Here is a 46,333-nt window from a genome sequence, read left to right as displayed (position 1 = left end):
CGCATCCGCAGCTTCGGTATATAGCTTAGCCCCGTTACATCTTCCGCGCAGGACGACTCGATCAGTGAGCTATTACGCTTTCTTTAAAGGGTGGCTGCTTCTAAGCCAACCTCCTGACTGTTTTAGCCTTCCCACTTCGTTTCCCACTTAGCTATATTTGGGGACCTTAGCTGGCGGTCTGGGTTGTTTCCCTCTTGACACCGGACGTTAGCACCCGATGTCTGTCTCCCGTGATTGCACTCTTCGGTATTCGGAGTTTGCTATGGCGGGGTAATCTGCAATAGACCCCCCAACCATGACAGTGCTCTACCCCCGAAGGTGAGACACGAGGCACTACCTAAATAGTTTTCGGAGAGAACCAGCTATTTCCAAGTTTGTTTAGCCTTTCACCCCTATCCACAGCTCATCCCCTAACTTTTCAACGTTAGTGGGTTCGGACCTCCAGTACGTGTTACCGCACCTTCATCCTGGCCATGGATAGATCACTTGGTTTCGGGTCTACGCCCAGCAACTGAACGCCCTATTCGGACTCGCTTTCGCTACGCCTGCCCTATACGGTTAAGCTTGCTACTGAACGTAAGTCGCTGACCCATTATACAAAAGGTACGCCGTCACCCCTTGCGAGGCTCCGACTGTTTGTATGCATGCGGTTTCAGGATCTATTTCACTCCCCTCCCGGGGTTCTTTTCGCCTTTCCCTCACGGTACTGGTTCACTATCGGTCGATCACGAGTATTTAGCCTTGGAGGATGGTCCCCCCATCTTCAGACAGGATTTCACGTGTCCCGCCCTACTTGTCGCACACCTAGTTCTTTCATACTGTTTTCGCCTACAGGGCTATCACCTGCTATGGCCGCACTTTCCAGAGCGTTCGGCTAACAATACAAATAAAGAGTGCAAGGCTCATCCCATTTCGCTCGCCACTACTTTGGGAATCTCGGTTGATTTCTTTTCCTGCGGTTACTTAGATGTTTCAGTTCACCGCGTTCGCTTCACTAGACCTATGTATTCAGTCTAGGATGACCCAAAAGGGCCGGGTTTCCCCATTCGGACATCTACGGATCAAAGCTCGTTTGCCAGCTCCCCGTAGCTTTTCGCAGGCTACCGCGTCCTTCATCGCCTGTGATCGCCAAGGCATCCACCACATGCACTTGTTCGCTTGACCCTATAACGAGTCTGTCTCGTTACAGGTTGAGTTCTCGCGTTGTGCCGTATTCCAAAATCGAGTCAAACATAGAGTTCGAATCATCTTGAGATACATCGATACAATCACAACCCGGATAACTTTCACGTCCATCTCAAGACGCTTCCGCTATCCAAATTACTTGCTTCTTCCAGATTGTTAAAGAACGACAGCCGATACGTAAGACGTATCACTCTGACTGGCTCAATCGCCAATGCAAAATTCTCGGTTCAGCGTCTGAACCAAGCCCTTAGCGTTGGTGATTGGTGGAGGCAGACGGGATCGAACCGACGACCCCCTGCTTGCAAAGCAGGTGCTCTCCCAGCTGAGCTATGCCCCCATGAGTACAGATGCCTCAGGTACTTACCGCCAGACAAGACAATGGTGGGTCTGGTTGGATTCGAACCAACGACCCCCGCCTTATCAAGACGGTGCTCTAACCGACTGAGCTACAGACCCCTGAGTCTGTCTTTAAATTTACAGCCGATAAGCGTGAGCGCTCAATTTTGCGAGAAGCTCTGGAAAGGAGGTGATCCAGCCGCACCTTCCGATACGGCTACCTTGTTACGACTTCACCCCAGTCATGAATCCTACCGTGGTGACCGTCCTCCTTGCGGTTAGACTAGCCACTTCTGGTAAAACCCACTCCCATGGTGTGACGGGCGGTGTGTACAAGACCCGGGAACGTATTCACCGCGGCATGCTGATCCGCGATTACTAGCGATTCCAGCTTCATGCACTCGAGTTGCAGAGTGCAATCCGGACTACGATCGGTTTTCTGGGATTAGCTCCCCCTCGCGGGTTGGCAACCCTCTGTTCCGACCATTGTATGACGTGTGAAGCCCTACCCATAAGGGCCATGAGGACTTGACGTCATCCCCACCTTCCTCCGGTTTGTCACCGGCAGTCTCCTTAGAGTGCTCTTGCGTAGCAACTAAGGACAAGGGTTGCGCTCGTTGCGGGACTTAACCCAACATCTCACGACACGAGCTGACGACAGCCATGCAGCACCTGTGCGCCGGTTCTCTTTCGAGCACTCCCACCTCTCAGCAGGATTCCGACCATGTCAAGGGTAGGTAAGGTTTTTCGCGTTGCATCGAATTAATCCACATCATCCACCGCTTGTGCGGGTCCCCGTCAATTCCTTTGAGTTTTAATCTTGCGACCGTACTCCCCAGGCGGTCAACTTCACGCGTTAGCTACGTTACTAAGGAAATGAATCCCCAACAACTAGTTGACATCGTTTAGGGCGTGGACTACCAGGGTATCTAATCCTGTTTGCTCCCCACGCTTTCGTGCATGAGCGTCAGTATTGGCCCAGGGGGCTGCCTTCGCCATCGGTATTCCTCCACATCTCTACGCATTTCACTGCTACACGTGGAATTCTACCCCCCTCTGCCATACTCTAGCCTGCCAGTCACCAATGCAGTTCCCAGGTTGAGCCCGGGGATTTCACATCGGTCTTAGCAAACCGCCTGCGCACGCTTTACGCCCAGTAATTCCGATTAACGCTTGCACCCTACGTATTACCGCGGCTGCTGGCACGTAGTTAGCCGGTGCTTATTCTTCCGGTACCGTCATCCCCCGACTGTATTAGAGCCAAGGATTTCTTTCCGGACAAAAGTGCTTTACAACCCGAAGGCCTTCTTCACACACGCGGCATTGCTGGATCAGGCTTTCGCCCATTGTCCAAAATTCCCCACTGCTGCCTCCCGTAGGAGTCTGGGCCGTGTCTCAGTCCCAGTGTGGCTGGTCGTCCTCTCAGACCAGCTACTGATCGTCGCCTTGGTAGGCCTTTACCCCACCAACTAGCTAATCAGCCATCGGCCAACCCTATAGCGCGAGGCCCGAAGGTCCCCCGCTTTCATCCGTAGATCGTATGCGGTATTAATCCGGCTTTCGCCGGGCTATCCCCCACTACAGGACATGTTCCGATGTATTACTCACCCGTTCGCCACTCGCCACCAGGTGCAAGCACCCGTGCTGCCGTTCGACTTGCATGTGTAAGGCATGCCGCCAGCGTTCAATCTGAGCCAGGATCAAACTCTTCAGTTTAAACCTGTTACTGTTTTCGGTTCTTTCGAACCGGTCGCTCACTCAAAGCTGACAGGAATATGAATTGCTTCATAAACCTGACTTACTTTAGTGTGAGACTCTTGATACTTTTGCTATCTGATCCGAGGATCAGCTCGCTTCCATCAAGCGCCCACACTTATCGGCTGTTAATTTTTAAAGAGCATTCTGCGAGGAACTTCGTGGCTCCCGGCAGCGCTGCGTTTTCAGCAGCAGAGAAGCGAGATTATGAACCGTGTTTCGCAGCTCGTCAACAACTTTTTAACACCAGCGTTGCGACTGCGGGGCTCAACTTCCAGGCCAGTAGCGCGCGCCACACTGCCGCACACCACCGACCCTGCTTCCCTCTCCCGCGCCGCGTTACCGTTAGCGCGAAAGAGGCGTGATTCTAAGCACCCGCCCCCAACCACGCAAGCCCCTTTGTGAAAATATTTTGAAAAAGCCCCGTGCGCTGTCGCGCACGGGGGCTGGGGGCTCGACGGGCCGCGTGATGCTGCTGACCTCCCGGTCGCCGGCAACACTTCCCTCTATATATAGAGGCGCGTCACTTGCCGCCCACCACTGCCTGCAGTTGCTCGATCGACACCGCATCGGCCATCGCCGCGTAGCCGGCGTCGCTCGGATGAATGCCGTCCCCGCTATCGTATCGACGCTGCAGCACGCTCGGGCGCGCCGGATCGCGCAGCACGGCATCGAAGTCCACCACGCCGTCGAACCCGCTACCGCTCCGGATCCACCGGTTCACCTCGAGCCGGATCGCCTCGCGCCCCGCCGGTAGCCCAGCCGGCGTCAGCGTCGCACCGAAGACCTTCACACCCTGCCGGTGCGCCGCGTCGATCAGCCGGCGGTAGCCGTCGATCAAGGATGCAGCCGTGACCTGCGTATGCGGGTGGTCGCAATCGAGCCCCGCGCGCGGCGGCATCGCCGCAAAGTTGATGTCGTTGATCCCGATCAGCACGATCGCGGCCTTCACGCCCGCGCGCGATAGTGCATCGCGTTCGAATCGCGATGCCAGCGACGTGCCGTAGCACGCCGAATCGCTGAGCAGCCGGTTCCCGCTGATACCAAGATTCGCGACGCCGATCGACTCCACGCCGGAGGCGCTCAGCCGACGCGCCAGCGCGTCCGGCCAGCGGTGGTTCCGGTTCACGCTCGAGCGCAGCCCGTCGGTGATCGAATCGCCGATCGCCGCTACGCTGGCACGCGCGGAGCCGGCCTCGACCGCGAGCTCGGTCACCCATGCATATTGGGTAAAACGGGCGCGGAACGCGGCGGCGCCCGGATCACTCACGTGCCCCCCCGGTGCAGACACGTAATTGAACTGGTTCGACACGCGGTGCCAGACCGTCATCCGTTGGTTCGGCCCCATCTGGAGGCTGATCGCATACGGCCGCCCGGCCGCCACGTCAATCGCCACCGGATCGCTTTCGAGTTCCTGGCCCGGCGCCAGCGTCACGGACGCCTTGCCGTCGAACCGGACCGGCACCGCCGCGCCCACAAGCGCCGCCCCTTCCCCGGCGCGCGCGAGGCTCGCCGCCTCGACGACCAGGGGCGCACGACCGTACGCATTGCTGACGCGGATCCGTGCGGCACGCCCCGACACCGTCGGATACACGATCTGGCGCACGGCCCGTCCGGCCACGTCGGGCGCACGATAAAGCGGCGGCGGTGCGGCAAGGTCGGGAATCGGCTGCAGCGCGGTCGCCCACGCGGCCACCCATCCGGCCGGCTCGGCCGAGGCCGACGCCACGAGCGGCGAGACAAAGACGGCCGCACCCAGCACGGCCGCGGCGATACTGCTTCGGAATGACATCGGCAAAATCCTCGTCGGAAAGCGGGCATTGTGCCGCAGAAGACGCGAACCCCACGCGCCAGACCAGCACGATGCCACCGGATCGCGCCCCGACGTCCCTCGTTTACCCGAATCTCGCCGCAAATCCTCAAGAAATTTATTAACCGACCGGTCGGTTGGTTTATACTTCGCACACATTCAACCGGACGAGAATCTCGCCATGTACACGCAATCCCTCGACATCCCCGGCAATGTCGCGCCGCTCGACGCCGCAGCCGAGTCGCCCGAGCAGGCGCGGTTCGATGCGGTCATGGCCGCCGACGGCAAGATCGAACCGCAGGACTGGATGCCCGACGCCTATCGCAAGACGCTGGTTCGCCAGATCTCGCAGCACGCGCACTCGGAAGTCGTCGGCATGCTGCCCGAAGGCAACTGGATCTCGCGCGCGCCGAGCCTGAAGCGCAAGGCGATCCTGCTCGCGAAGGTCCAGGACGAAGCCGGCCACGGCCTCTATCTTTATAGCGCGGCCGAAACGCTCGGCGTATCGCGCGATTCGCTGATCGACGCACTGCACGCCGGCAAGGCGAAATATTCGAGCATCTTCAACTACCCGACGCCGACCTGGGCCGACGTCGGCGTGATCGGCTGGCTCGTCGACGGTGCGGCGATCATGAACCAGATCCCGCTGTGCCGCTGCACGTACGGCCCGTACGCGCGCGCGATGATCCGCGTGTGCAAGGAAGAATCGTTCCACCAGCGCCAGGGCTTCGACGCGCTGCTGTCGATGATGAAGGGCACCGACGCGCAACGCGCGATGGTCCAGCAGGCCGTGAACCGCTGGTGGTGGCCGGTGCTGATGATGTTCGGCCCGAGCGACGCCGATTCGGTCCACAGCAATCAGTCCGCGAAATGGGGCATCAAGCGGATCACGAACGACGACCTGCGGCAGAAGTTCGTCGACGCGACGGTCGACCAGGCGAAAGTCCTCGGCGTGACCCTGCCCGACCCCGACCTGAAGTGGAACGAGGCGCGCGGCCATCACGACTACGGCACGATCGACTGGGACGAATTCTGGCGCGTGGTCAACGGCGACGGCCCGTGCAACAAGGAACGCCTCGCGACCCGCGTGAAAGCGCACGAGGACGGCGCATGGGTGCGCGAAGCCGCACTCGCCCACGAAGCAAAGCGCCGCGCGCGCGCCGAACAGCACGCCGCCTGAGCGGCGGCACACCATCGAATTCAGGATTCAGGAGAAAGTGATGAACAAGGAATGGCCGATCTGGGAAGTGTTCGTGCGCAGCAAGCAGGGGCTCGACCACAAGCATTGCGGCAGCCTGCACGCCGCCGACGCGTCGATGGCGCTGCGCATGGCGCGCGACGTCTACACGCGCCGCCAGGAAGGCGTGAGCATCTGGGTGGTGCCGTCGTCGGCGATTACCGCGTCCGATCCGAGCGAGAAGGCCGAGCTGTTCGAGCCGGCCGGCGACAAGATCTACCGTCACCCGACGTTCTACACGCTGCCCGACGAAGTCAACCACATGTAACGCCCGCGCCATGACGATCACGCCCGAACACCTCTCCTACGTGCTGCGCCTCGCGGACAACACGCTGATCCTCGGTCAGCGCAACGCCGAATGGTGCGGCCACGGCCCGATCCTCGAGGAAGACATCGCGCTCACCAACATGAGCCTCGACCTCATCGGCCAGGCACGCATGCTGTATACGCACGCGGCCGAACTCGAGCGCCAGCTCACCGGCGCAACGAAGACCGAGGACGACTACGCTTACTTCCGCACCGAGCGCGAGTTCGCGAACTTCACGCTCGCCGAGCTGCCGCACTACGGCCCGCTCGCCGGCACCGCGCACGCCGACAAGGACTATGCGGTGACGATCGTGCGCAACTTCCTGTACTCGGTACTGATGCTGCACGTGTGGACCGCGCTCGAAACGTCGACCGACACGCAGCTCGCCGCGATCGCCGCGAAGTCGGTAAAGGAAACCCGCTATCACGTGCAGCACGCACGCGAGTGGCTCGTCCGCCTCGGCGACGGCACCGACGAATCGCACCGTCGCGCGCAGGACGCGCTCGACTACCTGACGCCGTACACGCGCGAATTCTTCGCCGCCGATGCGATCGACGACGCGGTCGCAGCCGAGGGCATCGCCCCCGCACCGGCCACGCTCGAAGCGGCATGGCGCGCTGACGTGGACGACGCGCTCGCGGAAGCGACGCTCACGCCGCCGGCCCCCGTGCAGCATGTGACGACCGGCAAGCAGGGCGAGCACTCGGAACACATGGGCTACCTGCTCGCCGAAATGCAAAGCCTTGCACGCCAGCACCCCGGCGCGACCTGGTAACCCCGACGCCACGGAGCCCGACGATGTCCGTCCAGACCGCCCCCGCTCATGTCTCGCCCACCGCGCACCGCGCCGACCCGCTGCTCGCCCGTGCATGGGACGTGCTCGAAGCCGTGCCCGATCCCGAGATTCCGGTCGTGTCGATCCGCGAGCTCGGCATCCTGCGCGACGTCCGCCGCGCGGACGACGGCCAGCTCGAGGTCGTGATCACGCCGACCTACTCGGGCTGCCCGGCCATGTCGCAGATCGCGGAGGACATCGCCGCCGCGCTGCAGGCCGCCGACCTCCCGCCGCACCGGATCGAGACGGTGCTCGCGCCCGCGTGGACGACCGACTGGATCACGCAGGAAGCGCGCGACAAGCTGCGCGCGTACGGCATCGCGCCGCCTGTCGGCCAGTGCGGCACCGCCGCGCCGCGGGAAAGCGTCGTGCGCTTCGTGCCGCGGCCGGTCGCGGCGCCCGCGTGCCCGCGCTGCGGCTCAGCCCGCACCGAGCGTCTCGCGCAATTCGCTTCCACGGCCTGCAAGGCGCTGTATCGCTGCGTCGACTGCCGCGAACCCTTCGACTACTTCAAACCTTATTAATCGATATGGCGACCCCGCAATTTCATCCGCTGCGTATCCGCGACGTGCGGCCCGAGACCGCCGACGCCGTCACCGTCTCCTTCGACGTGCCGCCCGAGCTGCGCGATGCGTACCGCTTCACGCAAGGCCAGTTCGTCACGCTGAAGACCCACATCGACGGCGAGGAAACGCGACGCTCGTATTCGATCTGCGTCGGCACCACGGACTACGACCGCGACGGCGAACTGCGCATCGGCATCAAGCGCGTGCGCGGCGGCCGCTTCTCGAACTTCGCGTTCGACTCGCTCAAGCCAGGCCACACGATCGACGTGATGACACCGGACGGCCGTTTCTTCACCCACCTGAACGCCGATCACGGCAAGCAGTACGTCGCGTTTTCCGGCGGTTCCGGGATTACGCCGGTGCTCGCGATCGTGAAGACGACGCTCGAACTCGAGCCGCGCAGCACATTCACGCTGATCTACGGCAACCGCAGCGTCGGCGCGATCATGTTCGCGGAGGAGCTCGAGGACCTGAAGAACCGCTACATGAACCGCTTCGTCCTCTATCACGTGCTGTCGGACGACCAGCAGGACGTCGCGCTGTTCAACGGCGTGCTCGACCAGGCGAAATGCGCGGAATTCCTCGACACGCTGACGCCGGCCGACGCGATCGACGAGGCGTTCATCTGCGGCCCCGCGCCGATGATGGATGCGGCCGAGGCCGCGCTGAAGGCAGCCGGCGTGCCGCAGGCGAAGGTGCACGTCGAGCGCTTCGGCACGCCGCTGCCGCAGGCCGGCGCGCCGGTCGTCGAAATCACCGACCAGACGCCGGCCGCCGACCTGGAAATCGTGCTCGACGGCAAGAAGCGCAAGCTGCGGCTGCCGTACGAAGGCGTGAGCCTGCTCGATATCGGCCTGCGTGCGGGCCTCGCGCTGCCGTATGCGTGCAAGGGCGGTGTGTGCTGCACCTGCCGTGCGAAGGTGCTCGAGGGCGAAGTGCGGATGGAAAAGAACTACACGCTCGAAGCGCATGAAGTGAAGGACGGCTTCGTGCTCACGTGCCAGTGCCACCCGATCAGCGACAAGGTCGTCGTGAGCTTCGACGAGCGTTGAGCGACGTCGCGTCGCGGCGCCGGACGGTTTCTCGCCGTCACACATCTCGCTTACACTAGGGGCCGCCGGCCGGCTGGACATCGCAATGTCCGCCCGGCCGGCGGTTTTCTTTTGTTGACGACAGGCCGATGAGTACCATTCATGTGATTCAGGGCGGCACCGCCGCCGCGTCGCTGCGCGAGGCACTCGCGCAAGCCGGACGCGACGAGCGCGTCGTCGGATTGCTCGACGATCTCGGGGTCGGGCCGCTCAAGGGCGCCGACGAGACGCCCGACACGCGCGCCGCCTTCTGGCAGCGCGTGCTCGGCGACCAGATTCCCGACTGGAACGCGGAGATCGAAGGCGAGTTCGCGCGCCTCGACCAGCTCGCGACGGATACGGGCCAGGTGGTCGTGTGGCATGCGCCGAGCGTCGGCGACAAACTGCTGCTGCGCCGCGTCGCCTATCACCTGCGCAACGTCCCGCAACGCCTGAACGAAGTGCGACTGTCGGCCGCCGACCTCGTCTCGGCGCAGCGCGCGGCGCTGTCGCGCACCGACCAGGCGTGTGCGACCGGCATGTTCTCGCCCGCCGAACTGGCGCGGAAGCGCCCGGTAGCCGCGCCGATCTCGGTGCTGCGCATCGGCCGCCTCGCGCTCGAATGGCAGGAGGCGAAGCACCAGAACGCCGAATTGCGCTACTGGGTCAGCAACACGATCAAGAGCGGCCACTATGCGGATCTCGACGCGCTGATCGTCGCGCGTGCGGAAACCGACTGGCGGCCCGCGGGGCGCCTCGTCGGCAGCATCATGGCCGACGCCGACCGCGGCGGGCTGTTCGTCAGCGACTCGATCGCCTGGTGGCGCTGCCGCGAACTCGCGGCGGCCGGCCGGCTCGAGCTGCAGGACGACGCGCCCGACGCACTCTCTTCCACGCAGGTGCGCGCAACCCGCGCGGCCACCACGCACCGCTAATCTTCCGCATTCGACCATGGCCCGTACCCGAGCGCCCGACCACGAATCCCAGCGCGAGCAGATCCTCGATCTGGCCGCCGAGAAATTCGCGCAGACGAGCTACCCGAGCACGTCGATGTCCGATCTCGCGACCGCGAGCGGCACGTCGAAGGCACGCCTCTATCACTATTACGAGAGCAAGGAAGCGATCCTGTTCGACCTGCTCGACCGTTACACGAAACGGCTGATGCTGATCATCGCCGAGGTCGAAGGGGCGAGCCAGCGACGCGGCCTCAGCGAGCGCGACGCGTTCGCGGAGCTGGTACGCGCGTTCCTCGCCGAGTACGAAACGTCGCACAGCCGCCACGTCGCGCTGCTCAACGACGTGAAGTACCTCGAGGACGCGCAGCGCGAAATCGTGCTCGACCGTCAGCGCGACATCGTCGCCGCGTTCACGCGGCAGCTCGCGCGCGCATACCCGGACCGCATCTCGAAGGAAAACCAGACGTCCGTGACGATGATGGTGTTCGGGATGATCAACTGGACGTTCACATGGCTGAAGCCCGGCGGCCGCCTCGGCTACCGCGACTTCGCCGAGCAGGTGATCGACCTGATCGAGCGCGGGCTGTCGACGGCCGCCTGATTGCCGCACAGCAGCAAGCGTTGCAAGACGGGCACACTGCGGCCGCCCGTCGCGCATTTCATATGATGAATTTTAAATCTGTTAAAAATCAAATAGATGCGAGATTAACTAAGCAGATTTAGAATTCATCCTCCAGTACAAACAAGGTCAAATACGGGTTTTCCCCAATCCGGGGGCTGACGGTCGGGTAAAATGCTGTTGCGTTGCACAACCCGCTGTACGGTCACACATTGAGGAACCCACGATGAACACGCAATTGAACGGCCCCGCCGATGTCGTCGGCACCGCCGGTAGTGCGCCGGTTCTCGTAAGGGAACTGGCTTCCAAAGACCGTGAGCAGATGCTCACCCACTTTCTCTCGCTCGACGAAGAGGACCGCCTGCTGCGCTTCGGCCAGATGGTGCCCGACCACGTGATCGAGAACTATGTCCGCACGATCGACTTCGGCCGCGACACCGTGTTCGGCGTGTTCGACCACGACCTCGAACTGATCGGCGTCGGCCACCTGGCCTACCTGCCGGCCGACGGCGACAAGCGCACGGCCGAATTCGGTGTGTCGGTGCTCGAAAGCGCACGCGGCCGTGGTGTCGGCTCGAAGCTGTTCGAGCGCGCGGCGATCCGCAGCCGCAACACGCACGTGACGATGCTGTACATGCACTGCCTGTCGCGTAACGCGACGATGATGCACATCGCGAAAAAGTCCGGGATGCGGATCGAGTACGCGTACGGCGAAGCCGATGCGTACCTGTCGCTGCCGCCGGCCGATCACTCGACGATCATCGCCGAGATGCTGCAGGAACAGGCCGCGGTGTTCGACTACGCAATGAAGCGCCAGGCGCGCCGCACCACGAAGTTCATCGAATCGCTGATGCCCGCCGCCCTGACGGCGTAATGTCGGCCAGCCGGGCTGCGCCAGCGGCGCGCCCGGCCCCTCCCTGCCCCACCGCGCACTAGCGCACCGAACGAATTGGCAACGCCGTCGTCTCCTTGAAGCAATCGAGCGAAAAGCTCGTCTTCACGTCGATCACCGACGGGTGATGCAGCAAGTGCTCCTGCACGAAGCGGGAAAAATGCGCCATGTCCTCGACCTGCACGCGCAGCAGGTAATCCATATCCCCCGTCATCGCGTGGCACGCGACCACTTCCGGCCAGGTCTGCACGGCCGCGCGAAACAGCTCCGCATGGGTCGCACCCGCACGCGCCGACGTCTCGTCGGCCCGCGCCGGCGCCAGGCCACCGCGCTTCTCGAGCCGCACGCTTACGTACGCGAGCAGGTCGAGCCCGAGTTTCTGCGGATTCAGCAGCGCGACATAGCCGGTGATCACGCCGATCTCCTCGAGCCGCCGAATGCGCCGCAGGCACGGGCTCGGCGACAGGTTCACGCGCTCGGCGATCTCCTGGTTCGACAGGCGCCCGTTCTCCTGAAGAATCGCGAGAATCCGCCGGTCGATGGCATCCAATTCGGCTTGCGCCATCTTCTGCCCTCCAATGAGTATTCAGAGACTGGAAATTGCGCCATCGTAGGTTCAGGCAATTAAGTTCGCAAGTTTACGCTCGCGGCTGCCCGCTACACTCTGTCGCACGTACCGATTCGTCGCGCACGCGGCCGCGTGTGCCACGTTCGACATCGAACCAGGCCGGAATTGCGCACGTCGCCCCGGCCGATCGCCCCCACAGGAGACACGCCATGCAGATCCCGAACTGGGACAACCCCGTCGGCACCGACGGCTTCGAATTCATCGAATACACGGCACCGGACCCGAAAGCGCTCGGACAACTGTTCGAGCGGATGGGTTTCACCGCGATCGCGCGCCACCGCCACAAGGACGTGACGGTGTACCGCCAGGGCGACATCAACTTCATCATCAACGCCGAACCGGATTCGTTCGCACAACGCTTCGCGCGCCTGCACGGCCCGTCGATCTGCGCGATCGCGTTCCGCGTGCAGGATGCCGCGAAGGCATATAAGCGCGCGCTCGACCTCGGCGCATGGGGCTTCGACAACAAGACCGGCCCGATGGAGCTGAACATCCCGGCGATCAAGGGCATCGGCGATTCGCTGATCTACTTCGTCGACCGCTGGCGCGGCAAGAACGGTGCGCAACCGGGCGCAATCGGCGACATCAGCATCTATGACGTCGACTTCGAGCCGATCGCCGGCGCGAACCCGAACCCGGTCGGCCATGGCCTCACCTACATCGACCACCTGACGCACAACGTGCATCGCGGCCGCATGCAGGAATGGGCCGAGTTCTACGAGCGCCTGTTCAATTTCCGCGAAGTGCGCTACTTCGACATCGAAGGCAAGGTGACGGGCGTGAAGTCGAAGGCGATGACGTCGCCGTGCGGCAAGATCCGCATCCCGATCAACGAGGAAGGCTCGGATACGGCCGGCCAGATCCAGGAATACCTCGACGCGTACCACGGCGAAGGCATCCAGCACATCGCGCTCGGCGCCACCGACATCTACCAGGCGGTCGATGGCCTGCGCGACAAGGATGTGAAGTTGCTCGACACGATCGACACGTATTACGAACTGGTCGACCGCCGCGTGCCCAACCACGGCGAATCGCTGGAAGAACTGAAGAAGCGCAAGATCCTGATCGACGGCGCGCGCGACGACCTGCTGCTGCAGATCTTCACCGAGAACCAGATCGGGCCGATCTTCTTCGAGATCATCCAGCGCAAGGGCAACCAGGGCTTCGGCGAAGGCAACTTCAAGGCGCTGTTCGAATCGATCGAACTCGACCAGATCCGCCGCGGCGTCGTGCAGGACAAGGCCTGACGCATCCGGCGGGCGGCGGCCCGGGGCAACCCGGGCCAGCCCGCACGATCCGGCGGCACAAAAAAAGGGCGGGAATCCTCCGATTCCCGCCCTTTTTGCATTCCGGCGCGGCCCGCAAGGCCGCGCGACCGGATCAACGCGCGTTCGCCTTCGACTCGACGGCGCGCTCGGCCGACGGCTGCGCGGCGGCGTCCTGGGCCGGCACGATCCGCTGCATCTGCGCGCCGGCTGCCGCCAGTGCGCTCGCGCCTCGCGCGTGCACCGGGCCGGTCATCGAGAAAAACGCGGCGGACACGATCAGGAAACTCTGGATATGACGTGTGTTCATTGCACCTCCTGTAAAACTGCCGGCGCCTCCCCGATTGCGTCGAAACGAACCCACGCGGCCGGGCGCCTCCGGCAGGCCGACAAGATTAACGGCATTTGCCCGCAAATGGGGGCGGCTTTACATGCATTTACATGATGTAACGCATGGTCATGCCCTTTTTCACCGGCGCGCCGCCGCATTTTGTCCGATGGGCGGCGGGTTTGCCCCAGTGCTACCATCGCTTGAAACCGGCCAATATGCCGGCCACTGCCGACGCGTCCACAAGATGCCCGAGGCAGTCGAGTTTTGGTGATCCCAAACTGGGTGGAGGAGACAGTTAATGAATGCCCCGCTAGACGCAGGCCAACGCGCATCGCTGGAAGCCGCGCTGAAGTCCGTCACGCTTGACGACAAATACACACTGGAACGCGGTCGCGCGTACATGAGCGGGATCCAGGCCCTCGTGCGCCTGCCGATGCTCCAGCAGGAACGCGATCGCGCCGCCGGCCTCAATACCGCCGGCTTCATCTCCGGCTATCGCGGTTCACCGCTCGGCGGCCTCGATCTGTCGCTCTGGAAAGCCAAGCAGCACCTGGCAGCCCACCAGATCGTCTTCCAGCCCGGCCTCAACGAAGATCTCGCCGCCACCGCCGTGTGGGGCTCGCAGCAAGTGAACCTGTACCCCGGCGCAAAGCACGACGGCGTATTCGGCATGTGGTACGGCAAGGGCCCGGGCGTCGACCGCACGGGCGACGTATTCAAGCACGCGAACTCGGCCGGCTCGTCGCAGCACGGCGGCGTGCTGGTGCTCGCAGGCGACGACCACGCGGCGAAATCGTCGACGCTCGCGCACCAGTCCGAACACATCTTCAAGGCCTGCGGGCTGCCGGTGCTGTTCCCGTCCAACGTGCAGGAGTATCTCGATTTCGGCCTGCACGGCTGGGCGATGAGCCGCTACTCCGGCCTGTGGGTCGCGCTCAAGTGCGTGACGGACGTCGTCGAATCGTCGGCGTCGGTCGACATCGACCCGCATCGCACCGAGATCGTGCTGCCGACCGACTTCATCCTGCCGGAAGGCGGGCTGAACATCCGCTGGCCCGACCCGCCGCTCGTGCAGGAAGCACGGCTGCTCGACTACAAGTGGTACGCGGCGCTCGCCTATGTGCGCGCGAACAAGCTCGACCGCATCGAGATCGACTCCCCGCACGCGCGCTTCGGGATCATGACCGGCGGCAAGGCTTACCTCGACGTGCGCCAGGCGCTGACCGACCTCGGCCTCGACGACGAAACCTGCGCGCGGATCGGCATCCGCCTCTACAAGGTCGGCTGCGTGTGGCCGCTCGAAGCGCAGGGCGCGCAGGCGTTCGCGCGCGGCCTCGACGAAATCCTCGTCGTCGAGGAAAAGCGCCAGATCCTCGAATACGCGATCAAGGAAGAGCTGTACAACTGGCCCGACGGGCAACGTCCGCGCGTGTTCGGCAAGTTCGACGAGAAGGACGGCGCCGGCGGCGAATGGTCGGTGCCGATGGGCAACTGGCTGCTGCCCGCGCACTACGAGCTGTCGCCCGCGATCATCGCGAAGGCGATCGCGACGCGCCTCGAGAAGTTCGAGCTGCCGTCCGACGTGCGCGCGCGCATCGCCGCGCGGCTCGCGGTGATCAACGCGAAGGAAATGGCGCTCGCGAAGCCGCACGTGCAGACCGAGCGCAAGCCGTGGTTCTGCTCGGGCTGCCCGCACAACACGTCGACCAACGTGCCGGAAGGCTCGCGCGCGATCGCCGGCATCGGCTGCCACTACATGACGGTGTGGATGGACCGCAGCACAAGCACCTTCAGCCAGATGGGCGGCGAAGGCGTGCCGTGGATCGGCCAGGCGCCGTTCACGGACGAGAAGCACGTGTTCGCGAACCTCGGCGACGGCACCTACTTCCACTCGGGCCTGCTGGCGGTGCGCGCGGCGATCTCGTCGAAGGCGAACATCACCTACAAGATCCTCTTCAACGACGCGGTCGCGATGACGGGCGGCCAGCCGGTCGATGGCGTGCTGACGGTGCCGCAGATCACGCACCAGCTCGCGTCCGAAGGCGCGAAGAAGATCGTGATCGTCACCGACGAGCCGGAGAAGTACGACAGCCAGAAGGCGCTGCTCGCGCCGGGCGTGACGATTCACCATCGCGACCAGCTCGACGACGTGCAGCGCGAGCTGCGCGAGATCGAAGGCACGACGATCCTGATCTACGACCAGACCTGCGCAACCGAGAAACGCCGCCGCCGCAAACGCGGCACGTATCCGGACCCGGCGAAGCGCGTCGTGATCAACGACGCGGTGTGCGAAGGCTGCGGCGACTGCTCGGTGCAGTCGAACTGCCTGTCGGTCGAGCCGCTGGAAACCGAATTCGGCACGAAGCGCCAGATCAACCAGTCGAGCTGCAACAAGGACTTCTCGTGCGTGAAGGGCTTTTGCCCGAGCTTCGTCACGGTCGAGGGCGGCCAGTTGAAGAAGCCGAAGGCCGTGTCGGTCGACGGCAACGCACTGCCGCCGATCCCTGAGCCGACGCTGCCGGACATCGACCGCGCGTACGGCGTGCTCGTCACGGGCGTCGGCGGCACGGGTGTCGTCACGATCGGCGCGCTGCTCGGGATGGCCGCGCACCTGGAAAACAAGGGCGTGACCGTGCTCGACGTGACCGGCCTCGCGCAGAAGGGCGGCGCCGTGATGAGCCACGTGCAGATCTCGCACGCGCCGACCGACATCCACGCCACGCGGATCGCGATGGGCGAAGCCGACCTCGTGATCGGCTGCGACGCGATCGTCACGGCCGGCGACGAGTGCACGTCGCGGATGCGGCACGACGCGACGCGCGTGGTCGTCAACAGCGCGCAGACGCCGACCGCCGAGTTCATCAAGAACCCGAACTGGGCGTTCCCCGGCCTGTCCGCCGAGAACGACATCCGTGCGGCTGCCGGCGAAGCCGTCGATTTCATCGACGCGAACCGCTTCGCGGTCGCGCTGCTCGGCGACGCGATCTACACGAACCCGTTCGTGCTCGGCTACGCGTGGCAGAAAGGCTGGCTGCCGCTCACGCTCGCGTCGCTCGTCCGCGCGATCGAACTGAATGCGGTATCGGTGGAGAAGAATCGTGCGGCATTCGACTGGGGCCGCCGCGCCGCGCACGACCTGGCGAGCGTGAAGCAGGCCGCGGCCGGCGACGCGCGCCCCGCGCAAGGCGCCACGGTGATTTCGCTGCACACGAAGAAGGCGGTCGACGCGCTGATCGCGAAGCGCGTGGAATTCCTCACCGCGTACCAGAACGCCGCGTACGCAGCACGCTATGCGGCATTCGTCGACAAGGTGCGCGCGGCCGAGCGCGCGCTGGCAGACGGCGACACGGTGCAGGAACAGCTGACCGAGGCGGTTGCGCGCAACCTGTTCAAGCTGATGGCGTACAAGGACGAATACGAGGTCGCGCGGCTGCAGTCCGATCCCGCGTTCCTCGCGCGCCTGTCCGCGCAGTTCGAAGGCGACTGGAAGCTGAAATTCCACCTCGCGCCGCCGCTGTTCGCGAAGACGGACGCGCACGGCCATCTCGTGAAAAAGGCATACGGCCCGTGGATGATGTCGGCATTCCGGCTGCTCGCGAAGGCGAAGTTCCTGCGCGGCACGGGGCTCGACCCGTTCGGCCGCACCGAGGAGCGTCGCACCGAGCGTGCGCTGATCGGCGAGTACGAAGCGCTGATCGGCGAGGTGCTCGCCAAGCTGAACGCGGCCAACCGCCCGCTCGCCCTCGAACTTGCGGCGCTGCCGGACGGCATTCGCGGCTACGGCCACGTGAAGGAGAACAACCTGCGCGCGGTACGCCAGAAGTGGAACACGCTGCTCGCGCAGTGGCGGGCGCCGGCCGGCGGCCAGCCGCACCAGCAGGTCGCGTAACGGCACACGGCGCGCATTCGCGGTCCGGAGGCCCGCCGGCGAGCTGCTGCCGGTTCGCGTCACGATAAAAAAAACGCCACGGAACCTGCGTTCCGTGGCGTTTTCCATTGCGCCGCGCGCGAAGCGCGGCACACGCGGGCGTGGACTTACTTCGTGTTCACGTTCGCGGCGGCAACAGCCGTCATGTTGATGATCCGGCGCACGGTCGCGGCCGGCGTCAGGATGTGGACCGGCTTCGCTGCGCCGAGCAGGAACGGGCCGACCGTCACGCCTTCGCCGCCGACCATCTTCAGCAGGTTGTACGCGATGTTCGCCGCTTCGACGTTCGGCATGATGAGCAGGTTCGCTTCACCCGACAGCGTCGTGCCGGGGAATGCCTGCTTGCGGATCATTTCCGACAGCGCCGCGTCGCCGTGCATTTCGCCGTCGACTTCCAGGTTCGGCGCACGTTCGACGATCAGCTTGCGAGCCTCGCCCATCCGGCGCGACGATGCCGACGGCGCGCTGCCGAAGTTCGAGTTCGACAGCAGCGCAGCCTTCGGCACAATGCCGAAGCGCTCGATCTCGGCCGCCGCCTGGATCGTCATGTCGGCGAGCTGTTCGGCGCTCGGCAGCTCGTTCACGTACGTATCGCACACGAACAGGTTGCGGCCCGGCAGCATCAGCAGGTTCATCGCCGCGAAGTGCTCGGCGCCCTTCGCGCGGCCCAGCACCTGCTCGATGAACTTCAGGTGGCTGTGGAACGTGTCGATCATCCCGCAGATCATCCCGTCCGCGTCGCCCTGGTGCACGAGCATCGCGCCGATCAGCGTGTTGAACTTGCGCATCGCGGCCTTCGCGACTTCCGGCGTCACGCCATCGCGCGCGCCGATCTCCTGATACGCCTGCCAGTAGCGGTGATAGCGCGCATCGTCTTCCGGATCGACGATCTCGAAATCGGTGCCGGCCTTCAGCTTCGAGCCGATCTTTTGCAGGCGCATGTCGACGACCGACGGACGGCCGACGATGATCGGCTTCGCGATCTTCTCCTGCAGCACGAACTGCGCGGCGCGCAGCACGCGCTCGTCCTCGCCCTCGGCGAACACGATGCGGGCCTGCTTCTGCTTCGCGGTCGCGAACACCGGGCGCATCACCATGCCGGTGCGGTAGACGGTCGCGCCGAGCTGCTCGCGGTAGGCATCCATGTCCTGGATCGGACGCGTCGCGACGCCCGAATCCATCGCGGCCTGTGCGACGGCCGGCGCGATCTTGATGATCAGGCGCGGGTCGAACGGCTTCGGAATCAGGTAGTCCGGCCCGAATTCGAGCGAGTGGCCTTCATACGCCTTCGCGACTTCTTCGCTCTGGTCGGTTTCCTGGGCCAGCTCGGCGATCGCGCGCACGCACGCGAGCTTCATTTCTTCCGTGATCGTCGTCGCGCCGACGTCGAGCGCGCCGCGGAAGATGAACGGGAAGCACAGCACGTTGTTGACCTGGTTCGGGTAGTCCGAACGGCCGGTCGCGACGATCGCGTCCGGGCGCACGGCCTTCGCGTCTTCCGGGCGGATTTCCGGCTCCGGGTTCGCGAGCGCCAGGATCAGCGGGCGGTCGCCCATCGTCTTGACCATGTCCTGCTTCAGCACGCCCGCGCTCGAGCAGCCGAGGAACACGTCCGCGCCGACGATCGCGTCGGCGAGCGTGCGTGCGTCGGTGGTCGCCGCATAGCGCTGCTTCGACGGATCGAGGTTGCCGCGCCCTTCGTAGATCACGCCCTTCGAATCGGCGACGAGGATGTTCGACTTCGTCAGGCCGAGGTTCACCAGCAGGTCCAGGCACGCGATCGCCGCGGCGCCGGCGCCCGAGCACACGAGCTTCACTTCGGACAGCTTCTTGCCGACGACCTTCAGGCCGTTCAGGATCGCGGCCGACGCGATGATCGCGGTGCCGTGCTGGTCATCGTGGAAGACGGGGATCTTCATGCGCTCGCGCAGCTTCTGCTCGATATAGAAGCATTCCGGCGCCTTGATGTCCTCGAGGTTGATGCCGCCGAGCGTCGGCTCGAGCATCGCGATCGCCTCGACGAGCTTGTCGGGGTCGGACTCCGACAGTTCGATGTCGAACACGTCGATGCCCGCGAATTTCTTGAAGAGGCAGCCCTTGCCTTCCATCACCGGCTTCGCGGCGAGCGGGCCGATGTTGCCGAGGCCGAGCACGGCAGTGCCGTTCGTGATGACGCCGACGAGGTTGCCGCGCGACGTGTACTTCTGCGCGTCGAGCGGATCGGCGTGGATCGCTTCGCACGCCGCGGCGACGCCCGGCGAATACGCGAGCGACAGATCGAGCTGGTTCGACAGCGGCTTGGTCGGGGTGACCGAAATCTTGCCGGGTTTCGGGTTCAGGTGATAAGCGAGTGCGGCCTGCTTCAGTTGTTCGTCCATGATTGACCTGCGAGAGACATGCGAAATATTGACGGTTCAGTACACAGCACCTTCGGCCGCGTCTGCTTGAATCGAGGGGGTAATCGACTGCGAGACGGCACGCGACGCGCCGGGTCGGCACGCCATCGAACCTTGGCGGGTGGCAAGAGGAAAGTACAAAGTACTGAACGATTTCTAAGGGTCGCCTAGTGTACACCCCGCGCATGGCGCATGTTGGTGCAGCGCCGCATCCTCCGCATCAGCGCGCGGGCGGTCCGGCCCCGCTTGTTTCGCCGGCGGTGAGCCGCGCGGCGAACCTGCGCGAATTCCGCCGAAAACCGGCCTGAATCGGGTAAAATAGCCGGCTACGCGCGCAGCGATGCGATTGGCCGTCCGATCGCGCCCCGGCCCCCTGGGCAGGTTCCCCTTGCTGCGCCACCGGGCCCGCGCCCGCTCTTCGCTCATCACCCAAGGAATGCCCATGACAGGCTACGATCGTCAGTCGATCTCGGATACGACCGCCAAAATCCTGCTCGAAGTACAGGCAGTGCACTTCAATGCAGAAAAACCGTTCATCTTCACGTCCGGCTGGGCAAGCCCCGTCTATATCGACTGCCGCAAGCTGATTTCGTATCCGCGCGTGCGCCGCGCGCTGATGGAAATGGCGGAAACGACGATCACGCGCGACATCGGCTTCGAGCAGATCGATGCGGTGGCGGGCGGCGAGACGGCCGGCATCCCGTTCGCGGCATGGATCGCGGACCGGATGATGGTGCCGATGCAGTACGTGCGCAAAAAGCCGAAGGGTTTCGGCCGCAACGCGCAGATCGAAGGCCATCTGGAAGAAGGCTCGCGCGTGCTGCTGGTGGAAGACCTGACGACCGACAGCCGCAGCAAGATCAACTTCGTCAACGCGCTGCGCACCGCAGGCGCGACGGTGAACCACTGCTTCGTGCTGTTCCACTACAACATCTTCAAGGAAAGCGTGTCGGTCCTGAAGGACATCGACGTCGACCTGCACGCGCTCGCCACGTGGTGGGACGTGCTGCGCGTCGCGAAGGCATCGGGCTACTTCGAGACGAAGACGCTCGACGAAGTCGAGAAATTCCTGCACGCACCGGCCGAGTGGTCGGCTGCGCACGGCGGCGCGACCTCCCCGAAGGACTGACGCCGCGTCGGCCCGCTGGCCGGCGTCCTGGCTGAACCAGCCGCCCGCTTCATCGCGGGCGGTTTTTTTTCGCCCGTCGATCCGCGCAGGAAACGATCGCGACCGCGGGTCGCGGCGTGCATCGCTCATCGAACCCTAATGCTAGACTTGATCCATCGCTGCCATCAGCTGCGCAGGCAACGCACTACGCCAACAATGCCGGACGCATCGGTCCGGCCCACGTGACGGGAGAAGCGCCATATGCGTGTGGATCGCCGGATCACTCCGCCTGCGCCATCGGGTCGCCCGTCGCCATTCCTCGCCGCCCTCCTTTATGCCGTCGCCCTCGCTGCCCTGCCCGCGCATGCGGAAGGTCCGTTCACCGTGACGAGCGACGACCTGAGCCCGGGCGGGCGCGTCCCCGCCGCGAACGTGTTCGACCGCGGCGACTGCAAGGGCGGCAACCGCTCACCGCAACTCACCTGGCACAACCCGCCGCCCGGCACGCACGGTTACGCGGTCACGGTCTTCGATCCCGATGCACCGGGGCACGGCTGGTGGCACTGGGCCGTGGCGGGCATTCCGGCGACGGTCACGAGCCTGCCCGCCGACGCGAGCGCGTCCGGATTCCTGCAGCGCATCGGCGCGAGCGAGGCGCGCAACGACTTCGGGATCGACGGCTACGGCGGCCCGTGCCCGCCGCCCGGCAAGCCGCACCGCTACGTGATCACCGTCTATGCGCTGAAAGGCGGCGACCTGCGCGTCGCGCAGGGCCGCCCCGCGCCGATGTTCGAGCACGAGATCGGCACGCTGGCGATCGGCACCGCGCAACTCACGGTCAACTACGGGCAGTAATGCGCATCGGGCGCCGGGCATTGCGCGCCGCCGCAACGCGATTGCCGGCCGCCGCGGCACGACATACTCCGCGAGCGCGCGTTTTCCCGTCATTTCGGCTTGCTAGACTGGTCGTCACCAGTCGCGGCGCCACGCCGCGCATCCGTCGCGCCGCCCGCCGGCGACGCGTGACGCGGCGCGCCTGCGGCCGCCGTTCCCGTTCCTTTCTGGAGAGCGCTTCATGTCGAACATCGTCATCGTCTTTCACAGCGGCTACGGTCACACGCAGAAACTGGCCGAGGCCGTGCACGCGGGCGCGCAGGAAGCCGGCGCGACCGTGCGCCTGCTCGCCGTCGGCGACGTCGACGACGCGGGCTGGGCCGCGCTCGATGCGGCCGACGCGATCGTCTTCGGTGCGCCGACCTACATGGGCGGCCCGTCGGCACAGTTCAAGCAGTTTGCCGATGCGACGTCGAAAGCGTGGTTCACGCAGAAATGGAAGGACAAGATCGCCGCGGGCTTCACGAACTCCGCGACGATGAACGGCGACAAGTTCTCGACGATTCAATATTTCGTCACGCTGTCGATGCAGCATGGAATGGTATGGGTCGGCACGAGCCTGATGCCGGCCAACTCGAAGGCGGCCACGCGCAACGACATCAACTACCTGGGCGGCTCGACGGGCCTGCTCGCGCAGTCGCCGGCGGATTCGACGCCCGACGAGGGCCCGCTGCCGGGCGACCTCGAGACCGGCAAGGCATTCGGCCGGCGCGTTGCCGAAGCGACCGCCCGCTGGGTCGCCGGCCGCGGCTGAGCACGCCTTGGCGCCCGCGCCGCCGGGCGCCAAAGGGACACAAGACGGTCCGCCGGCCGTCTTTTTTCGCCCCGCGCGGTGCAGGCGCGCCGGATGACGTCTTAAAATGGCGGATTCAGGGCGCGGGCCCCCGTTTCATTCAGTGAGAGCGAAATGAGCACCAAAGTTTTTGTCGACGGCCAGGAAGGCACGACCGGCCTCAAGATCTTCGAATACCTGTCGGCACGCAGCGACATCGAGATCCTGCGCATCGATGAAGCGAAGCGCAAGGACGTCGAAGAGCGCCGCCGCCTGATCAACGCGTCGGACGTCACGTTCCTGTGCCTGCCGGACGTCGCATCGCGCGAATCGGCGTCGCTCGTCGAGAACCCGAACACGACGCTGATCGACGCGAGTACCGCGTTCCGCACCAGCGCCGACTGGGCGTACGGTCTGCCGGAGCTGGCCCGCGCGCAGCGCGAGAAGATTCGCACGTCGAAGCGCATCGCGGTGCCGGGCTGCCACGCATCGGCCTTCGTGCTCGCGATGCGTCCGCTCGTCGATGCAGGCATCGTCGCGCCGACGTTCGCCGCGCACAGCTACTCGATCACCGGCTACAGCGGCGGCGGCAAGTCGATGATCGCCGACTACGAAAACGCGGCGCCGAGCGGCAAGCTCGCGAGCCCGCGTCCGTACGCGCTCGGCCTCACGCACAAGCACCTGCCGGAAATGGCCGCGCACACGGGCCTCGCGAACCCGCCGATCTTCACGCCGATCGTCGGCCCGTTCCTGAAGGGGCTCGCGGTGACGACCTACTTCACGCCCGAGCAGCTCGCGAAGCGCACGACGCCGCAAGACGTGCAGCGCGTGTTCGCCGAGTACTACGCGGACGAAGCATTCGTGCGCGTCGCACCGTTCGATGCGGACGCGAACCTGGACGGCGGCTTCTTCGACGTGCAGGCGAACAACGACACGAACCGGGTCGACCTGTTCGTGTTCGGCAACGAAGAACGCTTCGTCACGGTCGCGCGCCTCGACAACCTCGGCAAGGGCGCATCGGGCGCCGCCATCCAGTGCATGAACCTGAGCATCGGCGCGGCCGAGGACGCGGGTCTCAAACGCTGATTCAACATCGCATGCAATGCAAAGCCGGCCACTGGCCGGCTTTTTATTTACTCGTATCAGGCAATATATAAAAAATCCCGGATCGCGCATTTACAAATATTTACAAGCTTTCCATTGCGCGATTACCAGTGAATTAATCCCACCCCTTCCTTATCCAGTCAATCCCGAATAGGGATAAACCGGATACCCGCCGCTTTAAACGCTGCCGTTATACGCAGGAAGGCTCTTCGCCGGCCTGTCCGGCGTCGTACATCCTCCACTCCGGCCGCTTCCGGCAGCCTGTCTCACGTTTTAATTCTTACTGAATGCCGCACCAGACAAGGATTCAAAACACGATACCCGTTTCAATCACCTTTTTTAGACGGGTTCATCAATTGACAGCAAAAATCAAGGCGGCGACATTAGCTCGCACAATTAAACGATTGGAGACAGCGGCATGTCGCACACCTTATCGAAGGGGGTGGCAACGGCCTTTGCCATTGCCCCTTTCCTGGTTGCATGTGGTGGGGGGGACGGCGGCGCACCCGCGCCGATCAATGCGCCCCAATGTTCCGGATCGAGCTGCGGCACGCAAGGGCCGCCGCCGTCACAGCCCGTCAACGGTTCGCTGTGCCCGGCCAACGCCGACATCGTGAAGAGCACGTACCTCGGCGGCGCCGGTAGCGGCGAGATCGTCAGCGTCAACATCGACGCCGTGGCGATGACCTACACGCTCAAGTGGCTCGAATCGCCGATTCCGCTCGCGACCGGCACGGTCACGCCGAGCCGCGCAGGCACGACGATCACCGGTGCGGTCATGCACCCGCCGACCGGCACGCTGCCGACCGCGGAGCAGACGCGCTGCGCATTCATCCTCACGCCGGGCACGGGCAAGGCGCCGAACGGCACGACCTATTCGACGGCCGCCGACTTCAACCAGGCAAACCCGCCGATGCTGCTGGTCGGCATGGGTGTCGCGGGCGGCGGCATTCCGGGCGCGACGGTGCAGTACGACGGGCTGACGATCAGCCTCGCCGGCATCCCGCTTTACCAGAATGTCGGTCAGGTGCCGAACCGTCACTTCGACTTCTATCCGTTCCTCGGTTTCGCGAACACGACGACGGACCTCACGAAGCTGCCGGGCACCTACAACGCGCTGATCTACCACCTTGTGCCGTCGGGCAACTACGCGACGCAAGGCGCCAATTCGAGCGAGACGTTCGATGCGAACGGCGCGTGCACGTCGACGAATGCGTCGGGCTGCGAAACGACCGGCGATCCGTGGAAGACCAGCACGAACGGCGGCTACTTCGACAGCACGAAGGCACCGCAAATCCTGCCGCAGACGAAGCTGCCGATCATCGGCGCGACCGGCAAGTCGGCGACCGCGCACATGGTGATCGGCCAGCTCAACGGCGCGACGGTGCCGGTGATCGTGCGCACGGGCAACGTGAACCTCGGCACGCCGCCGCTGCATACCGATGCGCAGGTCGACGACGAATCGGGCATCGCGGTGCTCGGCGCGGCGACGGCGATCACGTCGGGCGCGATCGACGGCGGCTACGCGGGCGCGGACTCGAACTTCAAGTACACCGCTGCGCTGATCCGCGGCAGCAACGCATCGTTCATCAACCCGAGTACGCAGGACGAGGAAGACGGCTTCACGCTCGACTACGGCCAGGCGACGCCGGGCCTGCTCAACGCGACGACGATTCCGAAGAGCGGTAGCGCCGCCTCGGGCGTGGTGATCGCGACGGGCGGACTGTACGCGGCGCTGATCCAGGGCACGGTGAACGGCGGCGTGACGCCGACGTCGGCGAATTCGACGACGTCGTCGGCCCCGTACTTCGGCGTGGGCGCGCAGATCAGCAAGTGACGAGGACGCGGCGGCGGCCGGCCCGCAGCCGCGTGATGCAGGGAAGGCACGAAAGCGCTCGGCACGGCGCAAGCAGGACGAGCACAACCAACAGAAGCGGCCGACAGGGAGCTGGCCGCCACACAAGACAAATCTGGAGGAGCAACATGAAGCGCAACCTCATTCTGGCGGCGGCCCTTGCCGCCCCCCTTCTTTCTGCTTGCGGCGGCGGCGACGATAATCCGCCCCCGCTCGTCGAAGACCGGCTCTGTCCGGCCTCGCTCGACTACAGCACCGTGTTTACGGGCGGCGCGGGCAGCGGCGAACTCGCGAAGGTCCAGCTCGACACGACCAAGATGACCTGGCAGGTGACCTATGTCGAATCGCCGGTGCCGCAAACGACCGGCACCGTCGTGCCGACCCGTGCGGGCACCGTCGACAGCGGCACGCTCACGCAGGAAACGCTGCTGCCGACCAACAAGCTGAACCAGTGCGCCTTCCGCCTGAACGGCGCGAGCCTCGATCCGTCGCGCCCGGCGCGCATCTTCGTCGGCATGGGCGTCGCGGGCGGCACGATTCCCGGCAAGGAAATCCAGTTCAACGGCGTGCTCGGCCAGGCCGCGGTGCCCGACACGAAATTCCCGTACTACCCGTTCATCGGCTTCTCGTCGATCGAGACCGACATCACGAAGGTTGCGGGCACATACAGTCACGTGGGCTTCGGTGAAGTGCCGTCGCAGAACTTCGCGCCGGCGTCGATCGACGCGAAGGTGACGATCAACGCCGACGGCAGCTGGACCAAGTGCGACACGACCGGCCAGTTCGCCGGCGGCGCGTGCATGCAGCAAGGCACGAACTTCGTGCAGTCGGCGGACGGCAGCGGCGCGTTCCAGTCGAACAACTACGCGAGCCAGCTGAAGCCGACGCTGTCGGCGACGCCGCAGGGCAAGGGCTTCATGATCGTCGGCAAGCTGCGCAACCAGCTCGTGCCGATCCTCGTGCGCACCGGCGTCGCGAACCCGAACCCGACGCCCGACAGCAACGGCGTGCCGGGTCTCACCGCCGACGACGAATCGAGCATCTCGATCCTCGCGCCGCAGACGACGATCGCGGTCGGCTCGCAGAACGGCGAGTACATCGGCGTCGACAGCCAGTTCGACTACCGCACCACCGCGCTGACGAACAACCAGGCGACGCTGCTCGATCCGTTCAACGCGTCGCAGGCCTCACTCGCGACCGCGCTCGATCTCGACTACACGCAGAAGGTGCCGGGCACGGTCACGACGATCCACACGGGCGCCAGCAGCTCGACGCCGACCGGCAAGTTCATCTTCACGGGTGGCGTGTTCGGGTTCCTCGACAACGCCGGATCGACGCCGTATTTCACGATCGGCGCATTCGTCCAGTAAGCGGAGGGGGAAGCCGTGATGAAGAAAACCCTTCTCCGTGCCGCGGCCGGCGCCGCCGTGCTGGCGCCGCTCGCGGCGCACGCGCAGAGCGCCGGCAGCAACGTCGTCACGCTGGGCTGGTTTCACGTGATGCCGCAGCAGAGCAGCACGCCGATGACGACCAACGTCGCGCCGACGCCGATCAACACGCCACTGCGGCTGCCGCCGTCGTTCACGTCGCCGGGCACCGGGCTGCGCACGAGCGGCGCCGACACCGTCGGCCTGACGGTCAGCCACTTCCTGACCGACCATATCGCGGTGACATCGGTGGCCGGCGTGCCGCCGGTGTTCAAGGTGTCTGGCCAGGGCACGATCAAGCCGCCCGGCCCTGCCGGCGCGCTCGGCACGCAGAACATCGGGCTGGCGTCAGTCAACCCGATCGTGAAGAGCGTGCGGCAGTGGAGCCCGGCCATGCTGCTGCAGTACTACTTCGGGCAGGCTACCGCGAAGTTCCGGCCGTTCCTCGGCCTCGGCGTGTCGTACAACTGGTTCAGCGACCTGCAGCTCAACACGAACTTCATCAAGCAGACGCAGGACAACCTCGGCGCGGTTCTCGCCGCGGGCGCGGGCAAGCCGGGTACGACGTCGGTGGAGGCGAAGGCGTCGTCGTCATGGCAGCCGGTGTTCAACGCGGGGCTGCAGTACAACATGACGGAGCATTTCGGGTTGATCGCGTCGGTGACGTACATCCCGCTGAAGACGACGTCGACGGTGACGATCAAGGCAGCCGACGGCACGGTGCTCTCGGAGTCGAAATCGGACCTGAAGGCCGACCCGATCATCAGCTACGTCGGGATGACGTACAAGTTCTGAGCGCGGCGACGGACGACGAATGGAAGGCCGCGACAAAATCGCAGGCAAAAAAAAGCCCGCCTAAGAGGCGGGCTGAATCCATATCAGAGGAGACATGGAGGAGACAGGTGCAACTATAGCGAATCGGTTTCCGCAATGCAACATTTCCGTAGAGAAAATAAGGATTTTCCCTCGAATGTCGCCTCTAGACCGCCTTCACTGCATCTGACCCCACCCTGTTTTCCCGGTCGAGCACTTCGCCCAGCGCATCGCGCAGCAGCGCGACCGGCCGCGCCAGCCGGCCTGGCAGTGCGCCGTGCACGATCCACACGTTGATCCGCGTCTCGAGCCCCACCGTTTCCACCACCCTCAGCGCATCGCGATGCGCGCTGCGCGCCAGCGCGTTCGGCGCGGCGATACCGATGCCCGCGCCGCGCGCGACGAGCGACAGCTGCAGCTCCGAACCGAATGCCTCGACCGCGACGTCGAACGGCAGCCCGGCCGCGCCGAGCATGCGGCTCAGCGCCGAACGCATCCCGCAGCCGTCCTGGCTCAGCACCCACGGAAAACCCGACAGCGTGTCGATCGACAGCGGACCGTCCGGCAGCGGAAAGTCGCGCGCGGCGACGAGCACCGTCGGCTGCGTGCCGAGCAGCGTCGCGACGAACGCGTCGGGCAGCGCCGCACTGGCCGGCACCATCACGGCCGCGACGTCGAGCGCGCCACGCTCGACGCCCTGCATCAACGCCGGCGACCAGCCGGCCGTCACGCGCAGCGTGAGGCGCGGAAATGCGTCACGCAGCCGGTCGATCGGCTGCTCGAGCGCCAGCTCGGACAGGAACGGCGGCACGCCGATGCGCAGTTCGCCCGACGGCTCGCTGTCCGGCGCGCCCGCCGCCATCAGCGCGTCGACCGCGCACAGCACGTTGCGCGCGAGCGCGTAGACGTCGCGCCCGGCGGCGGTCGGCTTCAGCGGCTTGCTTTGCCGTTCAAGCAGCGGCATGCCGAGCAGCGTCTCGAGGTTCTGCACGCGCCGCGTCAGGCCCGGCTGCGTCAGGTGGAGTTTCGCGGCCGCGGCGACCATCGACCCGCTGTCGACCACCGCGACGAATGCCTGGAGATCACGCGTATTCAAAACAAACTCGCATAATCATGTTATTGATATTTCAATTGTCGCATAACCATCGGGCACCTACGATGGGTACTTCTTCGACCCACTCGCCAGGCTTCCGATGAACTGCCCTGCCAGCCGTTGCCCCGCCGCCGTTCGCACGCCGGTCAGCACGCCGCCCGCATTGAGCGCGGGCATGACGCTGTTCTTCGCCGCGACGGTCGGCGTGATCGTGATGAACCTGTTCGCCGCACAACCGCTGACGGGCCCGATCAGCGCCGACCTGCACCTGCCGCCCGCCCTGGCCGGCCTCGTCGCGATGCTGCCGCAGCTCGGCTACGCAGCCGGGCTCGTGCTGCTCGTACCGCTCGTCGACCTGCTCGAGAACCGTCGATTGATCGTCACGACGCTGGCCGCGTGCGCGGCCGCGCTCGCGCTGCCGGCGTTCACGCGGTCCGGCACCGTGTTCCTGCTGGCGACGTTCGTGGCCGGCGCTGCGTCGAGCGTGATCCAGATGCTCGTGCCGATGGCCGCGTCGATGGCACCCGAGGCGCAGCGCGGCCGCGCGGTCGGCAACGTGATGAGCGGGCTGATGCTCGGCATCCTGCTGTCACGGCCGCTCGCGAGCCTGATCGCGGGCTCGGCCGGCTGGCGCGGGTTCTACGTGCTGGCCGCGCTCGCGAACGCCGCAATCGCCGTCGTGCTCGCGCTGCGCCTGCCGTCGCGCACGCCGTCGATCACGGCCGGCTACCGCGCGCTGCTCGCATCGATGGGGCGCCTGCTCGCCGACGAGCCGGTGCTGCGCCGGCATGCGCTGTCGGCCGCGCTGGCGATGGCCGCGTTCAGCGCATTCTGGACCGCGGTCGGGCTGCGGCTCGCGCAGCCGCCGTTCGGCCTCGACCTGCACGGCATTGCGCTGTTCGCGTTCGCTGGCGCCAGCGGTGCGATCGTCACGCCGCTCGCGGGCCGCGCCGGCGACCGCGGCCATGGCCCGGCCGCGCAGCGGATCGCGCACGGCACGATGCTCGTGGCGCTCGTCGTGCTCGGGATCGCGGGCGCCGGCTGGTTCGGCTTCGACGCGCACGCCCATCGCAGCCTCGCGCTCGCGCTGCTGGCCGGTGGCGCGGCGCTGCTCGACGCGGGCGTCATCGTCGACCAGACAATCGGCCGCCGCGAGATCAACCTGCTGAACCCGGCCGCGCGTGGCCGCCTGAACGGGCTGTTCGTCGGGCTGTTCTTCATCGGCGGCGCGCTCGGCGCGGTGCTCGCAGGCACCGCGTGGGACTGGGGTGGATGGAGCGCGGTGTGCGGCGTGGGGTTCGCGTTCGCCGGCGCGGCCGCCGTCTTCGGGCTCACGGACGGACGCCGGGCCGGCGCAGCGGCGTTGACGCGCCCGCGTGCGTAGACCAAGCGTGACGCAGGCCCGAAAGGCAGAACGCCCCGCCCTCTGGCGAGGGACGGGGCGTTCGGTGCACCGGTGCCAGTGCGAATTCAGTGACGGACCAGCGCCATCATCGCGCCGAAGCCGACGAACAACCCGCCCGTCAGCCGGTTGAAGATCTTCGCCACGCTCTGGCTCTTCAACGTCGCGCCGATGCGCGTGCCGAACGACGCGTAGACGAGATACCAGCTCACCTCGATCACCGCGAACGTGACGACGAGCATGCCGAACTGCGGCAGCGTCGGCTCGGCCGCGTTGATGAACTGCGGCAGCAGCGCGGCCGCGAACAGGATCGCCTTCGGGTTGCTGCCCGCGACCAGGAATCCGTTGCGGAACAGCGTCCCGCGCGATGCCGGCGCGGCCTGGCGCGACACGGTTTCGACGTCGGCGGCGGGCTGCTCGCCGTCGACGCGGGCGCGCCACGCCTTCACGCCGAGGTAGATCAGGTAGGCCGCGCCCGCAAAGCGCAGCGTATTGAACATCGCCGGCCACGCTTCGAGCACCGCCCCGAGGCCCGCCGCCGACACCGACAGCATGAGCACCAGCGCGGTGAGGCAACCGGCCATCGTCCACGTCGAGCGCCGCAGCCCGTGCCGCGCGCCGTGCGTCATCACCAGCAGCATGTTCGGGCCCGGAATCGCCGACACGACGAACACCGTCGCCACGAAAAGCCACCAAGTATGCAAGTTCATGCGCGCCTCTGCCTCGATGTAAGGGAAAACGAAACGTCGATTATGCCGGTGCGCCGGCCTTCTGTCGCGCGACGGATCAGCGGCCCGCACGGCGCAGCGCGACTTCGCCGAGCACCGCGAAATCCTGCTCGCCGCCGCCGTGCGCAAGCGCATCGAGCAGGTTGTCGCGCACGACGCTCGCCACCGGCAGCGGCACCGACACGGCGTCACCGGCTTCCAGCGCGAGGCGAACGTCCTTCAACCCGAGGCGTGCCTTGAAGCGCGCGGGCTCGTAGCGCCGCTCGGCGATCATGCCGCCGTAGCCTTCGTAGACGGGGCCCGGAAACACGCTGCCGGTAATGACGTCGAGGAAATCGCGCATCGCGACGCCATGCGCGCCGAGCAATGCAGCGGCCTCGCCGAGCGTCTCGATCGCCGACGCGAGCGTGAAGTTCGCGGCGATCTTCGCGACGTTCGCGTGCTGCGGCAGCGACCCGAACCGCCAGGTCTTCTGGCCGATCGCGTCGAACAGCGGCTGCACGCGGTCGATCGCCTCGGCCGGGCCGCCCGCCATGATCGTCAGGCGCGCGGCGGCCGCGACGTCGGGCCGCCCCATCACCGGCGCGGCGACGTAATGGATGCCGCGCGACGCATGCGCGTGCGCGAGCGATTCGGCCAGCGCGACCGACACCGTCGCCATGTTCACGTGGATCAGGCCGCGCGGCGCCTGTGCGAGCAGCGCATCGTCGAAGATCGCGCGCGCCGCGGCGTCGTCGGCCAGCATCGAGAACACCGCGTCGCCGCGAAACGCGTCGGCCGGCGTGTCGACGATCTGCGCGCCGACGGCAACGAGCGGCTCGGCGCGCTCGCGCGACCGGTTCCAGACCCGCACCGTGTGCCCGGCCTTCAGCAGGTTCGTCGCGATTGCCTGCCCCATTTCACCCAGCCCGATAAATCCGAGATCCATTTCCCGCTCCTTCGCTCCGTGAAGCGGGGAGTTAAACACAGATGCGCCGCGGCTGCAGGGCACGCAGCCGGCCATGCGCGGTGCCATACTGCGCGCATGACGACCGCGACCTTCCGCTTCCACGACGAGCTGAACGCCTTTCTCCCGCGCGCGCAGCGCGACCGCGCGTTCGGGCACGCATGCGCGCGCGACGCGACGCTGAAGCACGCGATCGAGGCGCTCGGCGTCCCGCATACCGAAATCGGCCGGCTGTGCGTGAACGACGCGCCGGCCGCGCTCGACCGGCCGCTCGACGACGGCGACCGGGTCGAAGCCTTTCCGGAACGCGCGCAGCCGGCGGCAAACGGAGCCGCCGCGCCGCCGCCGGCGCAATGGCGCTTCGTCGCCGACGCGCATCTCGGCGGCCTCGCGCAACTGCTGCGCCTCGCGGGCTTCGACACCTGCTACGACAACCACTACCGCGACGACGAGCTCGCGGCGCTCGCCGCGCGAGAGGGCCGGATCGTGCTGACCCGCGACCGCGAGCTGCTCAAGCGGCGCGCGGTCGAGCGCGGCTGCTACCTGCACGCGCTGCAGCCAGCCGACCAGCTGCGCGAACTGTTCGAGCGGCTCGATCTCGCGCCGCACATGCGACCGTTCCGGCTGTGCCTGCGCTGCAATGCGCCGCTGCATCCGCTCGACGCGGCGGCTGCAGCGCCGCGCGTGCCGGCCGGCGTCCGGCAGCGGCACCGGCGCTTCGCCGCGTGCGACGTATGCCGGCGCGTGTTCTGGGAAGGCTCGCACTGGCGACGCATGCGCACGGTGGTCGACGCGATGCGCGCGCCGCCGGCGGCGCCGCTGCCCGGCGAACCCGGCGCCTGAAAAAACAAAACCCCGCATGCGTGAACATGCGGGGTCTCGCGACGAGTGGCCGGCGGCGCCGGCCCCGGTCGAAACGCTTAGTTGGCTGCGCCTGCGTCGTTCGTGCCGGCTGCCGATGCGGCTGCGGCCTTCGCCTTGCCCTTGGCCGAACCGTGGTGCTTCAGCGCGTGCTTCGGCTTGCTGTGATCCTTCTTCATCGGTGCGGAAGCCGGTGCCATCGCGCCTGCCGGCGCCGATGCCGTCTCCTGTGCGAATGCCGAAACCGATGCGAGTGCGAATGCTGCGGTCATGATCGAAGCGAGCGTCTTCTTCATTGTTCTTCCTTTAGCGGAGAAAAAGTCAAACGTACCGGTAAGTAAGGATGCGAGGCATTCGCATCGGAGCCCCAGGCCACGAGGCCGGCTTTCGCCGTTCCGCCGCGACAAAACCTGACGCACTGGTTCCATAACGCACCGCGTTCGCGGCAAGTTGACACGTTGCCTGCCCCCCTCGGGTTTCCCCGGGGGAGCACGCGTATTCCCCTGCCGGCGACCGGTCCGGCGGCCACGGCGGCGCCGCCAACCCGCTCGCGCGCCATCGGGGCGACGCTTATACTGGCGTCCATCCGTCCCCTTCCCCGGAAACCGGATCGCGGCAGGTCGCCAGGCCGCCGCCGTCTCGAGGCGCTCAAATTGCCCGATCACAACCTGGACAAACTGAAGATCGACCGGCGTCCGCTCGCACCGGCGCCCCGCCGGCGCCGGTGGCTCCGCTATGCGGCCGCCGCCGCGGCCGTCATCGTCGCGATCGCCGGCGGCCTCGCGCTGACCGGCCGGCCGGCCGTCGAAACCACCGCCGTCACGTCCGCCTACCCGTACCAGAACGACGCGCAGCTCAATGCGACCGGCTACGTCGTGCCGCAGCGCAAGGCCGCGGTCGCGTCGAAGGGCCAGGGGCGCGTCGAATGGCTCGGCGTACTGGAAGGCACGCGCGTGAAGAAGGACGAGATCATCGCGCGTCTCGAAAGCCGCGACGTCGAAGCCTCGCTGGCGCAGGCGCTCGCGCAGGTGAAGGTCGCCCGCGCCAACCTGGGCGTCGAGCAGGCCGAACTGAAGGACGCGGAGATCGCGTTGCGCCGCACCTCGGTGCTCGCGCCAAAGGGCGCCGTGCCGGCCGCGCAGCTCGATACCGACACGGCCCGCGTGAACAAGGCGCGCGCGTCCGTCAACAGCGACCAGGCCGCGATCGCGTCCGCCGAGGCCAACGCGCAGGCCGCGCAGGTCGCGGTCGACCAGACGGTGATCCGCGCCCCGTTCGACGGCATCGTGCTCGCGAAGCACGCGAACGTCGGCGACAACATCACGCCGTTCTCGTCCGCGTCGGACAGCAAGGGCGCCGTCGTGACGATTGCCGACATGGACACGCTCGAGGTCGAGGCCGACGTCGCCGAATCGAACATCGCGACGATCCGCGCCGGGCAGCCGTGCGAGATCCAGCTCGACGCGCTGCCCGACATGCGCTTCGCGGGCCGCGTGTCGCGCATCGTGCCGACCGTCGACCGCTCGAAAGCCACCGTGCTCGTGAAGGTGCGCTTCGTCGACCGCGACGACCGCGTGCTGCCCGACATGAGCGCGAAGATCGCGTTCCTGTCGAAGCCCGTGTCGGCGCAGGAGCGCCAGCCCGTGACGGCCGTGCAGGCGAGCGCGGTGGTGGAACGCGACGGGCGGCCGGTCGTGTTCGTCGTGACGGACGACGTCGTGCACGCAATGGCCGTGACGGCCGGCATGCGGATCGGCGAACTCGTCGCGATCCGCGGCGTGAAGCCCGGTGACACGGTCGTCCTTGCGCCGGCCCCGAAGCTGAAGGACGGCGCGAAAGTGACCGTCGCGAAGAAGTAGCGCACGCGTGAACGACGCCCCGCCGCCCCTCGTCGAAATCAGCCACGTCGCGAAGTCGTACCGGCGCGGCAACCAGATCGTGCCCGTGCTGACCGACATCACGCTCGACATCGGCGAAGGCGACTTCGTCGCGCTGATGGGGCCGTCCGGTTCCGGCAAGAGCACGCTGCTGAACCTGGTGGCCGGCATCGACCGGCCCGACAGCGGCGAGCTGCGCGTGGGCGGGCTCGACATCTCGCTGCTCGCGGAGGCGCAACTGGCCGAATGGCGCGCGGCGAACGTCGGCTTCATCTTCCAGTTCTACAACCTGATGCCGGTGCTCACCGCGTTCGAGAACGTCGAGCTGCCGCTGATGCTCACGCACCTGTCGCGCCGCGAGCGGCGCGAACGCGTCGAACTCGTGCTCGACATGGTGAATCTCGGCGACCGGACGAGCCATTACCCGTCCGAGCTGTCGGGCGGCCAGCAGCAGCGCGTCGCGATCGCGCGCGCACTGATCACCGATCCCGTGCTGATCGTCGCCGACGAGCCGACCGGCGACCTCGACCGCGCGTCGGCCACCGACGTGCTCGCCATGCTGCAGCGGATGAACGCCGAGCTCGGCAAGACGATCATCATGGTGACCCACGACGCGCACGCGGCCGGCGCCGCGCGCTCGCTCGTGCATCTGGAAAAAGGGGAGCTGATCAATGGGCACGCCGGCTGACCGGCCGCGGGAGCGCGCGCGATGTACGTGCTGAAGCTGATCGCGCGCAACGCGCTGCGGCACCGGCTGCGCACGCTGCTGACCGTGCTCGGGCTGACCGTCGCCGTGCTCGCGTTCGGGCTGCTGCACACCGTGGTCGATGCGTGGTACGCGGGCGCGGCCGCCGCATCCAGCGGGCGGCTCGTCACGCGCAATGCGATCTCGCTCGTGTTTCCGCTGCCCGTGAGCGACGAGAACCGGATTCGCGGCGTCGAAGGCGTGACGGCCGTGGTCCGCTCGAACTGGTTCGGCGGCATCTACCGCGACCCGAAGAACTTCTTCGCGAGCTTCGCGGTATCGGACAACTATCTCGACCTGTACCCGGAATTCATCGTCCCGGACCCGCAGCGCGCCGACTACAACCGCGACCGGCGCGGCTGCCTGGTCGGGCGCCAGCTCGCGACGCAGTTCGGCTTCAAGATTGGCGACGTGATCCCGCTGAAGGGCACGATCTACCCGGGCACCTGGGATTTCGTCGTGCGCGGGATCTTCGACGGCCGCGACGACTCGACGATCACGCGCCAGTTGGTGTTCCACTGGGATTATCTGAACGAGACGGTGCGCCAGCGCACGCCGAAGCAGGCCGACCAGGTCGGCGTATTCGTGCTCGGCGTCGCGAACCCCGACGACGGCGCGTCGATCGCGCGCAACGTCGACGCGGTGTTCAAGAACTCGCTCGCCGAGACGCTGACCGAAACCGAGCAGGCGTTCCAGCTCGGCTTCGTCGCGATGTCGAACCAGATCATCGCGGCGATCCGCGTCGTGTCGTACGTCGTGATCCTGATCATCATGGCCGTGATGGCCAACGCGATGGCGATGAGCGCGCGCGAACGCACGGCCGAATACGCGACGCTGAAGGCGCTCGGCTTCGGCCCCGGCTTCCTCGCGCTGATCGTGTTCGGCGAATCGGTCGTGATCGCGGTGGCCGGCGGCGGGCTCGGGATCCTCGCGACGCCACCCGCCGCCAGCCTGTTCAAGCAGGCGGCCGGCGGCATCTTCCCGGTGTTCAAGGTGTCGGCCGAGACGGTCATGCTGCAGGCCGCGTGCTCGGTCGCGGTCGGCTTCGCGGCGGCGCTCGTGCCGGCGTGGCAGGCGGCGCGCGTGCGCGTCGTCGAAGGCCTGCGGGCGATCGGGTAGAAGCATGGCGATCCCGCTCAACTACATCGCGCGCAACCTGTGGACCAGGCGGCTCACCACCGCGCTGACCGCCGGCGGGATGGCGCTCGTGATCTTCGTATTCGCGACGGTGCAGATGCTCGACGCGGGGCTCACGCAGACGCTCGTGTCGACCGGCGAACCCGACAACGCGGTGGTGATCCGCAAGGGCGCCGAAACCGAGATCCAGAGTTCGATCGACCACCAGCAGGCCAACGCGCTCGAGATGCACCCGGCCGTCGCGCTCGGCCCCGACGGCCGGCCGCTCGTATCGAAGGAGGCGGTCGTGCTGATTTCGCTGGTCAAGACGTCGTCCGGCAAGCCGTCGAACGTCGTGATCCGCGGCGTGTCGCCGGCCGGCCTCGCGCTGCGCCCGCACGTGAAGCTCGTCGCCGGCCGCATGTTCACGCCCGGCTCGTCGGAGATCATCGTCGGCAGCGCGATCGCGAAGGGGTTCAGCGGCACGCAGCTCGGCGACAGCCTGCATTTCGCGCAGCGCGACTGGACCATCGTCGGCATCTTCGACGCGGGCGGCAGCGGCTTCGACTCGGAGATCTGGGGCGATGTCGACCAGCTGATGCAGTCGTTCCGGCGCACCAGCTATTCGTCGATGGTGCTGCGCATCCCGGGCGCCGACGGCTTCGCGCGCTTCAAGGCCGACATCGACGTCGACCCGCGTCTCACCGACGAGGCGAAGCGCGAGCAGACCTTCTACGGCGACCAGTCGAAGGCGCTGTCGAAGTTCATCAACATCCTCGGCATCACGCTGTCGACGATCTTCTCGATCGCCGCGATGATCGGCGCGATGATCACGATGTACGCGTCGGTCGCGAACCGCGTCGCCGAGATCGGCACGCTGCGCGCGCTCGGCTTCAAGCGCACGAACGTGCTCGCCGCGTTCCTGCTCGAAGCGCTGCTGCTCGGCTTCGTCGGCGGCGTCGCGGGGCTCGCGTGCGCGTCGCTGATGCAGTTCGCGTCGTTCTCGACGACCAACTTTCAAACCTTCGCCGACCTGTCGTTCCGCTTCGTGCTGACGCCCGCGATCGTCGTGAAGACGCTGCTGTTCTCGCTCGCGATGGGGCTCGTCGGCGGGTTCCTGCCGGCGATGCGCGCCGCGCGGCTGAAGATCGTCGACGCGCTGCGCGCGCAGTGACGCGCGGCCCCGCCGCTCAGCGCGCGCGCGGCACCCACGCGCCGTGGAACCCGGCCGGCACGCGGCGCGGCAGGTGCACGGTCGCGACCGGCCCGCCGTCGATCGCACGCGCGTCGAGGATCACGACGTCGCTCGTATCCGTCGCCGCACGGTAGACCATCACCAGCAGCCAGCCGTCGTCCTCGTCGACACCGCCCGGGCGCGGCACGAACACCGGCTCGCCGTTCTGGTCGCCGGCCGGCACCGCGTATCGGGTCAGCGTGCCGCGCACATGGTCGAAGCGCATCACGCCGCGCATTTCCGCGTTGTTAGGCTGCTCGACCGCATACAGGTAACGGTAAGGGCGCCCCGTGCGGCTTTCGTTGATGCGCGGCAGCTCGATGCCGCCGTCGGCGAGCGGCCCTTCGTCGATCAGCCCGTTCGCCGTATCGATCACGTAGCGCCACAGCTCGCCGACCGGGTTGTCGGCGAAGCGGCCCGTGCGCGCGTCGAGCCGCAGGAACCACGGATAGCGCACCGCATCGAGCACGATGCAGGATTCGTCGCAGTCGTACGCGTTCACGACGTGCTGGATGAAGCACGGCTCGATGCCGAACCAGCGCATGTCGCCGCCGTGACGCGGGATCACGCCGATGCGCGCGGGCCGGTCGTCGTGCCAGCGCAGCGGCATCCGGTGGCCCTGCTTCAGCAGCGAGAAGTCGTAGCCGACGTTCAGGTCGAGCAGCAGGCTGCGGGTTTCGGTGATCGCGAGATCGTGCATCATCGACGGCGCGCCCAGGTCGATCTCGATATCGACGCGCTGCACGCCCTGCGCGTCGGCAACGCCATAGCGCAGCCACGGTGCGCGCCAGTCCGCGCGAAACGCGATCAGCTCGCCGGTCACCGGATCGACCTTCGGATGCGCGGTCATCCCGCCGCCGAGGCTTGCGTGCCGCGCCGGCACGCCGAGCGAATCGAGCGCGGCCGTGATCGCGAACGGCGCGCCGCCCTCCGCCAGCGCAAGCAATTCGCCGGCGTGCTGCAGCACGCTCACGTTCGGATTGGTGTCGGGCAGATGCGATGCCTCTTCAGGCGCATGCACGGCGGCCCAGCGCTGCGTGCGCGCCCAGCGGTTCCGGTAGCCGGTCGCGCGGCCGCCTTCGAACGCGATCGCGTGCAGCATCGCGGCTTCCGGCCACCACGACAGCACGTCGTTCCCTTCGAAGCGGCCGCCCGGTGGGTTCGGGCCGTTGCGCAGCAGCGTGCCGTCGAGTTCCCGCGGGATGTCGCCGGTCACGTGCAGGTCGACGAGATCGACTTCGTCGGCAACCGGCGCGATCGCGCCGCGGTTCAGGTCGAATGCGGTCATGGCGTCCGATGCTCCTTTCAGCAGTCTTCGGTGGACGGCGGCAGCTCGCCGCGCGCCAGCGCGAGCGCATGGTCGCGCACGTCGTCCGGCCAGCCGGCGATCAGCTCGGCGAGCCGCGCCGGGTCGTTCGCATACAGCGCCCGCGCGGCCTCCTCGAACCCGGGCAGGTCGCCCGCCATCGCCGACATGAAGTGGTAGGCGCGCGCCTGTGCGTCGCGGCGCCGGTCGGCTTGCGCGTACGTGCGTCGTGCGTCCTCGACGAGCTTGCGCAACGCGACCGACGCGCCACCGGGCTGCGTGGCCAGCCATTCCCAGTGACGCGGCAACAGCGTGACCTCGCGCGACACGACGCCGAGCTTGGGCCGGCCGCGGCCACGCTGCTCACCCGCGCCGGCCGGCTCGCCGACGGCACCCGCGGCGTCGCCCGACGGCGGCGCGTAGCGCGCGCGGATTTCGTCCGCCGTGCCGCGCAGGTCGAGATCGATCGAGCGGCCCGTCGCATCGTCGAAGATCAGGATCGTGCCGGGCATCGCATCGCCGGCAGCCTGCCGAACCGCGAGCGCGACCGTCGCGAGCGGGCCCGACGCGAGCCGTCGATGGCCGTCGAAAGCCGTGTAGGAAGGAAGAAGTGTGGTGGTCATCGTGGTCGCCCGCGGGCTGGAATCGGAATGTCGCTATTTTTATCCGGGTATAAATTGGATGTCAATATTATCCGGGTAAAAAAAGTAGCGTCCGCGCGCGCCATCCCTTCGGGCGATCACGACGCCAATCAGATCGCGCGGGCCGGAATCGCGATGTCGCGTGCGCTTGCCAGCGCATCGTCGACCGATACATGCCCTTCGAACGCCGATGACGCCGGCAGCGGCAGGTTTTCCTCGATCGCCTGCGCGAATTGCACGCCTGCATCGTCGGCGAGCCGCGCACGCAGCGCGGCAATGCGCGGGAATGCCGCGGGCTCGAACACCGCGTGATAGTCGGCCCAGCGCGCGATCCCGGCGAAGTACGCGTCGGCCAGCGTGCGCCGTGCGCCCAGCAGCCACGGGCCGTCACCGCGCTCGAGCATCGCCTCGAGCTGCCGGTGCGCCTTCAGCACCTTGCCGCGGCCGTACGCCTGCAACGCCGCTTTCTCGGCGCCTTCGGTGTCGTGTTCGTACACGAACCAGAGCGCGCCAAACGCGTTGAAGAACGTCGTGTTCAGCCACGCCAGCATCCGGTTCAGCCGGTCGAATTCCGCGCTGCCCTGGCGGAACGCAAGACCGCTGTCGAGCGCCTGCGCGCCGATGTGGCCGAGGATCGCGAGGCTTTCGGTCAGTACGTCACCGTTTGCGGTCACGAACGCCGGCGTCTCGGCGACGGGGTTCAGCGCGAGGTACGCGTCGCTTGTCACGATGCCCGGCATCGTGACAAGCGACAGCCGGTACGGGCGGCCGATCCATTCGAGCGCAACGATCGAGCCGAACGAGCAGCCGGCGGGAACGCCGTAAAGAAGGATGGGAGACATGGGAGCTTCCGCAGAAGTTGAACGAGCAGTCATGCTCCCATGGCGAACGATGACGCAGTAGCCGCTAAAATTGAAACCCGTCGTTTCTCCATGTGGACGCTGGATGTGAATCTGAACGATCTCTATCTGTTCGTGCAGGCGGTCGACGCCGGCAGCATGTCGGCCGCCGCGCGCCGCCTCGGCCTGCCGAAATCGACGGTCAGCAAACGCATTGCCGAACTCGAGCGCACGCTCGGCGCGCGGCTCGTGCATCGCACGTCGCGCAGTTTCCGGCTCACGCCGGTCGGCACCGAGTTCTTCGAACATGCGCGCGCGGCCGTGATCGAGGCCGAAAGCGCGCGCGACGCGGTGCTGCGACAAGCCGCCGAGCCGGCCGGCGTCGTGCGGATCACGAGCTCGGTGCCGGTCGCGCAGCACATCCTCGCGCCGTGCCTGCCTGCGCTGGCGATCGCGCACCCGAAGCTGCTGCTGCAGATTCACGCGAGCGACCGCCTCGTCGACATCGCGCAGGAAGGCTTCGACATCGCGGTGCGCAGCCATTTCACGCCGCTGCCCGATTCCGCGCTCGTGCAACGGCCGCTCGCGGCATCGCCGATCGTCGCCGTGGCGTCACCGGCCTATCTCGCGCGTGCCGGCACACTGGACGCGCCCGCCGATCTCGCGCAGCACGACGGGTTGCACCCGGGCCAGCAGCCGTGGCGGCTGCAACGCGGCGGGGACACCGTCGACGTGACGCCGCGCCTGCGCCTGCAGGCCGACGAATCGACGCTGCTGCTGCAGGCGGCGACGGCCGGCCTCGGCATCGCGTGCCTGCCCGACTGGATCGCCGGCGCCGCGCTCGCGTCCGGTGCCCTCGTGCGCGTGTTGCCCGGCTGGCGCGCCGGCACCGTCACGACGACGCTGCTGATGCCGCACCGGCGTGGCCAGTTGCCCGGCGTGCGCGCCGCCGTCGAGTTTCTCGCGCAGCACGTGGCGCGCCATCACGGCACCGCCTCGGACGACGCACGCGTCTGAGCGGTCGCCCGATCAATCGATTCAAATCGTGAATCGATCAAGTCAGCAATTGGCATGAAATCGCACATTTCGACATGACAGAATGACCCGGACGCCCTGCCCGCCCGCATCGGCGTCCGGCCTCCGGCCGGCGTTACCCACACGAATGGCGCGCACCGACGCGCCTGCCGCACGACGGCACCTTCCGCCCTTCGGAGGAGACAGTCATGAATCCGCTTCAAGCGCTGTCGGCGTCCGCGTCGGCAACGGCCCGACGCACGCGCGTGCGCTGGCTGGTGCTGGCCGTCCTGTTCGCGGTCACGACGATCAACTACGCGGATCGCGCGGCGATCGCGATCGGCTACATCGTCGACCGCAGCGGCTCGTTCAACGGCACGCTGGTCTATGTCGTCGCGCACGCGTTCGTTGCCGTGATCTGCTACCTGTTCGTCGTCGGCGAGATCCGCCGCGTCGAGCTTCAATGAACGGCACGGGCCGCGACGGCGCAGCCGGCGGCCCGTGCACCACCGGAACCAGGAGCGAACCGATGTCCGAATCCCGCCGTGCCGGCACCCCGCACGTCACGCGCATGCAGGTGATTCCCGTCGCCGGCCGCGACAGCATGCTGCTCAACCTGTGCGGCGCGCACGCGCCGTACTTCACGCGCAACCTCGTGATCCTCGACGACAGCAGCGGACACACGGGCGCCGGCGAAGTGCCCGGCGGCGAAGGCATCCGTCATGCGCTCGAGCGCATGACGGATCTCGTCGTCGGCCAGTCGATCGGACGCTACCAGGCGACGCTCAACACGGTGCGCGCGGCGCTGTCCGGCGCCGGCCCGGGTGCGGGCCGCACGATCCGGCACGAGGTGACGTCGGCCGGTGAAGCCGCGGTGCTGCGCCAGCCACATGAGATCAACCTGCGGCTCGACAACGTGATCACCGCGATCGAGGCGGCGCTGCTCGACCTGCTCGGCCAGCACCTCGACGTGCCGGTCGCCGCGCTGCTCGGCGAAGGGCAGCAGCGCGACGCGGTGCCGATGCTCGCCTATCTGTTCTATATCGGCGATCGCGGCCGCACCGACCTGCCGTATCGTGACGAAACGCACGCGTCCGACGCGTGGTTCCGGCTGCGCAACGAGGAAGCGCTCACGCCGGCCGCGATCGCGCGGCAGGCCGAAGCCGCGGTCGAGCGCTACGGTTTCGCCGATTTCAAGCTGAAGGGTGGCGTGATGGCCGGCGCCGACGAGATGGAAGCGATCGCGGCGATCAAGGCACGTTTCCCGGACGCGCGGGCGACGCTCGACCCGAACGGCGCGTGGTCGCTCGACGAGGCCGTCGCGCTGTGCCGCGGGCAAGGCCACCTGCTCGCGTATGCGGAAGATCCGTGCGGGCCGGAAGGCGGCTATTCGGGCCGCGAGGTGATGGCCGAATTCCGCCGTGCGACGGGGATCCCGACCGCGACCAACATGATCGCGACCGACTGGCGGCAGATGGATCACGCGGTACGGCTGCAGGCGGTCGACATCCCGCTCGCCGATCCGCATTTCTGGACGATGCAGGGCTCGGTGCGGCTCGCGCAGCTGTGCCGCGACTGGGGGCTCACGTGGGGCTCGCACTCGAACAACCACTTCGACGTGTCGCTCGCGATGTTCACGCATGCGGCAGCGGCAGCGCCCGGCACGATCACAGCGATCGACACGCACTGGATCTGGCAGGAAGGCGACGCGCGGCTCACGCGCGAGCCGCTCGCGATCGTTGGCGGCCAGGTGGCCGTGCCGGAGCGGCCGGGGCTCGGGATCGAGCTCGACATGGCGCAGGTCGAGGCCGCACATGCGCTGTACAAGGAGGTGGGCGGCACCGCACGTGATGACGCGGTCGCGATGCGCTATCTCGTGCCGGGGTGGACGTACGATCCGAAGCGGCCGAGTTTCGGGCGGGGGTGAGGGTGGCACTACCGCGCGGCAAACGCGCGCCGGCCGCCCCGGCACGCGATCGCGACGCGAGTAGGAACGGGCCGCGTCGAAGGCAATACTCGATGCGAGCGCGTTACGCACGGCATGCTGGAAAATAAAAAGGCTCGATCTTGTGAGACAGGAAGGATATTTTTTCGACGGCTGGAACCATATCTCTGCACTGACGCCCCGTCAGTTGGCCCACAGAATCCGTCCTGGATAACTCGATCGGAACCATATATTTGCACTTTGTCAAAGCGCGAACGAATTCATTGCCCTTTGTTCAGCCAAGGGCGAACCGGCAATGCGTTCACCGATCTCCCGGCATGCGTCGGAGAAGCTAGGCTTAGAAATAGATCTGTCCGGCGCTTCGTTAAGCATCGGATCCGATATCGGCGCACGACCGAAGCCAAGTCGACAACGAGGTGTATATGTCCATCACCAGGAAGGACGGCATCAAGGACTCGCTACCATTGAGTTCACATCCTCAAAGCATCCCGCCCGCCGTCATTGAAATGCTGACCGCACAGGTTCAGAGGATGGTCGACGAGTCCGGGAGCTCGGATAACTTTGATGCACGATCATGGCTCCTCGACTGGCTTCATTCACCAGTTCCGGCTCTCGGTGGGCAATGTCCAGCAGACTACCTTCACACGCCTGCGGGCATCGATCTCGTTTCGAGACTGCTCGCGAGCGCACAATCCGGAGCTTATTGGTAAGTCGACCAGACAGCCTGACGGCACAGCCCCGTTCTATTTAGGACGCCAGGATTGACATAGCCCTCGACCGTCCTACCCCTCGTACCCAGAAGGCGCGGACTGGACATATGGGATCGAGCAGTGTTCCTCCGATCACGTCGTAGGCCTCTTCAACGTTGACCGAATTCGGCTCCCGCCGCTTGGCGGGAATTCGAACCCACCGTTCGAGTTGACCCGTTATCGGCCTGCGATAGGGTGTTGATGCCGACGATGTACCGCTTCTCATTGGGCCACGATATCCGCTTTACTGTGAATTGGTGCCCCAATTGGCTTCGCGCATGCCTGTCCCCGAGCGCCGCCTCCGCTTGCTGCCAAAATCATCCGTCACAGCCATCGTCGACCGTCGCCGATCGCTCGCCCAAGTTGCCGAGCAATGTATCGTATAAGCCATTTTATACAATAAAATCATGGCCTTAGTTTGACTGCGCGATATTCTTCGCGCTATCGTCGCATCTTCATGTGCTCGCGTAAAAGTACTGCGAGCGCCGTGATACGCGACGCTACACTCCGCGTGCAAAACCCATTTCAATCGGACCCCTTACTAATTTGGAGGAAATCCAGCATGGAAGGTTGATCGCGTGCGGAAACACAAAGGGCCCAGCCGTTGGCGCGGCTGAGCCCTTCGAAAAAACGGTGCATCCATGAAGGTGGATGGGCACATTCTAGCGGCCGACAGCACGCTGTCAAGGCTACTGGGAGTGTTTTTTCTCGTCATTTCCGCCCCCATTTATTTCATCGAGCCCCTCGTCGGCCGCGTCGGCTGACGAGGTGGGGCTACGCATCCTCTCAACAGGAGGCTTACGTGCTCAACGACGACGAACTACAAGCGCTATTTGACACACTAGGTACGCCGGACCAAGGACAAAAGGCAATCCGGTGGATCCGCTCCAACTCCCCGTTTCGCAGGACAGATGGTGGGAGCATCAGCAACTCGGTGAGGTACTGCAGTTTCAAGATGGGAACAACGGTGGACTGCGAGGCGTACCACACCGAATATGCAGCTGCGGTGACGTGGGATCACGACACTGAAACCATCGAGTTCTATGGGCAACCCTACCACCTAACCATCGTACAAACCGCGCCGAGCGGACGCCGGTCAACCTTTCAGTATGTCCCTGATTTTTTGCACGTCACTCGAGCTGGTTTTCAGTTTGTCGAATGCAAACTTGAGGAAGACCTGGTCAAGCTAGCAAAAGAAAAACCTCATATGTACACGGTTGATCGACGTCCATGCTGTTTGCGGTCTCGCCACGCATGTAAAAAGCCAAGTAGACCACCCGCAGCAAACAACAGAGCTGATCCAGATCACCACGGCCGGCGCGCACTGTCGCCAAAGCGAGGTGGTTCTCGAGTGACAGCGACCGAACCTTGTCCGTCGACAATGGCAGCAACATGATTTTCGTTCGTACGGGACGCGCGCCTCGGGGCGACCTTTGCACTTTCACCATTCGAAATAACTCCCTCGCGTAGCCCGTTGATCGCCAAATGCTCAGACACCTTACGTCGCTTCACTCACAATACGCAATCGGCCCTTCCGCTCGATCACATCCCGCCGCATCGAGAACAGTCGACCACAGCCGACACACGACCAGCCGCGTCCATCCATATAGAGGTGGCCTCGCAAAATCGGACAGCCAGATAAGTGGAACGGCCGTGGAGCAGCCCCCTGAAGCGCCGGACACAGTCACCCACTTACAATAACGGGTAGGCATACGACTGTGTTTTTGACTAACACCAGGCAGGAAGTG

The 46,333-nt window shown here is 65.9% G+C and carries 38 protein-coding genes, 2 tRNA genes and 2 rRNA genes; 27 read left to right on the top strand and 15 right to left on the bottom strand.

What is annotated here, in order from left to right; all coding sequences use genetic code 11:
- From HWX36_RS35100 to HWX36_RS35080, 5 genes are all read right to left on the bottom strand, one after another.
- A 23S ribosomal RNA gene (locus tag HWX36_RS35100) occupies window positions 1–1,164 on the bottom strand; the annotation flags it as partial.
- 282 nt (window positions 1,165–1,446) lie between these two features.
- Window positions 1,447–1,522 (bottom strand) — tRNA-Ala (locus HWX36_RS35095).
- Between the two features lie 42 nt (window positions 1,523–1,564).
- Window positions 1,565–1,641: transfer RNA gene (locus tag HWX36_RS35090), tRNA-Ile, on the bottom strand.
- A gap of 63 nt (window positions 1,642–1,704) precedes the next feature.
- Window positions 1,705–3,237 (bottom strand): 16S ribosomal RNA (locus HWX36_RS35085).
- A gap of 562 nt (window positions 3,238–3,799) precedes the next feature.
- Window positions 3,800–5,068 (bottom strand): SGNH/GDSL hydrolase family protein, encoded by a 1,269-nt coding sequence (locus tag HWX36_RS35080; protein WP_175958325.1) that lies wholly within the window; start codon window positions 5,066–5,068, stop codon window positions 3,800–3,802.
- A gap of 199 nt (window positions 5,069–5,267) precedes the next feature.
- Between HWX36_RS35080 and paaA the strand changes: the two genes are divergently transcribed.
- The 8 genes from paaA to HWX36_RS35040 all read left to right on the top strand — a co-directional run bounded on the left by paaA (window position 5,268) and on the right by HWX36_RS35040 (window position 11,550).
- Window positions 5,268–6,266, top strand: coding sequence for a 1,2-phenylacetyl-CoA epoxidase subunit PaaA (gene paaA, locus HWX36_RS35075; protein WP_039366897.1), 999 nt, complete (start codon window positions 5,268–5,270; stop codon window positions 6,264–6,266).
- 40 nt (window positions 6,267–6,306) lie between these two features.
- Window positions 6,307–6,591, top strand: a complete 285-nt coding sequence (gene paaB, locus HWX36_RS35070) for a 1,2-phenylacetyl-CoA epoxidase subunit PaaB (protein WP_027788585.1) — start codon at window positions 6,307–6,309, stop codon at window positions 6,589–6,591.
- Between the two features lie 10 nt (window positions 6,592–6,601).
- Window positions 6,602–7,405: a 1,2-phenylacetyl-CoA epoxidase subunit PaaC gene (gene paaC / locus HWX36_RS35065; RefSeq protein WP_175958324.1), complete on the top strand. Its 804-nt coding sequence runs from the start codon at window positions 6,602–6,604 to the stop codon at window positions 7,403–7,405.
- 23 nt (window positions 7,406–7,428) lie between these two features.
- Window positions 7,429–7,989, top strand: a complete 561-nt coding sequence (paaD, locus tag HWX36_RS35060) for a 1,2-phenylacetyl-CoA epoxidase subunit PaaD (protein ID WP_175958323.1) — start codon at window positions 7,429–7,431, stop codon at window positions 7,987–7,989.
- Between the two features lie 5 nt (window positions 7,990–7,994).
- Window positions 7,995–9,083, top strand: coding sequence for a 1,2-phenylacetyl-CoA epoxidase subunit PaaE (gene paaE / locus HWX36_RS35055; RefSeq protein ID WP_175958322.1), 1,089 nt, complete (start codon window positions 7,995–7,997; stop codon window positions 9,081–9,083).
- Between the two features lie 128 nt (window positions 9,084–9,211).
- Window positions 9,212–10,036, top strand: coding sequence for a DUF1835 domain-containing protein (locus HWX36_RS35050; protein ID WP_175958321.1), 825 nt, complete (start codon window positions 9,212–9,214; stop codon window positions 10,034–10,036).
- A 16-nt stretch (window positions 10,037–10,052) separates the two neighbouring features.
- Window positions 10,053–10,658, top strand: a complete 606-nt coding sequence (locus HWX36_RS35045; RefSeq protein WP_006482923.1) for a TetR/AcrR family transcriptional regulator — start codon at window positions 10,053–10,055, stop codon at window positions 10,656–10,658.
- A 244-nt stretch (window positions 10,659–10,902) separates the two neighbouring features.
- Window positions 10,903–11,550 carry a GNAT family N-acetyltransferase gene (locus HWX36_RS35040; RefSeq protein ID WP_175958320.1) on the top strand — a complete coding sequence of 216 codons (648 nt, stop codon included), beginning with the start codon at window positions 10,903–10,905 and terminating at the stop codon, window positions 11,548–11,550.
- A 58-nt stretch (window positions 11,551–11,608) separates the two neighbouring features.
- On the opposite strand, the gene HWX36_RS35035 is transcribed toward HWX36_RS35040, so the two are convergent.
- On the bottom strand, window positions 11,609–12,133 hold the full coding sequence (locus HWX36_RS35035; protein WP_175958319.1) for an Lrp/AsnC family transcriptional regulator: 525 nt from the start codon (window positions 12,131–12,133) through the stop codon (window positions 11,609–11,611).
- 212 nt (window positions 12,134–12,345) lie between these two features.
- On the opposite strand from HWX36_RS35035, the gene hppD reads away from it, so the two are divergent.
- Window positions 12,346–13,443, top strand: coding sequence for a 4-hydroxyphenylpyruvate dioxygenase (gene hppD, locus HWX36_RS35030; RefSeq protein WP_175958318.1), 1,098 nt, complete (start codon window positions 12,346–12,348; stop codon window positions 13,441–13,443).
- A 133-nt stretch (window positions 13,444–13,576) separates the two neighbouring features.
- On the opposite strand, the gene HWX36_RS35025 is transcribed toward hppD, so the two are convergent.
- Window positions 13,577–13,771, bottom strand: a complete 195-nt coding sequence (locus tag HWX36_RS35025; protein WP_175958317.1) for a hypothetical protein — start codon at window positions 13,769–13,771, stop codon at window positions 13,577–13,579.
- A 319-nt stretch (window positions 13,772–14,090) separates the two neighbouring features.
- On the opposite strand from HWX36_RS35025, the gene HWX36_RS35020 reads away from it, so the two are divergent.
- Entirely contained in the window at window positions 14,091–17,681 is a 3,591-nt protein-coding gene (locus HWX36_RS35020) for an indolepyruvate ferredoxin oxidoreductase family protein (RefSeq protein ID WP_175958316.1), read from the top strand.
- 146 nt (window positions 17,682–17,827) lie between these two features.
- Here HWX36_RS35020 and HWX36_RS35015 read toward each other — a convergent pair whose 3' ends face one another.
- Window positions 17,828–20,098 (bottom strand): NADP-dependent malic enzyme, encoded by a 2,271-nt coding sequence (locus HWX36_RS35015; protein ID WP_175958315.1) that lies wholly within the window; start codon window positions 20,096–20,098, stop codon window positions 17,828–17,830.
- A gap of 460 nt (window positions 20,099–20,558) precedes the next feature.
- Between HWX36_RS35015 and HWX36_RS35010 the strand changes: the two genes are divergently transcribed.
- From HWX36_RS35010 to HWX36_RS34980, 7 genes are all read left to right on the top strand, one after another.
- Window positions 20,559–21,245 (top strand): orotate phosphoribosyltransferase, encoded by a 687-nt coding sequence (locus tag HWX36_RS35010; protein WP_011350651.1) that lies wholly within the window; start codon window positions 20,559–20,561, stop codon window positions 21,243–21,245.
- Between the two features lie 240 nt (window positions 21,246–21,485).
- Window positions 21,486–22,079, top strand: a complete 594-nt coding sequence (locus tag HWX36_RS35005) for a YbhB/YbcL family Raf kinase inhibitor-like protein (protein WP_175958314.1) — start codon at window positions 21,486–21,488, stop codon at window positions 22,077–22,079.
- A gap of 220 nt (window positions 22,080–22,299) precedes the next feature.
- Window positions 22,300–22,872, top strand: a complete 573-nt coding sequence (locus HWX36_RS35000; RefSeq protein ID WP_175958313.1) for a flavodoxin family protein — start codon at window positions 22,300–22,302, stop codon at window positions 22,870–22,872.
- A gap of 153 nt (window positions 22,873–23,025) precedes the next feature.
- Window positions 23,026–23,976, top strand: coding sequence for an N-acetyl-gamma-glutamyl-phosphate reductase (gene argC, locus HWX36_RS34995; protein ID WP_175958312.1), 951 nt, complete (start codon window positions 23,026–23,028; stop codon window positions 23,974–23,976).
- 436 nt (window positions 23,977–24,412) lie between these two features.
- Window positions 24,413–25,831: a DUF2957 domain-containing protein gene (locus HWX36_RS34990; protein ID WP_175958311.1), complete on the top strand. Its 1,419-nt coding sequence runs from the start codon at window positions 24,413–24,415 to the stop codon at window positions 25,829–25,831.
- A gap of 146 nt (window positions 25,832–25,977) precedes the next feature.
- Entirely contained in the window at window positions 25,978–27,219 is a 1,242-nt protein-coding gene (locus HWX36_RS34985) for a DUF2957 domain-containing protein (protein ID WP_175958310.1), read from the top strand.
- 18 nt (window positions 27,220–27,237) lie between these two features.
- On the top strand, window positions 27,238–28,071 hold the full coding sequence (locus HWX36_RS34980; protein ID WP_175958309.1) for an OmpW family protein: 834 nt from the start codon (window positions 27,238–27,240) through the stop codon (window positions 28,069–28,071).
- A gap of 184 nt (window positions 28,072–28,255) precedes the next feature.
- On the opposite strand, the gene HWX36_RS34975 is transcribed toward HWX36_RS34980, so the two are convergent.
- On the bottom strand, window positions 28,256–29,185 hold the full coding sequence (locus tag HWX36_RS34975) for a LysR family transcriptional regulator (RefSeq protein ID WP_175958308.1): 930 nt from the start codon (window positions 29,183–29,185) through the stop codon (window positions 28,256–28,258).
- Between the two features lie 97 nt (window positions 29,186–29,282).
- Here HWX36_RS34975 and HWX36_RS34970 point away from each other — a divergent pair, with 97 nt between their 5' ends.
- The gene (locus HWX36_RS34970; protein ID WP_175958307.1) at window positions 29,283–30,566 is read left to right on the top strand and encodes an MFS transporter; all 1,284 of its coding nucleotides are present in this window, start codon (window positions 29,283–29,285) and stop codon (window positions 30,564–30,566) included.
- Between the two features lie 86 nt (window positions 30,567–30,652).
- Here HWX36_RS34970 and HWX36_RS34965 read toward each other — a convergent pair whose 3' ends face one another.
- Together HWX36_RS34965 and HWX36_RS34960 are read right to left on the bottom strand one after the other, a co-directional pair.
- Window positions 30,653–31,294 carry a LysE family translocator gene (locus HWX36_RS34965; RefSeq protein ID WP_175958306.1) on the bottom strand — a complete coding sequence of 214 codons (642 nt, stop codon included), beginning with the start codon at window positions 31,292–31,294 and terminating at the stop codon, window positions 30,653–30,655.
- A gap of 76 nt (window positions 31,295–31,370) precedes the next feature.
- A complete protein-coding gene (locus tag HWX36_RS34960) occupies window positions 31,371–32,315 on the bottom strand; it encodes an NAD(P)-dependent oxidoreductase (RefSeq protein WP_279613414.1) in 945 nt (314 codons plus the stop codon).
- Window positions 32,316–32,336: 21 nt separating this feature from the next.
- On the opposite strand from HWX36_RS34960, the gene HWX36_RS34955 reads away from it, so the two are divergent.
- Entirely contained in the window at window positions 32,337–33,101 is a 765-nt protein-coding gene (locus HWX36_RS34955) for a Mut7-C RNAse domain-containing protein (protein WP_175958304.1), read from the top strand.
- 77 nt (window positions 33,102–33,178) lie between these two features.
- Here the strand turns inward: HWX36_RS34955 and HWX36_RS34950 are convergent, their stop codons facing one another.
- A complete protein-coding gene (locus HWX36_RS34950; RefSeq protein ID WP_175958303.1) occupies window positions 33,179–33,415 on the bottom strand; it encodes a hypothetical protein in 237 nt (78 codons plus the stop codon).
- A gap of 357 nt (window positions 33,416–33,772) precedes the next feature.
- Here HWX36_RS34950 and HWX36_RS34945 point away from each other — a divergent pair, with 357 nt between their 5' ends.
- Genes HWX36_RS34945 through HWX36_RS34930 form a run of 4 tightly spaced genes read left to right on the top strand, consistent with a single transcriptional unit; the run spans window position 33,773 to window position 38,031 of the window.
- Window positions 33,773–34,978: an efflux RND transporter periplasmic adaptor subunit gene (locus HWX36_RS34945; protein ID WP_175958302.1), complete on the top strand. Its 1,206-nt coding sequence runs from the start codon at window positions 33,773–33,775 to the stop codon at window positions 34,976–34,978.
- A gap of 7 nt (window positions 34,979–34,985) precedes the next feature.
- Complete coding sequence (locus HWX36_RS34940) at window positions 34,986–35,684, top strand: ABC transporter ATP-binding protein (RefSeq protein WP_175958301.1); 699 nt, start codon at window positions 34,986–34,988, stop codon at window positions 35,682–35,684.
- Window positions 35,685–35,705: 21 nt separating this feature from the next.
- Complete coding sequence (locus tag HWX36_RS34935; RefSeq protein WP_175958300.1) at window positions 35,706–36,860, top strand: ABC transporter permease; 1,155 nt, start codon at window positions 35,706–35,708, stop codon at window positions 36,858–36,860.
- A 4-nt stretch (window positions 36,861–36,864) separates the two neighbouring features.
- Window positions 36,865–38,031, top strand: a complete 1,167-nt coding sequence (locus tag HWX36_RS34930; RefSeq protein ID WP_175958299.1) for an ABC transporter permease — start codon at window positions 36,865–36,867, stop codon at window positions 38,029–38,031.
- 16 nt (window positions 38,032–38,047) lie between these two features.
- On the opposite strand, the gene HWX36_RS34925 is transcribed toward HWX36_RS34930, so the two are convergent.
- The 3 genes from HWX36_RS34925 to HWX36_RS34915 form a co-directional block, all read right to left on the bottom strand.
- On the bottom strand, window positions 38,048–39,379 hold the full coding sequence (locus tag HWX36_RS34925; protein ID WP_175958298.1) for a carotenoid oxygenase family protein: 1,332 nt from the start codon (window positions 39,377–39,379) through the stop codon (window positions 38,048–38,050).
- A 17-nt stretch (window positions 39,380–39,396) separates the two neighbouring features.
- A complete protein-coding gene (locus tag HWX36_RS34920) occupies window positions 39,397–40,020 on the bottom strand; it encodes a DUF2239 family protein (protein WP_175958297.1) in 624 nt (207 codons plus the stop codon).
- A gap of 128 nt (window positions 40,021–40,148) precedes the next feature.
- Window positions 40,149–40,880, bottom strand: a complete 732-nt coding sequence (locus HWX36_RS34915; RefSeq protein ID WP_175958296.1) for a glutathione S-transferase — start codon at window positions 40,878–40,880, stop codon at window positions 40,149–40,151.
- Between the two features lie 39 nt (window positions 40,881–40,919).
- On the opposite strand from HWX36_RS34915, the gene HWX36_RS34910 reads away from it, so the two are divergent.
- From HWX36_RS34910 to HWX36_RS37875, 4 genes are all read left to right on the top strand, one after another.
- Window positions 40,920–41,894: a LysR substrate-binding domain-containing protein gene (locus tag HWX36_RS34910; RefSeq protein WP_175958295.1), complete on the top strand. Its 975-nt coding sequence runs from the start codon at window positions 40,920–40,922 to the stop codon at window positions 41,892–41,894.
- Between the two features lie 206 nt (window positions 41,895–42,100).
- Window positions 42,101–42,358: a hypothetical protein gene (locus tag HWX36_RS34905; protein WP_175958293.1), complete on the top strand. Its 258-nt coding sequence runs from the start codon at window positions 42,101–42,103 to the stop codon at window positions 42,356–42,358.
- A gap of 62 nt (window positions 42,359–42,420) precedes the next feature.
- A complete protein-coding gene (locus HWX36_RS34900) occupies window positions 42,421–43,818 on the top strand; it encodes an enolase C-terminal domain-like protein (protein WP_175958294.1) in 1,398 nt (465 codons plus the stop codon).
- Between the two features lie 440 nt (window positions 43,819–44,258).
- Window positions 44,259–44,546: an MbcA/ParS/Xre antitoxin family protein gene (locus tag HWX36_RS37875; RefSeq protein ID WP_175672225.1), complete on the top strand. Its 288-nt coding sequence runs from the start codon at window positions 44,259–44,261 to the stop codon at window positions 44,544–44,546.
- Window positions 44,547–46,333: the final 1,787 nt, after the last annotated feature.

Source organism: Burkholderia sp. BCC0405 (genome assembly GCF_902833075.1).
Classification (GTDB): Bacteria; Pseudomonadota; Gammaproteobacteria; order Burkholderiales; family Burkholderiaceae; genus Burkholderia.
Note: the sequence above shows the minus strand (reverse complement) of the source record. Positions and strands in the feature narration are given on the sequence as shown.

What these genes read in the sequence shown, in the direction of transcription:
- HWX36_RS35080 (WP_175958325.1), bottom strand. Translation starts at nt 5,068, where the DNA reads ATGTCATTCCGAAGCAGTATCGCCGCGGCCGTGCTGGGTGCGGCCGTC.
- paaA (WP_039366897.1), top strand. Translation starts at nt 5,268, where the DNA reads ATGTACACGCAATCCCTCGACATCCCCGGCAATGTCGCGCCGCTCGAC.
- paaB (WP_027788585.1), top strand. Translation starts at nt 6,307, where the DNA reads ATGAACAAGGAATGGCCGATCTGGGAAGTGTTCGTGCGCAGCAAGCAG.
- paaC (WP_175958324.1), top strand. Translation starts at nt 6,602, where the DNA reads ATGACGATCACGCCCGAACACCTCTCCTACGTGCTGCGCCTCGCGGAC.
- paaD (WP_175958323.1), top strand. Translation starts at nt 7,429, where the DNA reads ATGTCCGTCCAGACCGCCCCCGCTCATGTCTCGCCCACCGCGCACCGC.
- paaE (WP_175958322.1), top strand. Translation starts at nt 7,995, where the DNA reads ATGGCGACCCCGCAATTTCATCCGCTGCGTATCCGCGACGTGCGGCCC.
- HWX36_RS35050 (WP_175958321.1), top strand. Translation starts at nt 9,212, where the DNA reads ATGAGTACCATTCATGTGATTCAGGGCGGCACCGCCGCCGCGTCGCTG.
- HWX36_RS35045 (WP_006482923.1), top strand. Translation starts at nt 10,053, where the DNA reads ATGGCCCGTACCCGAGCGCCCGACCACGAATCCCAGCGCGAGCAGATC.
- HWX36_RS35040 (WP_175958320.1), top strand. Translation starts at nt 10,903, where the DNA reads ATGAACACGCAATTGAACGGCCCCGCCGATGTCGTCGGCACCGCCGGT.
- HWX36_RS35035 (WP_175958319.1), bottom strand. Translation starts at nt 12,133, where the DNA reads ATGGCGCAAGCCGAATTGGATGCCATCGACCGGCGGATTCTCGCGATT.
- hppD (WP_175958318.1), top strand. Translation starts at nt 12,346, where the DNA reads ATGCAGATCCCGAACTGGGACAACCCCGTCGGCACCGACGGCTTCGAA.
- HWX36_RS35025 (WP_175958317.1), bottom strand. Translation starts at nt 13,771, where the DNA reads ATGAACACACGTCATATCCAGAGTTTCCTGATCGTGTCCGCCGCGTTT.
- HWX36_RS35020 (WP_175958316.1), top strand. Translation starts at nt 14,091, where the DNA reads ATGAATGCCCCGCTAGACGCAGGCCAACGCGCATCGCTGGAAGCCGCG.
- HWX36_RS35015 (WP_175958315.1), bottom strand. Translation starts at nt 20,098, where the DNA reads ATGGACGAACAACTGAAGCAGGCCGCACTCGCTTATCACCTGAACCCG.
- HWX36_RS35010 (WP_011350651.1), top strand. Translation starts at nt 20,559, where the DNA reads ATGACAGGCTACGATCGTCAGTCGATCTCGGATACGACCGCCAAAATC.
- HWX36_RS35005 (WP_175958314.1), top strand. Translation starts at nt 21,486, where the DNA reads ATGCGTGTGGATCGCCGGATCACTCCGCCTGCGCCATCGGGTCGCCCG.
- HWX36_RS35000 (WP_175958313.1), top strand. Translation starts at nt 22,300, where the DNA reads ATGTCGAACATCGTCATCGTCTTTCACAGCGGCTACGGTCACACGCAG.
- argC (WP_175958312.1), top strand. Translation starts at nt 23,026, where the DNA reads ATGAGCACCAAAGTTTTTGTCGACGGCCAGGAAGGCACGACCGGCCTC.
- HWX36_RS34990 (WP_175958311.1), top strand. Translation starts at nt 24,413, where the DNA reads ATGTCGCACACCTTATCGAAGGGGGTGGCAACGGCCTTTGCCATTGCC.
- HWX36_RS34985 (WP_175958310.1), top strand. Translation starts at nt 25,978, where the DNA reads ATGAAGCGCAACCTCATTCTGGCGGCGGCCCTTGCCGCCCCCCTTCTT.
- HWX36_RS34980 (WP_175958309.1), top strand. Translation starts at nt 27,238, where the DNA reads ATGAAGAAAACCCTTCTCCGTGCCGCGGCCGGCGCCGCCGTGCTGGCG.
- HWX36_RS34970 (WP_175958307.1), top strand. Translation starts at nt 29,283, where the DNA reads ATGAACTGCCCTGCCAGCCGTTGCCCCGCCGCCGTTCGCACGCCGGTC.
- HWX36_RS34965 (WP_175958306.1), bottom strand. Translation starts at nt 31,294, where the DNA reads ATGAACTTGCATACTTGGTGGCTTTTCGTGGCGACGGTGTTCGTCGTG.
- HWX36_RS34960 (WP_279613414.1), bottom strand. Translation starts at nt 32,315, where the DNA reads ATGGCCGGCTGCGTGCCCTGCAGCCGCGGCGCATCTGTGTTTAACTCC.
- HWX36_RS34955 (WP_175958304.1), top strand. Translation starts at nt 32,337, where the DNA reads ATGACGACCGCGACCTTCCGCTTCCACGACGAGCTGAACGCCTTTCTC.
- HWX36_RS34950 (WP_175958303.1), bottom strand. Translation starts at nt 33,415, where the DNA reads ATGAAGAAGACGCTCGCTTCGATCATGACCGCAGCATTCGCACTCGCA.
- HWX36_RS34935 (WP_175958300.1), top strand. Translation starts at nt 35,706, where the DNA reads ATGTACGTGCTGAAGCTGATCGCGCGCAACGCGCTGCGGCACCGGCTG.
- HWX36_RS34930 (WP_175958299.1), top strand. Translation starts at nt 36,865, where the DNA reads ATGGCGATCCCGCTCAACTACATCGCGCGCAACCTGTGGACCAGGCGG.
- HWX36_RS34925 (WP_175958298.1), bottom strand. Translation starts at nt 39,379, where the DNA reads ATGACCGCATTCGACCTGAACCGCGGCGCGATCGCGCCGGTTGCCGAC.
- HWX36_RS34920 (WP_175958297.1), bottom strand. Translation starts at nt 40,020, where the DNA reads ATGACCACCACACTTCTTCCTTCCTACACGGCTTTCGACGGCCATCGA.
- HWX36_RS34915 (WP_175958296.1), bottom strand. Translation starts at nt 40,880, where the DNA reads ATGTCTCCCATCCTTCTTTACGGCGTTCCCGCCGGCTGCTCGTTCGGC.
- HWX36_RS34910 (WP_175958295.1), top strand. Translation starts at nt 40,920, where the DNA reads ATGGCGAACGATGACGCAGTAGCCGCTAAAATTGAAACCCGTCGTTTC.
- HWX36_RS34905 (WP_175958293.1), top strand. Translation starts at nt 42,101, where the DNA reads ATGAATCCGCTTCAAGCGCTGTCGGCGTCCGCGTCGGCAACGGCCCGA.
- HWX36_RS34900 (WP_175958294.1), top strand. Translation starts at nt 42,421, where the DNA reads ATGTCCGAATCCCGCCGTGCCGGCACCCCGCACGTCACGCGCATGCAG.
- HWX36_RS37875 (WP_175672225.1), top strand. Translation starts at nt 44,259, where the DNA reads ATGTCCATCACCAGGAAGGACGGCATCAAGGACTCGCTACCATTGAGT.